This window comes from Acidiphilium sp. 34-64-41 (genome assembly GCF_002282635.1).
GTDB classification, from domain to species: Bacteria; Pseudomonadota; Alphaproteobacteria; order Acetobacterales; family Acetobacteraceae; genus Acidiphilium; species Acidiphilium rubrum.
Genome location: NZ_NCJX01000005.1, coordinates 1 through 57,671, shown reverse-complemented (window position 1 = coordinate 57,671; position 57,671 = coordinate 1). Strand labels below are relative to the sequence as shown.

Below are 57,671 nucleotides of genomic sequence, written 5' to 3'. Positions count from 1 at the left end.
CCCGAACCGGCGGAAACCGCGCCGGACTTCGCGGGCAACGCACAAATCAAGGCCCTGGAAGCCGCACGCGCCAGCGACACCTGGGCGCTCGCCGATGATTCCGGCCTGCTGGTCAGCGCCATGGCCAACGCCCCCGGCGTACGCTCGGCGCGCTTCGCCACCGAAGCCGGCGGCTACACCCAGGCCATGGCGCGCATCATCGCAGCCACCCGCACCAACGATCACGCCGCCTTCGCCTGCGCCATCTGCCTCGCGACGCCGGATGGCAAAACCGCAACCTACCTCGGCTACTGCCACGGCCACATCGCCGCCACGCCGCGCGGAGCCAGCGGCTTCGGCTACGACCCGATCTTCATCCCCGCCGGCGCAACCCAGAGCTTCGGCGAAATGGACAAACCCACCAAAGCCGCCATCAGCCACCGCGGCCGGGCACTCAGGCAGTTCGTGTCAGCGCATTGCGGGTGATGCTGGCCGGTGGTGGGGGCGCTTGAAGTGAGCATCTGGCCTGGGTCGCCCTCCCCTTGCCTAAAACTAATGGATTTTAAAGGCTCCGCCTTTAACGGGGTCCAGGGGCAGAGCCCCTGGCCTTGCTTACTTCAAGCGCCCCTACCACCAACCGGCATTACTCCGCCGGCACCAGCACGCGGTCTGCCGTCATCATTGGCACGGGCAGGAATTTTGCGTAATCGCGTGGTACGATCATCCAGACGTGCTGGATGGTGCGGTCCCATGCGTTCAGCAGTGCTTCGGCGTAGCGGCTCTGGGTTTCGCGTGCGTGTTCGGTGACCAGGGCGCGCAGTTGGTCGGCCCAGTAGGGCTCGGAAACACGGTTCCATAATAGTGTTTCCGGGTTGATCCGCAGCTCGAAATCATCGCTGGCGTCGTAGACGAAGGCGATGCCGCCGGTGAAGCCGGCGCCGAAATTATCGCCGGTCGCACCCAGAATGACCACGGTGCCGCCGGTCATGTATTCGCAGGCGTTCGAGCCTGAGCCTTCGATGACGGCGACGGCGCCGGAGTTGCGGACCGCGAAGCGCTCGCCCGCCTGGCCGGCGGCGAATAATTTACCTGCCGTGGCCCCATAGAGGCAGGTGTTGCCGATGATGGTGTTTTCGTTGCTGATCATGTTCGAGGATGGTGCCGGGCGCACCACGATGGTCGCACCCGACAGGCCTTTGCCGACATAGTCGTTGGCGTCGCCGAAGACTTCCAGTTTCAGCCCCTGGACCGCGAACGCGCCGAGCGACTGGCCGGCCGCACCGCGCAGGCGCACGGTGACATGATCGGGCTTGAGGTCCATGCCCTTCATGGTCCGCACGATGCGCGATGAAAACTTGGTACCGATTGCGCGATGGGTATTGCGGATGCCGTATTGCAGCTGCATTTTTTCACCGCGCTCGAAGAACGCGCCGGCATCCGCGATCATCTGGGCATCGAGCGTTTCGGGCACTTCGTTGCGGCCTTCGAGCGTGCAGTAGCGCGCGTGCGGGCCGGGGTCGGCCTGGGCGAGAATCGCGTTCAGATCGAGATCGTCGAGAATCTCAGAGCCGCGCGAGACCTGGTGCAGGTAATCGGTCCGCCCGATCACATCCGCCAGATGGCGCACGCCGAGCGAGGCCAGGATATGCCGGACATCCTCGGCCACGAACGAGAACAAATTGATGACTTTCTCAGGTGTACCTTCAAACTTCGCACGCAACGCCTCATCTTGCGTGCACACGCCGACCGGGCAGGTGTTGGAATGGCACTGCCGCACCATGATGCAGCCCATGGCGACGAGCGATGCGGTGCCGATGCCGAATTCCTCGGCGCCGAGCATGGCGGCGATCACCACGTCGCGCCCCGTCTTGATGCCGCCATCGGTGCGCAGTTTCACCTTGTGGCGCAGGCGGTTGAGCATCAGGACCTGATGCGCTTCCGACAGGCCCATTTCCCAGGGCAGGCCGGCGTATTTGATCGAGCTTTGCGGGCTCGCGCCGGTACCGCCGGAATGGCCCGAAATCAGGATCGCATCAGCCTTTGCCTTGGCGACGCCAGCAGCAATCGTTCCGATTCCGGATCGTGAAACCAGTTTCACGCAGACGCTGGCCTGCGGGTTGATCTGTTTCAGATCATAGATCAGCTGAGCCAGATCCTCGATCGAATAGATATCGTGATGCGGCGGCGGGCTGATCAGCATGACGCCCGGTGTCGCGTGGCGCAGCTTGGCGATCAGGCCGGTCACCTTGAAGCCGGGCAGCTGGCCACCCTCGCCCGGCTTGGCGCCCTGGGCCACTTTGATCTCGATCTCGCGGCAGTTGTTGAGATATTCGGCGTTGACGCCGAACCGGCCGGACGCGATCTGCTTGATTGCGGAGGATGCGTTATCGCCGTTGGCGCGGGGTTTCGCGCGCTCGGCATCTTCGCCGCCTTCGCCGGAATCCGATCGTGCGCCGATCCGGTTCATCGCGATCGAGAGCGTCTCATGCGCTTCCGGCGAGAGGGCACCGAGCGAAATGCCTGGTGCCAACAGGCGTTTTCTGATCTCGGTGATGCTCTCCACCTCATCGACCGGAATTGGTGTCAGCCCCTCGCGGCGGAAATCGAGCAGGTCGCGCAGGGCGACGGGGGCTTGGCTGTGCACGGCATCGGCGTATTTTTTGTAGAGCGTGTAGCTATCGGTCGCGACCGCGGTTTGCAGCATGTGCACCATGCCGCCATCGAACGCATGGGTCTCGCCCTGGCGGCGCAGACGATACACGCCACCGACCGGCAGGGTCACCGCATCGGAATCCCATGCGGTCGCGAGAGCATGCCTGGGAAAAACTCAGCGACCAAAGCGCGCGACAGGCCGATCGCCTCGAAATTATAGCCGCCGCGATAGGATGAAATCACCGAGATGCCGAGTTTCGACATCACCTTGAGCAGACCCTTGCTCACGGCTTTCTTGTAGCGCCCGACGCAATCTTTCAGCGACAGCGTGCCGAACAGGCCGCGCCGATGGCGGTCCGCGATGCTTTCCTGCGCGAGATAGGCGTTGATCGTGGTGGCGCCGACGCCGATCAGCACGGCGAAATAATGCACATCCATGCATTCCGCCGCGCGCACGTTCAGGCTGGTGAACGTCCGCAGCGACTGGCGCACGAGATGCGTGTGCACCGCGCCGGTCGCGAGGATCATCGGGATCGGGGCGTGGGTTTCGTTGAAGGCTTCGTCAGTCAGAATAACATGAGTGCGGCCGGCGCGCACACCTTCCTCGGCCTCGCGGCGGATGCGTTCGATGGCGGCGCGCAACCCGGCCTCGCCGGCGGCGACGGGAAACGTGCAATCGACCACGCAGGCGTTCACACCCATGGTGCGGCGCATCGCATCGAACTCGGCGGTCGACAAAACCGGGCTGTCCAGCTGCAACAGATCGCATTGCTCGGAATCTTCATCGAGCACGTTGCCCAGATTGCCGAGCCGGGTCTTGAGCGACATCACGCGCGATTCCCGCAGGCTGTCGATCGCGGGATTGGTCACTTGCGAAAAATTCTGCCGGAAGTAATTGTGCAGGCCACGATAACGCTCCGATAACACGGCGATCGGCGTGTCATCGCCCATCGAGCCGATCGCCTCGCCCGCGTCCTCGACCATTGGGTGCAGGATCAGTTCGAGTTCCTCGAGCGTGTAGCCGACACCGAGCTGGCGGCGGCGGAGGTCTTCGCCGGCGAACAGCACGGGCTCCGGCGCATCGGTTTTCACGATATGATCGATCACGGTGATCCGCTTGGTCCAGGCGCCGAAATCCTGGCGCGCCGCCAGCACATCCATCATTTCGTTGTGGTGATAAAACCGGCCGCTGGCGAGATCGACCGCGATGGTCTCGCCCGGACCGACATGGCCGCGTTCGATGATGCGGATTTCATCGAGTTTCACCATGCCGGTTTCCGAGCCGATGATCAGCAGATCATCGCTGGTCTTGGTGAAGCGCAGCGGGCGCAACCCGTTGCGGTCGAGCCCGGCGATGACGAAGCGGCCATCGGTCGCGGTGATCGCGGCCGGGCCGTCCCACGGTTCCATCACCGCGTTGCAATAGGCGATCAGGTCGCGATGGGCGGTTTTCATCGTGGCATTGCTGCCCATCGCTGGTGGAATCATCAGCGTCTTTGCCATCGGCGCGTCGCGCCCACCGTGGATCAGCAGTTCGAACACGGCATCGAGCGTCGCGGTGTCGGAGCTGCCGGCCTGGATCACCGGCTTGATGTCATCGAGATGATTGTTGAGCACGGTGGCCGACAGGCGGGTCTCGTGGCTTTTCATCCAGTTGACGTTGCCGGCCAGTGTGTTGATTTCGCCGTTGTGCGCGAGCGTGCGGAACGGCTGCGCGAGCCGCCAGGTCGGGAACGTGTTGGTGGAATAGCGTTGATGATAGATCGCAAAGCGCGAGACGAAACGATCATCGAGCAGATCGGGGTAGAATTCGGTCAGGCTCTGGGCAAGGAACATGCCTTTGTAGATGATCGAGCGGCATGACAGCGAGCAGATATAGAGTTCGGGAATCTGCGCCTCGATCGCGGATTTTTCGATGCGGCGGCGAATGATGTAGAGATCGCGCTCGTAATCGGCTTCGGCCTTGCCGAGCGCGTTCCAGATCATGATCTGTTCGATTTCCGGCCGCGTCGCATTGGCTTTTTCGCCGATGCACGCAACATCGATCGGCACCTGCCGCCAGCCGTAGATGCGGTAGCCGAAATTCAGGATCTCGGTTTCGATGATCTGACGGCAGCGCTCCTGCGCCGAAAGATCGGTCTTGGGCAGGAACACCATGCCGACCGCGATCGGGCCCTGGCGCATCCGGTCGCCACCGCGCTCCACCGCATCGGCAAAGAAATCCTGTGGAATTTCCACGTGAATTCCCGCGCCATCGCCGGTCTTGCCATCGGCGTCGACCGCGCCGCGGTGCCAGACGGCCTTGAGCGCGTTGATCCCGGCAACGACCACATCGCGGCGCTTTTTGCCGTCGAGGGCGGCGATCAGGCCGACGCCGCAATTGTCGTGCTCCTGCGCGGGATCGTAGCTGCCGGCGAGTTTCGCGACATTGCTGTGCCAGGCTGCGAGAAATTCCGCTGCTGTCTCTTCGGTCATCGCATTCACTCCGCTGCGGTCGCGAACGACGCGCTCTGTTCGAGATATTGATGCATCGCGGCCGCGGCGTCGCGCCCGTCCTTGATCGCCCAGACCACCAGGCTCGCGCCGCGCACGATGTCGCCGGCGGCAAATACGCCGGGCAGCGCGGTCATGAAATCCTTCGAGCCAACCTTCAAGGTTCCCCAACGGGTCAGTGCCAGACCGGGCTCGTTGAAGGCACCGGGCAGGTCTTCGGGGTCGAATCCCAGGGCCTTGATGACCAGATCGGCCTCGATCGTGAAGGACGATCCGACAACCGGTTCGACGATCTGCCGGCCCGATGCATCGGCGAGGCCGAGGTGCATCCGCACCGCGCGCACGCCGGTGACGTGATCACCGCCCAGAAACGCTTCGGGTGCGGCGAGCCAGGTGAATTCGATGCCCTCGTCGATCGCGTTGGTGACCTCGCGCATCGAGCCGGGCATGTTCGCCCGGTCGCGCCGGTACAGGCAGGTGACCGAGGCGGCGTCCTGGCGGATGGCGGTGCGCACGCAATCCATCGCGGTATCGCCGCCGCCGATCACCACCACGCGCTTGCCGGCGGCGTTGAGCAGGCCGGAGTCGTAATCCGGCACGTCGTCGCCCAATCCCTTGCGGTTCGAGGCGATCAGGTAATCGAGCGCCGGCACGATGCCGTGCAGGCCGGACCCGGGGGCCGCGATTTCGCGGGCTTTGTAGACCCCGGTTGCGATCAGCACGGCATCGTGTCGGCCGCGCAGTGCTTCAAAGCTCAGTGCGCCGCCGATGTCCTGGTTCAGGTGAAACTGAATGCCGCCGTCTTCCAGCCATAGGCGGCGGCGCTCGACGATCGGTTTTTCCAGCTTGAAGCCGGGAATGCCATAGATCAGCAAGCCGCCCATCCGGTCGTGCCGGTCGTAGACATGGATTTGATAGCCTTGGCGGCGCAGCGCCTCGGCGGCCGCGAGACCGGCCGGGCCGGCGCCGATGATGCCGATCGACTGCGCGCGTTCGCGCCGCGGGCGGATCGGGCGGACCCAGCCCTGCTCGAACGCGGTATCGGTGATGAAGCGCTCGACCGCGCCGATGGTCACGCTCTCGAAGCCCTTTTCGATCACGCAATTGCCTTCGCACAGCCGGTCCTGCGGGCAGATGCGGCCGCAGATTTCGGGGAAGGTGTTGGTCGCGGCGGAGATTTCATACGCCTCCTCCAACCGTCCCTCGGCGGAGAGTTTCAGCCAGTCGGGGATGTTGTTCCCGAGCGGGCAATGGATCTGGCAGAACGGAATCCCGCATTGGCTGCAACGGCTCGCCTGGGCGGCGGCGCCGGCCTGATCGAACTCCCGATAGATCTCGCCAAAATCCTCGCGGCGCTCCACCACGCCGCGTTTTTGGGGCGGTTGCTGCGGCAGGCGCACGAATTGCTGCATGTGCTCGGTCATCGGCACAACTCCGTTTCCGTTATTTTACTGTTCGGATTTCGTTTATCCGATCAAACGGGCCGATGCCAGCAATATTTTACTTATACGACAGGACCGGTATTATAGTTCGTTGTTTTTCTGCATTGCGCGCTACGCTGATCACCGGGCGCGCCGATAAATAGGATCATAATCGGACCTATCGCCAATTCAGCTCGGTTTTCCCTTGCCGCCGACCCGGTAGCGGCGCAGGTAATCGGGCACGATCAGGCGGATCGGCGTCGGCGTGATGCCGAGGCTCGCCAGCGTCAGCGCGCCGGGGGAGACCACATTGTCCCGGCGCAGCAGCAATAATTGATCGCGCGTGAGCAGTTTGCCCGGCAGATGTTCCAGCACGCTCGCCTGCAGACCTGCGAGCCAGCGCGGCAGCGCGATCAACGCGCGGTGCCGGCCGGTCTCATGCAGGATATAGGCCATCAGCGCGCGGAAGGTTTCGATGTCCGGCCCGCCGAGCTCATAGGTCTGGCCCATTGTGTCCGGCTGCGCGAGCGCCGCCATGACCGCCTGTGCGACATCACCAACATAGACCGGCTGGAATCGGGTTTCGCCTTCGATCACCGGCAAAGCGGGCGAGATCGCCGCCATCGCGCCGAACCGGTTGAAAAACTGATCCTCCGGCCCGAACACGATCGAGGGGCGCAGGATCGTCGCGGTCGGAAATGCGGCGCGCACCGCAAGTTCGCCGGCGCCCTTGCTGCGTGCGTATTGGCTGGCGCTGGTGGGGTCGGCGCCGATCGCCGAGATCTGGATCAGCCGGGCAACGCCGCCCGCCGCCGCAAGGCGCGCGATCATGCCGGCACCGGCGTGCTGCACGCGCTCGAAATCGCCGCGCCGCCGCTCGGCCAGAATCCCGACCAGATTGATCACCACATCCGCCGACTCGACCGACCGGCGCACCGCCGCCTCGTTATCGAGCGGCGCATAGAGCGGCACGATCTGCCCGACGCCGCCGAGCGGGCGCAGAAACGCCCCGGCCTCGGTATCGCGCATCGCGGCGCGGACCATATAGCCCTGATCAGCCAGGCGCTTGACCACGTAGCGGCCGATAAAACCGGAGGCGCCGAAAACCGTTGCGATCTTGCGCGATGCCATGAAATCTCCTGGGGTTGCTCTATAAAATGGTCGCACGATCACCCGCGGCAAGACAACTGCCCGCGGCTTGGCGCATTGACGGGCGCAGGCGGCTTCGCTAAAGCGCGGCTCATCGGTTGCCGCCTCGTGGTGCGGCGCTCGAAAGCCCCCATGCCCAGGTGGCGAAATGGTAGACGCGCAGGCTTCAGGTGCCTGTGGCCGCAAGGCTGTGGAAGTTCGAGTCTTCTCCTGGGCATTTTGGTGGGGCATTTCAGTGGGGCGCCAGGCCGATCCTTACAAATTTGTTGGAAAATCACATGAGCCAGACGCAGTTTGCCGCCGGCGCGACCATTCACATCCATCGCCACGATCTGCCGGATGGCATCACGTTCGGCGCGATGGTCGCGATCGATACCGAAACCATGGGCCTCGACCCCAGGCGCGACCGGCTCTGCCTGGTGCAGCTATCGGCCGGTGATGGTACCGCGCATCTGGTCCAGATCATTCCGCCGGCGATGGGCGGCCGTGGGGCTGATTGCCCCAATTTGAAGGCGCTGTTGACCAACCCGGACGTGATCAAGATTTTTCACTTCGCCCGATTCGATGTCGCCGCACTCTACAATGGGCTCGGCGTGATGACCGCGCCGGTGATCTGCACCAAAATCGCCTCGAAACTGATCCGCACCTACACCGACCGGCATGGGTTGAAGGATTTGTGCCGCGATCTCATCGGCGTCGATCTGTCCAAGCAGCAGCAGACCAGCGATTGGGGCGCACCCGAACTGACCGCCGAGCAATGCGCCTATGCCGCATCAGACGTGCTGCATCTGCACGCGCTGTGGGCGAAGCTCGATGGGTTGCTGGTGCGGGAAAACCGGCGCGATATCGCCCAGGCCTGCTACGATTTCCTGCCGATGCGCGGCCGGCTCGACCTGCTGGGCTATGAGGACCCGGACCTGTTCAGCCACCGTTGAGCGCGCGACCGATTACACTTGGTTGCGCCCTGATCAGTTGACCCGACGCGATCCATCGTCCCATACAGGATCATGAGTCTGAGGCAGACATTGGATCATCCCCGCATCGGCCGCATGGCCGGGGGCGGCGATGACGAATTGGCGTCGGTTGCGCGCGATCTCGCGGTCGCGCGCGACGTGCTGAGCACCGAGGCCGACGCGCTGAAAGCACTGGCCGGCACGCTGGGTGCGGGGTTCTCGGCCACGGTTTCGCTGCTGCACGCAGCAGGCGGCCGCGTGGTGGTGACCGGCATGGGCAAATCCGGCCATGTCGCCCGCAAAATCGCAGCGACCTTGGCTTCGACCGGTACCCCTGCCCTGTTCGTCCATCCGGCGGAGGCGAGCCACGGCGACCTCGGCATGATCGTGCCGGGCGATGTCGTGCTGGCCCTGTCCAATTCCGGTGAAGCGGCGGAACTCGCCGATATCGTGACCCATGCGCGGCGGTTTGCCCTGCCGCTGATCGCGATCACCGCGCGCGCCGACAGCACGTTGGCGCGCGCGGCAACGCAGGTGCTGCTGCTGCCGAACGCGCCGGAGGCCGGGCCGATCGGCCTGGCGCCGACCACCAGCACCACCATGCAGATGGCGCTGGGCGATGCGCTGGCCGTCACGCTGCTATGTCGGCGCGGCTTTACGGCGGCGGATTTTTCCTCGTTCCATCCTGGCGGCAAGCTCGGCGCGCGGCTCAAGCGGGTCAGTGATCTGATGCACACCGGCGCCGCCATCCCGCTCGCCGGGCCCGATACCACGATGGACCAGGCGATTCTGCTGATCACGGAAAAGCATTTCGGCTGCCTCGGCATCGTCGATCCGGCTGGCACGCTTCTCGGCATCGTCACCGATGGCGATATGCGCCGCGCGATGGGCCCGGAGTTCCTGGGCCGGCGCGCCGATGCCATCATGACGCGCACACCCCGCGTGATCGGCGCGGCGGCGCTCGCCGAAGACGCGCTGCACGACATGACGGCGCTGGAACCCAAAGTAATGTCGCTGTTCGTGGTCGATGCGGCGCGGCGCGTGATCGGGATCGTGCATATGCATGATCTGCTGCGCGCCGGGGTGGCGTGAGCATGACACCGCCGATCGCACCCGAACGGGCCGCCGTCCGTCTCGATCCACGCGGTGAAAAAAAATCGGGGTCGCTGCTGACCAGCGAGGGCATTCTGGCCGCACTCAGCCGCACACGCGAAGAACAGCGCGCGGTGCTGGGACGCCACCGCCGCACGGTGTCGATTTTCAAATATACGCTGCCAGCGGCGGCCGCCGTGCTGATCACCGCGCTGGCGGTGCTGCCCAACCTGCGCAACGGCGCTGCGATCGGCCGGATTTCGTACAAGAAACAGGCGATTGCGGCCGGCGCGCCGCTTTCGCGCATGAGCACGGCGCGGTATCGCGGCGTGGATGCGCAGGGCGAGAAATTCACGATCACGACGCAGCGCGTCATCCAGGTCACGCAGGGCCGGCTGAACCTGGTGGCGCCGAAGGGCGACCTGACCACCAAATCCGGCAATTGGCTGATGCTGAACGCGCGCCACGGCCTGTATCACCAGAACAGCCAGTTGCTCGATCTGGCCGGCAAGGTGACGCTGTACCGCCAGGACGGCACGATCCTGCACACCAGCCGCGCCGCGATCGATATCAAGGGCGGCTCAGCCAAGGGCTCCGATCCGGTCAAGGCGTTCGGCCCGTTCGGCACGCTGCACGCGCAGGACGGCTTCGTTGCGACCAATCATGGCAGCGATATTTTGTTCAAGGGCGCTTCGCACGTGGTGCTTGATCAGGTTGCGGTTCCGGCCGTTGGGGGCGGATCGTGACGGTAAGGCAAGGCAAGGACTGCTTTTTTGTAAAAAAGCAGCAAAAAACTTTTGTTAATCTGGGCCATGGGCGGTTGCACCAGCACGGACTGATGGTTGGAAAGTTTTTTTGCTTCTTTTTTTCCAAAAAAAGAAGTGCTTCCTTCCTTCTCTTTCTGGCGTTCGCAGCACCCGCAGCCGCCCAAGCCCAATCCCTCGGCTTCGACGGCGGCTCCGGCCCGACGCCGGTGCCGATCAACATCACCGCGAGCAACGGCATCGCCTGGAACCAGACGGCGCACACCGTGACGGCGATGGGCAGCGCCCAGGCCGTGCGCGGCAAGGTGACGGTGACGGCTAACCAACTGGTCGCGCATTATCAGCCGAAAACGGGCACCATGCCGCCCGCGACCAAGCCCGCCGCGACCGATGGTGGGCTGGGCGGGCTCGATTCCGGCTCGTCGCAGATCACCCAGCTCGATGCCGTCGGCAATGTGCATATTTTCACCGCGACCGATCAGGCGTTCGGCGATCTCGCGGTGTTCCATATGGACCGGCACGAATTGGTCCTGACCGGCAAGCACCTGAAGCTGACCACGCCGACCGACACTGTGACCGCGCGCGATCAGATCCAGTATTGGTCGCAGGAGCGCAAGGCGGTGGCGATCGGCGACGCGCTGATCGTGACGAACGACCAGCGATCGATCGCGGCCGATACGCTGACTGGCTATTTCGTCGCAGCCGCGCCGCCGGGTGTCGCCGCGGCGAAACCACCGTCCGATCCGGACGATCAGGCGAGCAAGCTGCGCAAGGTGGTTGCGGTCGGGCATGTCGTGGTGCGGACGGCGACCGATATCGCGACCGGTGAGCACGGCGTGTATCATCCGGCGACCGGCATCGCGATCCTGACCGGCGATGTGCATATCACGCACGGACCGAACGAATTGGCCGGGCAGCGCGGCCAGGTGAACATGAAGACCGGCATCGCGACACTGATGGCGACCAAGGGCCATCGCGTCGAGGGCATGGTGCTGCCCAATTCCGCCCCCGGACCTGCCGCGAAGTCGCCGCAATCTGCGCGGAAACCGGGTTCATGAACGAGCAATCGCGCGTCAGCGAGGGCGGGTATCGGGAGCCGGCCGGTATGATTTCGATCCCATCGGGGACGGGGCTGGTGGCGACCGGTCTTGGCAAAAGCTTTCGCAAACGCCCCGTGGTGCGCAACGTGTCGGTCACGCTGCGGCGCGGCGAGGTGGTCGGGCTGCTCGGGCCGAACGGCGCGGGCAAGACGACGACGTTCTACATGATCGTCGGGCTGATCCAGCCGGATACCGGCTCGATCGTGCTGGATGGCGCGGATATCTCGACCCTGCCGATGTATCGCCGCGCCCGCCTGGGGGTTGGCTACCTGCCGCAGGAGGCGAGCGTGTTTCGCGGCCTGACGGTGGAGCAGAACATCATGGCGGCGCTGGAAGTGGTCGAAGACGACCGCGACCGGCGCGATGCGATGCTGACCGAGTTGCTGGCGGAATTCAGCATTCTGCACCTGCGGCGCACCCCGGCCATCGCGCTGTCGGGCGGTGAACGCCGCCGCGTCGAAATCGCCCGCGCGCTCGCCACCGGCCCAAGCTACATCCTGCTCGATGAACCGCTGGCCGGAATCGATCCCATCGCGGTCGGTGAAATCCGCGACATGGTCACCCAACTCAAGGACCGCGGCCTCGGCGTGGTGATCACCGACCATAATGTGCGCGAGACGCTCGAAGTGATCGACCGGGCCTATATTTTGCACGACGGGCAGGTTTTGATGGAGGGCCTGCCGGATGAGGTTGTCGCGCATCCGGATGTGCGGCGGGTTTATCTCGGGGATCGGTTTATTCTGTAAAAGAAGGGTTCTTTTTTGTAAAAAAGAGCCAAAAAACTTTTATTCGTTATCTTGCAAATAATTGATCTGTGGTGTTCGAGATGTAGATCTCGTGGCGGGCGGTCAGATTGTCGCCGATCACCAGACGATTGTCGATCTGCGCCAGATGACCACCGACGGCAATGATCGGGTGATGCCAGACGAGCCCGCCAAAGATGAGCGTCTTGAAGCGGTACAGTTTTGCGATGAAGATCTGGTTGCCGACGCCGCTGTATTTCCGCTCCCCCACGATCTGTGGCGCGAGGCCGGAGGCGTGGAACAGGTATTCCGACAGAAAACTGCTTGCCGCACCGGTATCAAGAATCGCGGTCAGGCGATGACCATCCAGCGTCACCGGGAATTTCGGTGCGCCGTTGCCCGCCTTGCCGAAATCGACCGGGTGTAGCGCACCGCTCCATGGCACGATCGTGCCGCAATCGAACGTATCGACCAGAAACACCTGCTGCGCCGGCAGGTCGATGTCGATATCGTAATAACGCAGGATGTCGTTGCCGATCAGGCCGCCGAGATGCCGCCCATCGGGCAGTTTGTGGTCCGACAACGCGAGCACGGGCAGCAGGATCTTGCTGCCGCGCGCAGCACCGAGTTGAAAATCGCGCACCGTCGCGACCGAGGTGAACGTCGACCCGCCCGCTCCGGCGACCAGCAGCGATTTGCTGGCCTCGACCGGCAGATTGAGCGCGGTGGCGACCGACGGTGTCACGCTGGAAAACGCGCCACCGGTATCGATCATGATATCCACCGGCAACCCGTTCATCCGCGCGCGGACGATCGGCATCGGGCTGTTCGGAAAGGCGGTGTTGAGCAGGGCAACCGGCTTGGGTTTGCACACGCCCGATGAAGCACAACCGCCCAAGGCCAGCATCATCACGATACCAGCCAGCACAAAAGCAAAATTCACAAACATCCCCCCTAATCGGAAACCGATTAGGAGGCGGAATGTTACGGTCCGTCCAATCACGTCACCGTGATCATGCGGCCGGCGTCAGGCGGCGGCTTTGGCCTCCCGGCGCCGGTCATGCAGGATGAATTCGGTATAACCGTTCGGCTGGGTGCGGCCCTTGAACACCAGGTCGCAGGCGGCCTGGAACGCGATGCCGTCGAAACCCGGCGCCATCGGCTTGTAGAGCGCATCGCCGGCGTTCTGGCCATCGACCACCGCGGCCATCCGCTTCATCGTCGCCATCACCTGCGCCTCGGTGACGATGCCGTGGTGCAACCAGTTGGCGATGTGCTGGGCGGAAATCCGCAGGGTCGCGCGGTCTTCCATCAGCGCCACGTTATGAATGTCCGGCACTTTCGAGCAGCCGATGCCCTGGTCGATCCAGCGCACCACATAGCCGAGAATGCCCTGCGCATTGTTGTCGAGCTCCTGCTGAATATCGTCCGGCTGCCAGTTCGGCCGGCCGGCCAGCGGGATCATCAGCAGATCATTCAGCGATCCCATCGGGCGGGATTTCAGCTCGGCCTGGCGGGCAGCGATATCGACCATGTGGTAGTGCAGCGCATGCAGCGTCGCCGCGGTGGGCGATGGCACCCAGGCGGTGTTGGCGCCGGCGCGCGGATGGCCGATTTTCTGCTCGAGCATCGCGGCCATCGCATCCGGGGCCGCCCACATGCCCTTGCCGATCTGGGCGTGGCCGGGCAGGCCGCAGGCGATGCCGATATCGACGTTGCGATCCTCGTAGGATTTGATCCAGGGCGTGTTCTTGATCTCGTTCTTGCGGATCATCGGGCCCGCTTCGATCGAGGTATGGATTTCATCGCCGGTGCGGTCGAGAAAGCCGGTGTTGATGAAAAAGATGCGGTGCTGTGCCGCCTCGATACAGGCGGCGAGATTGGCCGAGGTGCGGCGTTCCTCGTCCATAATGCCCATTTTGATCGTGTTCGCCGGCAGATGCAGCAGGGTTTCCACCGCACCGAACAGCGCATCGGCGTAAGCGACTTCATCGGCGCCATGCATCTTGGGCTTGACGATGTAAATCGACCCGGCGCGCGAGTTTTTGACCCCCGTGGTGCGCTTGATGTCGTGCAGGCCGCACAGCGCTGTCACCACCAGATCGAGCATGGTCTCGGGGATCGGGTTGCCGGCGGCATCGAGCACGGTATCGGTATAGATATGGTGCCCGACATTGCGGATCAGCATCAGCACCCGGCCGGGCAGTGCGAATTCGGTGCCATCCGGCGCGGTGTAGACCCGATCGGCGGCGAGGCGGCGGGTGAAGCGCGTGCCGCCTTTTTCGACCTGCTCTTCGAGCGTGCCGTTCATCAGACCGAGCCAGTTGCGATAGACCAGCACCTTGTCCTCGGCATCCACCGCGGCGACGCTGTCCTCGGCATCCATGATCGAGCTGATCGCGGATTCGATCACCAGATCGGCGATGCCGGCCGGATCGGTCTTGCCGATCGTGTTGGTCGCATCGATCACGATTTCGACGTACAAATTGTGGTTGCGCAGCAGGATCGCGGTCGGCTTTGCCGGATCGCCGCGGTAGCCGGCGAATTGCGCGCCGTGCTTGATGCCGGTTTCACCGCGTTCCAGCACGATCGCGAGATGGCCGTTATGGATGTGATAGCCGCGCGCTTCCTTGTGGCTGCCGACCGAGAGCGGAAAATTCGCATCGAGAAACGCGCGCCCGCGTGCAACCACGGCGGCACCGCGCTTTTCATTATAGGTCTTGCCGCGCGCCTGACCATCGGATTCGGCGATCGCATCGGTGCCGTAGAGCGCATCGTACAGGCTGCCCCAGCGCGCGTTGGCGGCGTTCAGCGCGTAGCGCGCGTTCATCACCGGCACCACCAGCTGCGGACCGGCGATGGTGGCGATTTCCGCATCGACCGTGCTGGTGCTGACCGCAAACGTCGAAGGCTCCGGCTGCAGATAGCCGATTTCACGCAGAAACGCCTGATACGCCGCCTGATCGATCGGCTGCGCCTTGTGGGTGCGATGCCACTGATCGATCGCGGTCTGCAAACGGTCACGCTCGGCCATCAGTTCGGCATTGCGCGGCGCGTGCTTGGCGATCAGCGCGCTGAAGCCACGCCAGAATTCGCTCGGCTCGAGCCCGGTGCCGGGCAGCGCTTCGGTGGCGATGAACTGGTGCAGCGGTGCGGCAATTTTGATGCTGCCGGCATCGATATAGGTTTGGCTCATAAAGGGGGTCTCCATCCGTTGCGGTGGTTTTGGCCAAACGCCGGGCGCTTGTCGAGTGGGCGGGACCTGCGGGCTGACAACCTCCTCTTGCAACCGTGATTTTACGAACATATAGTGAACAAATGATTGATGGTTCGATCGATGGATGAAGCGCTCGACACAAAACTGCGGATTCTGGCCGATGCCGCGAAATACGATGCCTCCTGCGCCTCGTCCGGCGGCAAAAAACGCGCGGCAGGTAAAAACGGCATCGGCTCGACCACCGGCTCGGGCATCTGCCACTCCTACACGCCCGATGGTCGCTGCATTTCGCTGCTGAAAATCCTGCTGACCAATTACTGCCTGTTCGACTGCGCCTATTGCATCAATCGCCGCTCCTCGAACACCAAACGCGCCCGCTTCACGGTGGCGGAGGTGGTTTCCCTCACCATCGGTTTTTACAAGCGCAACTATATCGAAGGGCTGTTCCTCTCGTCCGGCATCATCCGATCGCCCGATTACACAATGGAACAAATGATGCTGGTGGCGAAAACCCTGCGCAACGAGCACGGATTCGCCGGCTACATCCATCTCAAAACCATCCCCGAGGCCAATCCCTGGCTGATCGAGCAGGCCGGGCTGTTCGCCGATCGGCTGTCGATCAATCTCGAATTGCCGCTGCAGAAAAGCCTCGAAGATCTGGCGCCCGAAAAGAATACCGCGACCATCAAGACCGCGATGGGGCAGATGCGCGAACGCATCGTCGAAGCGAAGGAGGAACGCCGGCGTTTCGCGCCGGCCGGGCAGAGCACGCAATTGATCGTCGGCGCCGATACCGCGACCGACGATGTCGTGCTCACCACCAGCGCATCGCTGTACAAAAACTACGCGCTCAAGCGGGTCTATTATTCCGCCTTCAGCCCGATCCCGGAGGCAAGCCGGTTCCTGCCCGCGAAATCGCCACCGTTGCAACGCGAACACCGGCTGTATCAGGCGGACTGGCTGCTGCGCTACTACGGCTTCACCGTGCCCGAAATCACCGAAGGCGGCGATGCCGGTATGCTCGACCTCGATATCGACCCGAAACTCGCCTGGGCGCTGAAGCACCGCGCGCTGTTCCCGGTCGATGTGAACACCGCGCCGCGCGAAATGCTGTTGCGGGTGCCGGGGCTGGGCACAAGGGCGGTCGATAAAATCCTCGCGGCACGCCGGCACATGCGCCTGCGGCTCGATGACATCGCCCGCCTGACCAGCGGGCTCAAACGACTGCGACCGTTCCTGATCACGCTCGATCATCGCCCCACCCGGCTGATCGACCGCGCCGATCTGCGCCAGAGCCTGATCGCACCGCCGGTGCAACCGAGCCTGTTCGATTGAACACAGCCGTCACCCTCGCCGCCGGCGCCGACCAGGACGGATTTCGCCTCGCAGTCCGGCGCCTGCTCGCCGCCGATATCGCGCCGGATGCGGTGGTCTGGGGCACGCCGGATGCGGGCGATCTGTTCGGCGGCAGCCTCGCGGGCGATGCGCCACCGGTCATGCTGCCGCGGGCGCTCGCTGCGATGATCACGCCGGTGGTCTGCCATCGTGACCCCGAACGCTACGCGCTGCTGTATCGGCTGATCTGGCGGATGCGCCATGGCGAGCCCGCTCTGCTCGCCAACCCCGCCGACCCGCTGGTCCGCCGCCTCGAGACGATGCGCAAAGCCATCCGCCGCGATCTGCACAAAATGCACGCCTTCGTGCGGTTTCGCGAAACCATCGGACCCGATGGCACGGCACGCTACATCGCCTGGTTCGAGCCGGATCATTACATCGTCGAAGCGACGGCGGGGTTCTTCGTCGAACGATTCCGCAGCATGATCTGGGCCATCCTGACCCCGGTCGGCTCGCTGTTCTGGGATACCGAACGCCTCGCCATCGGCGGCCCAGGCACCAAAGACCACCTGCCGGCCGATGACGCGTTCGAAGCCGGCTGGTGCAGCTATTACGAAAGCATCTTCAATCCCGCACGGCTCAACACGGTCGCGATGCGCAGCGAAATGGCCGGCAAATACTGGCACAACCTGCCCGAAGCGCGCCTGATCCCGGCCCTCGTGCGCGGCGCACCGGAGCGGCTGCGCGATATGGTCGCACGCGAAGCCGCCCCCCCGATCCACCGCGACCCCGCGCTGGCGGTGGCCGCAATGGCCAAGCAAAACCCGAAAACCCTCGCCGATCTCAACCGCATCATCGCCGCCGCCCCCAGCCTCGTACCAGGCGCAACCCGCGCGGTGCTCGGCGAAGGCCCGATCGGGGCGGCCATCATGCTGGTCGGCGAACAACCGGGCGACGCCGAAGACAACGCCGGCCGCCCCTTCGTCGGCCCGGCCGGCCAAATGCTCGATCGCGCCCTCGCCGAGGCCGGAATCGATCGCACCACCACCTACCTCACCAACGCCGTCAAACATTTCAAATACCAGCAACGCGGCAAACGCCGGCTGCACGCATCCCCCACCACCAGCGAAGTGAAACACTACCGCTGGTGGCTGATGCAGGAACTCGGCTTCGTGCAGCCCAAACTGGTCGTGGCCCTCGGCGCGACGGCTCTGCTCGCCCTCACCGGCCAGCCCCTGCCGCTGCTGCGCAACCGCGGCCCCATCAGTTTCGACGGCCAGGCCGGCTTCGTCACAACCCACCCCGCCTACCTGCTGCGCCTGCCCGATCCCGCCACCCAACAAACCGCCTACACCGCCTTCGTCGCCGACCTCCAACACGCCCGGTCCTTGGCCTCCGCGTGATAACCTGATGCTTGCCGTCTTGGGGGGCGCTTTGGGTGAGCAAGGCGGGGGGCTTTGCCCCCTCGACCCCCACTAAGGGCGGAGCCCTTAGAACCCGCTAGTTTTAGGTAAGGGGAGGGCGACACAGGCGAGATCGGCGAAAAGTCCGAGGCAGCGCCCTCCCCTTACTTAAAACTAATGGATTTTAAAGGCTCCGCCTTTAACGGGGTCCAGGGGCAGAGCCCCTGGCCTTGCTTGCCCAAAGCGCCCCCAAAACGGCAGGCATCGGGTTGTCACGCGTGGCCCGGGGCCAGGAGGGTGGCGATCTGGGTGGCGAAGTCGCCCCATACTGCGGACATGGCGGCGGCGATCTGGGTGGGCGTGGTGCCGTTGGAGGGCGAGCGCAGGTGGATGAGGCGGGTTTGGCGGTGTTGGCTGGTTTGGGGTTTGATCGAGACATCGGCGTCGAGGGTGATTTGGCCGGTAGCATCGGGGTCGAAGGTCAGGATATTGATTTCGATGATCAGGCTATCGGGCAGGTCGATGGCGCCGCCGCCGCCGATCACGGTGGCGTTGGGCAGGCGCTGGGCGAGGTTCTGGACCATGCTGGTGCGCAGCAGGTCGGTGAGGGAGCCGGCCCATTGATTGTCATCGAAGGTGGCGAAGCTGGTGCGGCTGCTGGGTTTGGGCAGGCCGCTCTGGTTCAGATAGGACGGGATGATGATCGGCCGCAGCGCGATATCGGCGTGCACCGTGCGATCGACGGCGCCTGGGGTTGGCGCGATGCGGTAATATTGTGTGACGACGGCGGTGCCGCACCCGGCCAGCGGGGCGCAGAGGGCGGCGGCGCCGGCGATCAGGGTGGTGCGGCGGGTTGCCATCAATGCTTGCTCCTTCCGAACAGGACAGCTTGCGGGTGCTGCGACAGGTAATTGGTCAATTGCTGGACCGATTGCAGGGTCTGGTTGCTCTGGCTGATCAGGCGTTCGAGGTTGATCTCGAAATCGGAATCGGGGCCATAGCTGCGGTTCAGCGATTTCAGCAGTTGATTGGTCGATTGCGCGGTCTGGGATACCGAGTTCAGGGTATGGTCGATCGGCGCGTGCTCCAGCGTACGGTTGGCGGTGACGATCAGTTTGTTCATGTTATCGCCGATCTGCTGGATCGGCAGTTTGTCGAGCTTGGCTGAAACGCTGGCGAGCGATTGCATGATGGCGTCGAGCCCGCCGGGCTGGCTGGGCAGCACCATCACATGGTGCTCATGCGTGACCGAGGCGGGTTTGGCGTGCGGCACCATGGTGAAGGCAATGATCTTCTGGCCGGTAACGATATTGCCGGTCTCGATTTCGACGCGCATACCCCGATCGACCAGTTTCTGGAATTCGGTGGTTTCGTTGATCGATTGCAGCGCCTGCGGATTCGGGAAAATCCGGCCGGGTTGCAGGCGCATTTCGACCTTGGCGCGGATGAGTGCGGAGTGCAGATCGACCACGAGTTTCAACTTGGAGACCACACCGACCTGAATGCCGAGAAACATCACCGGCGCCCCCTCGGTCAGGCCGCTGACCGAGGAGGTGAAGTATGAAACGACCGGCAGTTGCGTCTGGTAGCCCGCGGTCTCCGCCGCTTCGTGGGTCGGGTAGAGCGGGAACACCGCTTCGGAGGGGCTGGGTTTGTCCTTGTCCGCGCGTGGCGGCAGCGCAAAGGTGACGCCGCCGGTCACCAGCGCCTGGATGGACTGCACCTCGATATGAAACGCGCCGCCGATGATGCCGGCGGTGATACCGGATGAGTTCCAGAACAGGCTCTCCGGCTTGACCAGATTATCGAACGGGGCGCGCACGAAAATCCTGATTTTCGCCGGGCCGAGGCCGTTGCCCAGATCATAGCCGAGCACCTCGCCCACCTGAACGTCGCGATAGAACACTGGCGAGCCGGTATTGAGTGATCCGATGTCCTTGGCGCGCAGCACGAAGGTGCGGCCGGCGACATCCGAGCGCACGCCGGGGGGTTGTTCGAGGCCGATGAAATAGGATTGCGGCTTGCCACCCGGTGCGCCGGGATCGACGCCGATGAACGCGCCGGATACCAGCGTATCGAGGCCGGAGGGGTCCTTGAACGAGAAATGCGGCCGCACCACCCAGAACCGCGCATGGCTGGTGAGGAACCGCGCGCCGACATTGTTCATCCGCACATGCGCGATGACGTGGCGGTTGTTGCGGCTGAGATCGATGGTCTCGAGCGTGCCCAGCGTCATCGCCTTGTATTTCACCTGGGTCTGCCCGGCGACCAGGCCTTGCGCGGTATCGAATTGCAAGGTCAGCAGCGGGCCTTGCTGGGCCAGTGTGCGGTAGCCGAGGTAGGCCGCAATCCCGATCGCGATCAGCGGCACCAGCCAGACGAAGGAGAAGCGTTTGCGTTTCAGCCGGGCCGGCTTCGGGGCGGGCGTTTCGCTCATGCGGGCTCCGCGATCAGCGTGGGGTCAGGCGGGGTTTCGGGTGCGGCCTCGCGTGCACCGTCCCACATCAGGCGCGGATCGAAGCTCTCGACCGCGAACATCGTGATCACCACGACGCCGGCAAAGCAGGCCGCACCGGTCGAGGCCTGCACATTGGCGAACTGGCCGAACCGCACCAGTGCGACCAGGATAGAGACCATGAAGACATCGATCATCGACCAGCGGCCGATGAACGCGACAAAACGATAGGTGCGTGTCAGGCCGAGCAGATGCCGCCCGCTCGGGCGCTGCGCCTCGATCAGCATGCAGGCCATCGACAGCAGCTTGACCAGCGGGATTGCGATGCTCGCGAGCAGCACGAGCAGGCCGAGCGGCCAGAGGCCGGCCGCGAACAATTCCACGATGCCGCCCATGATGGTGAAGGGCGTGGTGCGGGCGAGCTGGGTGATCAGCATCACCGGATAGAGATTGGCCGGAATATAAAGCGCCATCGCCGCGATCACGAAGGCCCAACTGCGGACGATGCTGTCGGGTTTGCGGTCGCGCAGCACCGTGTCGCACCGCGTGCACGCCATGCCAGGTTCGGCGCGGTTGATCAGGAAACAGCAATGGCAGCCGATCAGATGGCCGCCGCGGTGATCGGCATCGATCGGGCGTGGCGCGGGGCCGGTATCGAGCGCATCCCAGATCGCGCCGGTATCGAGCGAGCCATCGAGTGCGGCCATCGAGATCATCAGGCCGACCAGGGCGAACAGCGACAGGTCGAGATGCACGGTCGCCATCGCGGTCAGGCGCGTGTAGGCGACCAGGAAGCCGAGCAGATAGACATCGACCATCGCCCACGGCCCGATCAGCGGGTACCAGCGGAAGATCGCCTTGAGAAAGCGGGTCGGTTGGTGCTCCAGACGGATGCCGAACAGGGTGAGCAGCACGATGCCGAGCTTGATTCCCGGGAATATAATGGTAACCGCCAGCACCAGGAACCCGACCAGATCGAACCCCTGCACTGTCAGTTGTAGCGGACCGGTCGCGATATCCGCGCGCTGCAACCGGCCAAAGATCGAAATCTGCACGAACGGGCCGGCCAGCGCGAGCAGATAGAACAAGCCGGCGGCAAGCGCCCAGCCGCGCGGGATGCGCATGTCGGGGTGCCAGATCCGCCCAAGACTGCTGGTGCACTGCGGGCAACTGGCCGCGACGCCGCGCACATTGTGCGGCACCGTCGAGATCAAGCCACATAACGGGCAGTCGCGCAGAGCGACGGAATGCGCGCCGTCACCCGTCAAGCGCGGCAGGCTCCGATCCGATGATCCGGGCAGAGTGGCGCGAGGCGGGTTCGGCGTCCGTCATGACGGATATAGTGGGGATGCGAGGCAACCGGCGCAATGTGAGGGTACACTAGGTAAAGGAAGGGCTTCTTTTTTGAAAAAAAGAAGCAAAAAACTTTCCGACCCTGGGGCACGGGCGCTGAAACCGGCACGGGCCCAGATTAACAAAGTTTTTTTTGCTTCTTTTTTGTTCACAAAAAAGAAGACCTTCCCTTCCCTTCCTTTTTTGCCGTTACAGCCCGCCGCCTAAAAACCCAAGCCTCAATGATTATCGCGCGGCACGCCGAACCGCTCCGCGATCCGCTGATAGCCGACCGCGTGTTCCATCACCGCACCGGTTTCCAACTGGCCGGTGAAGCGGCGGTGGATTTCCTGCCAGGGGGTCTGGTTGAGCAGTTCCGGCAACTCCATCGCCTCGCGGCGCCGGGTCAGTTCGGCTTCGTCGATCAGGATATTGGCGGTGCGGGTCTTGAGATCGACCCGGATGCGATCGCCGGTTTTCAGCAGCAGCAGGCCGCCGCCGACCGCCGATTCGGGTGATGCGTTCAGGATCGAGGGGCTGCCCGAGGTACCGCTCTGCCGCCCGTCGCCGATGCAGGGCAGCTGGTTGACGCCTTGTTTCACCAGCGCATCCGGCGGCAGCATGTTCACCACCTCGGCCGAGCCGGGATAGCCGATCGGGCCGCAGTTGCGGATCACCAGGATGCAATCCGCATCGATGCCGAGCGAGGCGTCGTTGATCCGGTCGTGATAATCCTCCGGCCCTTCGAACACGATGGCGCGGCCCTCGAACGCGTCGTGATCGCCGGGCTTGCGCATGAAGCGGTCGCGGAACTCGGGCGAGATCACCGAGGTTTTCATGATCGCGCTGTGGAACAGATTGCCGGTGAGCACGGCGAACCCGGCGTGCTCGTGCAGCGGGGTTGCGTAATCGGTGATCATTTCGGCATCGATGCTGCGCTTGCCACGATTTTCCTCACCCATGGTGCGGCCGGACACGGTGAGCGCCCCTTCGCGGATCTTGCCGTGGCGCATCAGCTCGCCGATCACGGCGGGCAGGCCGCCGGCGCGGTGGAACCGCTCGCCGAGATATTTGCCGGCCGGCATCATGTTGACCAGCAGCGGGATTTCGTAGCCGATTTTGTCCCAATCCGCGATGTCGAGTTCGACGCCGATGTGTCGCGCGATCGCGATCACATGCGGCGGGCAATTGGTCGAAGCGCCGATCGCCGAGGCGCAGACGATGGCGTTTTCAAACGCCTCGCGCGTCAGGATGCGCGACGGGCGCAAATCCTCATGCACCATGTCGACGATGCGCTTGCCGGTTTCGTAGGCGATCTGCGCGCGCTCGCGGTACGGGCCGGGGATCGCGGCGCAGCCGGGCAGCGACATTCCCAGCGCTTCGGCCATCGCGTTCATCGAGCTGGCGGTGCCCATGGTGTTGCAATGGCCGACGCTGGGCGCGGAGCCGGCCACCATGTCGATGAATTTGTTGTAGGCGATTTCACCGGCGGCCAGGCGGCGGCGCGCCTCCCACACCACGGTGCCGGAACCGACCAGTTCGCCCTCGAACCAGCCATCGAGCATCGGCCCGCCGGACAGCACGATGGCGGGGATATCGACGGTGGCGGCACCCATGATCATCGCCGGGGTCGTTTTATCGCAGCCGGTGGTGAGCACCACGCCGTCGAGCGGGTAGCCGAACAGCACTTCGACCAGGCCGAGATAGGTCAGGTTGCGGTCGAGTGCGGCGGTCGGGCGCTTGCCGGTTTCCTGGATCGGGTGAACCGGAAACTCGATCGGCACGCCGCCGGCGGCGCGAATGCCATCGGCCACGCGCTTGGCGAGTTCGATGTGATGGCGGTTGCACGGCGACAGATCGCTGCCGGTCTGGGCGATGCCGATGATCGGCTTGCCGGACTGCAATTCCTCACGGGTCAGCCCGTAATTCAGGTAGCGCTCCAGATACAGCGCGGTCATGCCGGGATTGCCGGGATTATCGAACCATTGGGCCGAACGCAGCTTGGTCGGGGTATTGCTCATCGGTGTTACTTTCAGTTCGACCAGCCGCCGTCGATCACATGAGCGACGCCGGTGGTGAAGCGGGATTCATCGGAGGCGAGATACAAGGCGAGCATCGCCATTTCATCGGGCGTGCCGAGCCGGCCCATCGGCTGGCGGCCGACGAACTCCGCCTCGATCGTCGCGGTATCGGTGTTGCGGGAAGCGGCCAGGGCAGCAATGCGGCCGCGCAGCGACGGGCTTTCCACCGTGCCGGGGCAGATCGCGTTGCAGCGCACGCCTTTGGTGACGTAGTCGGCCGCGACCGATTTGGTCAGCCCGACCACGGCCGCCTTCGAGGCGCCATAGGCGAAGCGGTTGACCGTGCCCTTGATCGACCCGACCGTGGAGGCGATGTTGATGATCGAGCCGCCACCGCGGCCCAGCATGCCCGGCAGAAACGCCCGAATCGTGTGAAACATCGCGGTCACGTTCAGATCGAACGAGAATTGCCAATCCTTATCGGCACAATCAAGCACCGACCCGTGCGCGACATAGCCGGCGGCATTGACCAGAATATCGACCGCGCCGACCGATTGCGCCATTGCCGCGATCGCGGCGGCATCGGTCACGTCGAGCGCCATCGCCCCCTCGATCCCGGCGAGCAGGCTGGCATCGCGGTCGGTCGCGATCACCATGGCCCCCTCGCGCATCAAGGTTTCCGCAATCGCGCGGCCGATTCCCTGCCCCGCGGCCGTGACGAAAGCGGTCTTGCCGGCAACGCGTCCTGTGTTCGACATCGTCGTTCCTCATCATCATCTTGTTGCTTGCCAGCAAGGCCGACTGGACCGAAACTGGTGCGGTTGATAGATGACGATTACCAATAACCAACACGCACCGCAAGCAGACCAACGCGCGCAGCAAGCAGACCAACGTGCGCAGAAAGCAAGCAAGGGGGGGACACCGACAATGACCGAAGGTTACCATATCTATGATCCGCGGATGCGGCCGATGCTGCTGATGAACGCGGCGGTCGAACGGATCGCGACCGGGTTTCGCTGGGCGGAAGGCCCGGTCTGGTTCGGCGATGCGAATTGCCTGCTCTGGTCCGACATTCCGAACGACCGGATCATGCGCTGGTGGCCGACCGGGGAGATGGATGTCTATCGCGCCCCTGCCCGCTTCACCAACGGCCACACCCGCGACCGTCAGGGACGGCTGATCAGTTGTGAGCACGGCGGGCGCTGCATCAGCCGCACCGAATACGACGGCAGCGTGACCGTGCTGGTCGACCGGTTCGAGAACAAGAAGCTGAACTCACCCAATGATGTGGTGGTGAAATCGGACGGCTCGATCTGGTTCACCGACCCCGATTACGGCATCATCTCCGATTACGAGGGGCACCGCGCGGAGAGCGAAATCGGGGCCTGCCGCGTCTACCGGTTCGACCCGGCGAGCGGCACGCTCGCGGTGGTCGCCGATGATTACGAACGGCCGAACGGCATTGCCTTCAGCCCGGACGAGCGGTTCTTATACGTGGCCGATACCGGCTTCACCCATCGCGAGGGCGGGCCGCATCACATCAGGGTGCACGAGGTGATCGATGGGGTGCGCCTCGGCGCGGGCCGGGTGTTCACCGTGATCGAACCCGGCTTCGCGGATGGGTTCCGGCTCGATGAGCACGGCAACATCTGGACCAGTTGCGGTTCGGGCAATGCGGTCGCCGCCTTCGCGCCGGATGCCACGCCGCTCGGCAAGATCGACATCCCCGAAATGGTGAGCAACCTCTGCTTCGGCGGCCCGAAGCGCAACCGGCTGTTCATCACCGCGACGACATCGGTCTATTCGCTCTACCTCGGCGTGCGCGGGCATCCTATTTTATAGCGATGAACCGTAACACCGCCCTTGTCGTGATCGATGTGCAGCGCGATTTCTGCGCCGGCGGCGCGCTCGCCGTGCCGGATGGCGATGCGGTGGTGCCGGTGATCAACGCGCTGGCCCAGCACTATCAAACCGTGGTGATCACGCAGGACTGGCATCCGCCGCAGCACGTCTCGTTCGCCAGCACGCATCCCGGGCGGGCACCGTTCGAGACCATCACGCTCGACTACGGAACCCAAATGCTGTGGCCGGATCATTGCGTAATGGCCAGCGCGGGGGCAGCACTGCACCCCGATCTCGCGATCCCGCACGCAGCACTGATCCTGCGCAAAGGGTCGAACCGGGGCATCGATTCGTATTCGGCGTTTCTCGAAGCCGACCGGACCAGCCGCACCGGGCTCGATGGCTATCTGGCCGCGCGCGGCATCACCGCCGTCGATCTGTGCGGGCTCGCGACCGATTACTGCGTGTCCTGGTCGGCGCAGGACGCGCGGCACTTCGGATTCGCGGCGCGGGTGATCGAGCCAGCGTGCCGCGCGATCGACCTCGATGGATCGCTGGCGGCGGCGTGGGCGGCGATGGGGGGCGCGGGGGTTGCGCGGGGTTGAGTGACGAAAAAACAGGACCGGAAAGCCGTCTTTGTGAAAAAAAACCGCTCAGACCCTAGTTTTCTGCTTTTTCATAAACAGACGTCCTTGTGTCTCCCCGACATCCCGCTTGCTTTTACCCGCCATCTCCGTCATCACCATGTCATTCGAACTCCCACGCGGGAGAGTGTGATGCCAGGGTAACCAACACCCACCCCAGCATCACCGCCGAAGGCGCAACCGGCCCCCGGAAACGCTCAGGCACCAGGGACCGCGCGGAAAAACGAATCTCTGGAAAGCCGGCGCCCTGCGCCGCACCGACGGCGTAAGGACCGGGTCAACCCCGATCCGAATCTCTCAGGTTCCGCGACAGAGGGGGGTCAGTCTGGACGGTTCTGCACCCGTCCGCTGCACACGCGGGAGACACGCGACCCTTGGCTGACCACGAACCCCAAACCGTGCCGCTCGATGCCTGGCACCGATCCCACGGCGCCCGCATGGTCGATTTCGCCGGCTATCTGATGCCCGTGCAATACGAAGGCATCATCACCGAGCATCTGCACTGCCGCACCGGCGCCGCCCTGTTCGATGTCTCGCACATGGGCCAGGCCACACTCGCCGGTCCCGAAGCAGCCGCCGCCCTCGAACGCGTCGTCACCGGCGACATCGCAGCCCTCAAACCCGGCCGCCAGCGCTACACCCTGCTGATGAACCAGGCCGGCGGCATCGTCGACGATCTGATGGTCGCCAATTTCGGCAATCATCTCCTCCTCGTCCTCAACGCCGGCCGCAAACAAGCCGATGTCGCGCATATCACCGCCCATCTCCCCACCGGCGTCACCCTCACCCCAGCGTTCGACCGCGCACTCCTCGCCCTGCAAGGCCCGCACGCCGCCGCCGTCCTGGCCTCACTGATCCCGGCAACCGCCGCCATGCGCTTCATGGACGCGATCGAAACCACCGCGCGCGGCATAAGCCTCACCATCACCCGCTCCGGCTACACCGGCGAGGATGGCTTCGAGATCGGCATGCCCGCCGCCCACGCCGCGGATTTCGCCACCGCCCTGCTGGCCGACCCACGCGTCAAACCCGCCGGCCTCGGGGCCCGCGACTCGCTCCGCCTCGAAGCCGGCCTGCCGCTCTACGGCAACGATATCGATGAATCCCGCACCCCGGTCGCGGCCAACCTCGGCTTTGCCATCGGCAAACGCCGCAAAATGACCTGGGATTTCCTCGGCGGCGCCACCGTCCGCGCCGCGCACGACAACGGCCCCGCCGAACGCCTGGTCGGCCTGCGCGCCGAAGGCCGCGCCCCGGTCCGCGCCGGTGCCACCCTGCACGATGCCTCCGGCGCCATCGCCGGCCAGATCACCTCCGGCACCTTCGCCCCCAGCCTCGATGCCCCGATCGCGCTGGGCTACGTCCGCGCCGATCTGGCGGCGGACGGCACCGCCCTCACCGCCACGCTGCGCGGCCGCGCCATTCCGCTCCACGTCACCCCGCTCCCCTTCGTCCCCCACCGCTACGCCCGCTGAAAGGCCCGATCATGACCGAGATCCGCTTCACCAAAGACCATGAATGGGTCAGCCTCGATGGCGATATCGCCACCGTCGGCATCACCGATCACGCCCAATCCGCCCTCGGCGACGTCGTCTTCGTCGAACTGCCCGAACCCGGCCGCACCGTCGCCGAGGCCGAGGCCTGCGCCGTGGTCGAAAGCGTCAAAGCCGCGTCGGATGTCTACGCGCCGCTCGCCGGCACCATCACCGAACACAACGCCGCCCTCGCCGACGAACCCGCTCTGGTCAACAAGGATGCCGAAGCCGACGCCTGGTTCTTCAAACTCCGCCTCGCCGACCGTGCCGCGTTCGATGCGCTGCTCACCGCCGACGCCTATCAGGCTTTCGTCCAATCGCTCTGATCGGAGCCCACGCCATGCCCCATGATTTCGCCGCCTTCGATACCATCCTCGCCGCCGATCGCTTCGCCGATCGCCACATCGGCCCCGGCACCGCCGAGCGCGACGCCATGCTGCGCGCCCTCGGCGATGCCTCGATCGAGGCGCTGATCACCCGCACCGTGCCCGGCGCCATCCTTACCCAAAACCCGCTCGACCTCGCGCCGCCGTTGACCGAAGGTGAAATCCTCGACGATCTGCGCATCTTCGCCGCAAAAAACCAGGTCAAGCGCAGCCTGATCGGCCTCGGCTATCACGGCACCGTCACGCCGCTGGTCGTGCTGCGCAACGTGCTGGAAAACCCCGGCTGGTATACCGCCTACACCCCCTACCAGGCCGAAATCGCCCAGGGCCGGCTTGAAGCGCTGCTGAATTTCCAGACCATGATGGCCGAACTCGCCGGCATGGCGATCGCCAACGCCTCCCTGCTCGATGAAGCCACCGCCGCCGCCGAAGGCGTCGCCCTCGCCCACGCCGTCCATAAAGGCAAATCCACCACCATCGCCGTCGCGACCGACCTGCACCCGCAAACCCGCGCCGTCATCGCCACCCGCGCCGCCCCGCTCGGCTGGACCCTGACCGACATCGAACCCGGCGATCCCGCGGCCATCGAACGCGCCGCCCCCTTCGCTCTGGTGCTGCAATACCCCGGCACCACCGGCGGCGTGCGCGATCTCACAACCGAAATCACCGCCGCCCACTCCGCCGGCGCGCTCGCCATCGTCGCGGCCGACCCGCTCTCCCTCGCCCTGCTCAAACCGCCCGGTGAAATGGGGGCCGATATCGTGGTCGGCTCGACCCAGCGCTTCGGCGTGCCGATGGGCTTCGGCGGCCCGCATGCCGCCTATTTCGCCACCCGCGACAGTCTGAAACGCCACATGGCCGGCCGCCTGGTCGGCGTCTCGATCGATGCCGCCGGCGCCCCCGCACTGCGCCTCGCGCTGCAAACCCGCGAACAACACATCCGCCGCGAAAAAGCGACCTCGAACATCTGCACCGCCCAGGTGCTGCTCGCCGTCATCGCCGGCTTCTACGGCGTCTGGCACGGGCCGGACGGCCTCGCGCGCATCGCCACCCGCATCCACCTCGCAGCCCGTATCGTGGCCGGTGCCGCGACCGCCGCCGGCTTCACCCTGCGCCACGATACGTTCTTCGATACGATCGCGCTCGAAACCGGCGCACAGACCGACGCCCTGATGGCCCGCGCCCTCGCCGCCGGCTTCAACCTGCGCCGGATCAATGCCACCACCATCGGCATTACGCTCGACGAAGCAATCACCCACGCCGAACTCAAATCCCTCACCACCCTGTTCACCCAGGGCGCCGAAGCCCTCGCCTCACCGCTCGCCCCGCTCACCCGCCGCAGCGCCTTCATGACCGCACCGGTGTTCCACGCCCATCGCTCGGAACATGCCATGCTGCGCTACCTCAAACGCCTCGAGGACAAGGACATCGCGCTGAACCGCAGCATGATCCCGCTCGGCTCCTGCACCATGAAACTCAACGCGACCGCCGAAATGATCCCGATCACCTGGCGCGCCTTCGCCGACATCCACCCCTTCGCCCCCGCCGATCAGACCGAAGGCTACCGCGCCCTGATCGAAACACTCAGCACCGATCTCGCCCGCATCACCGGCTTCGCCGCCGTCTCGCTGCAACCCAATTCCGGCGCGCAAGGCGAATTCGCCGGCCTGCTCAGCATCCGCGCCTACCACGCCGCCCGCGGTGAGGGTGCGCGCGACATCTGCCTGATCCCTTCATCCGCCCACGGCACCAACCCCGCCTCCGCCACCATGGCCGGCTACCGTGTGGTGGTAATCGGCTGCGACAAGGCCGGCAACATCGACCTCGCCGATCTCGATGCCAAAATCAGCCAGCACGCCGAACACCTCGCCGCGCTCATGATCACCTACCCCTCGACCCATGGCGTGTTCGAATCCACCATCCGCACCATCTGCGACCGCGTCCACGCCGCCGGCGGCCAGGTCTATATGGACGGGGCGAACATGAACGCGCAGGTCGGCCTGACCAGCCCCGCCGCGATCGGCGCGGATGTCTGCCACCTCAACCTGCACAAAACCTTCTGCATCCCGCACGGCGGCGGTGGCCCCGGCGTCGGCCCGATCGGCGTCGCCGCCCATCTCGCACCCCATCTGCCCAATCACCCGATGCGTGCGGATGCCGGCCCCGCCACCGGCTACGGCCCGATCGCCGCCGCCCCGTTCGGCAGCGCCTCGATCCTGCCGATCCCCTACGCCTATATCCGCATGATGGGGCCTGAAGGCCTGCGCGAAGCCACCGCCATCGCCATCCTCAACGCCAACTACATCGCCCACCGCCTCGCACCCCACTACCCCATCCTCTATACCGGCGCCGGCGGCACCGTCGCCCATGAATGCATCATCGACTGTCGGGGTTTTCAGGCGACCACCGGCATCCAGGTCGAAGACATCGCCAAACGCCTGCAGGATTACGGGTTCCACGCCCCCACCATGTCCTGGCCCGTCCCCGGCACCCTGATGATCGAACCGACCGAAAGCGAATCCAAAGCCGAGATCGACCGGTTCTGCGACGCGATGATTTCGATCAGCACCGAAATCGCCGCGATCGCCGCCGGCACCACGCCGCGCGACGACAACCCGCTGAAAAACGCGCCCCACACCGCCGCCGAACTCACCGCAACCACCTGGAGCCACAGCTATACCCGCGAACAAGCCGCCTTCCCGCTGCCCTACCTCACCACCACCAAATACTGGCCACCGGTCAAACGCGTCGATAACGTCTATGGCGACCGCAACCTGGTCTGCTCCTGCGCCCCCATGACCGACTACGCCGCCGCCGCCGAATAATTCCCCGGCACGATCGCTCGAAATCGATCATGCCCTGGTGTTTCCCGCCAGATGCGGCTGACGCAGCAGCGCCAGCCGCAAATGGTCAGGCTCCCTACTGACCACCCAGCGATGACGGATAGGCCGAAGGTGACGGCGTGCCGGTCCACATCTCCTGCATCTCCATCATGGCCTTCGCCATTTCCATATTGGCCTTCGCCATATGGCTCATGGCCATCATTTCCATTTTTGGGCCGATGGCGAATTGCGTGCCGTATGATTGATCGATCTCGTTGATCAATTTCTGGGCCTGGCTGAGCTTTGCATGCATCGCCGTCATCTGCGCCGGCGACAATGCGGGCGGTGCCGCAGCATCGGCACGCGCCAAAAACGATCCGGCCATGACAATTCCGAGAGCAAGAGCGAAACGTGATAGTTTCATGATGAGGTCCTTGATGAGGTCAGCCACGGCCACAAAACCGGGCCAGACCATGATTTGAATTTGGTTGGTTTCGAACGCCGCTCCGCCTCAGGCGCCCGGCGTACACGTCAGAACGACCATGCCCCGATGGTGCGGCACCGGCTGCATGATGCACGCAATCTTCGTCGTGCCCGCCATACTCGGATGCATCATCATGTCGGTATGGATCACCGTCATCGCCGGCGCGGACATCTGCATCTCCAGGCGAAACGGCTGCGCCGGCGCCATCGGCCCCGGTGAATAGATATGCGTCCCCACCGTGTCAGGAAACGCCGCCCCGCCCTCGGCACCGCCGCCAGCGGCATGGCCAAGCCCGGGCACACCGATGACAGCCGCGAGCAAGCCTGCGGCCATCAATGATTTCAAAGTATTTGTCATGGTATCCTCCTGAGTTTGTCTGTCATATATCGTCGAATAACAAGTATTGATCCGTGTCAGTTCTATCGACTGACAGGCTTTACATGTATCCAGTAACCGACAAAGTCGAGGTATCAATTCGATGCCCAAACGGCATCACCGCCACCCGCCGCGGCCGCAGATGGCCCTATCCGACCCGCGCGCGGCCCTGATACAGATAATTATGGGTCCGTGGTCCGGGCATCCGGTCATGCGCCAGATGCTCGATCCGGAATCCGGCATCGCCGATCAGCGCATCGATCCGCCGATTGATATGGCAGCCCCCGGCCACCAGCCCCCACGGCCGATCCAGCCGGTCCTGCCAGCGCGCCACGCCGGGTTCGGGCGCGCGGCCGTGCTCGACGAACAGCAGCACCCCGTCCGGTTTCAGCACCCGGCGCGCCTCGCGCAGCGCGCGCGCCGCATCGGGAATCGTGCACAGCGTCCAGGTTGTCACCACGGTATCGATGCTGGCATCAGCAACCGGCAAAGCCTCGGCCGATGCCTCGATCAATTCAACCGGCACGATCGCCGAGGCCGCCCGCTCCCGCGCCATGCGCAGCAGCGCCGCCGAGGGATCGCACCCGGTCACCGCGCTCACCGCCGGCCCATACAGCGCCAGATTCAACCCCGACCCGATCCCGAGTTCCAGCACCGCCCCCCGCGCATCAGCGATCACCCGGCGGCGAAACGGCAGCAAAACCTCCTGGCGCATCGCGAAATTCAGCACCCGCGGCAGCACCACCCGCTCATACCAGTTCATCGCGCAGGCACCACGGCGGACACCGCCTCGAGCAAAATCGCCCACCGCTCATGATCGCGCCACGCACCATCGATATACAAATACGCAGGCGAATACCCTTCGCGGCGAAACCCCAACCGCTCCACCAGCGCCCGCGAGCGCAGATTGCCCGGCTGGATATTCGCCTCCACCCGGTGCAACCCCACCGCCTCGCGCATATGGATCAACCCGGCCCGCAGGCACAGGCTCATCAACCCCCGCCCGGCAAACGCCGCCATGCCGTAATACCCCAGATAGCACGACAGAAAATTCCCCCGCACGATCTCACTGAAGTTCAACACCCCGATCACCCCGCCATCCGGCATCGACCCGAGCATCGAAACGGTGCGCCCCGCCGCCACGCTGGCAAACCACCGATCGAACGACGCCCGATCGACCGGCGGCTGCACCCAGGGCGCGTGATAGGCGCGGTTCGCCCGATTCGCCTCGATCACCGCCGCCGCATCGCTCTCGACCATCGGGCGCAAAATCATACCGGCAACACCACCACAACCCGCAACCCGCCGAGCGGGCTGTCATCGAGCCTGATATCCCCGCCGTGCGCCGCAATGATATCGCGCGCAATCGCCAGCCCCAGCCCGGTCCCCGCCGCGCTGCCGCTCTCGAACGGGCGAAACACCTCCTCACGCCGCTCGGCCGGAATGCCCGGCCCATCGTCATCGATCAGCACGCGCACACTGCGCTCGCCCTCCGGCAGCGCCGCAAACTCGATCCGCCTGGCGTGCCGCGCCGCATTGTCGAGCAGATTGGCCAGCGCCCGGCGCATCGCCTCCGGCCGCAGCGTGATGCTCGGCAGCGGCGCGATATTCAGCGCAATCACCGCCCCGCCGCGCGCCGCCCGCGCCGTGATCTCCTCAATCAGCACGGCAAGATCGGTCACCTGCGCCTGTTCCGTCCCCTCGCCCCGCGCGAACGCCAGATAAAGCCCGATCAACCGCTCCATCTCATCGATGTCGCTGGTCATGCCATCGATATCCGAGGTCTCGCCCGGCAGCATCGCAATCGCCAGCCGCAACCGCGTCAGCGGCGTGCGCAGATCATGCGAAACCCCCGCCAGCATCGCGGTCCGCTGCGCCAGAAACCGCCGCACCCGATCCTGCATCCGGTTGAACGCCGCCCCCGCGCGCCGCACCTCGGTCGCCCCTTCCGGCCGGATCGGCCCGGTATCGCGCCCCATGCCGAACGCCTCGGCCGCCAGCGCCAGCCGGCGAATCCCCCGCACCTGATTGCGCAGAAACAAAATCGCCAGACTCAGCAAAATCAACGTGGTACCGCCCAGCCAGGCGAAAAAAATGTAAAGCTCGCCGATATACAACCGCTTGCGCGGCACATCGATCGTCAGCACCCCGTCCGACACCTGAATATCCACCCGCACCATCCCCGGCGGCCCATGCCAGACCAGCACGAACGGCCGCCCCAACCCGACCGACAGCGCAGACGCCAAATCGGTATCGACCGGCCCGAACACATGCGGCAAACGCCGCGGCGTCAACTTCCGCCCCGGATGAAAATGAAACGCGAACTCGAACCGATACGCCGCATTGGCAAAAATCTGTGACCGCGCATCAGGAAACGCATCCGCCTGATCCAGCACGAACGCAATCTCACCCGCCACACCCCCCGCCAACCGGCGCGACAGCGTATCGAGATGACTGCCATAAAATATCTGAAGCGCCACGCCCTCCAGCAGGATCAGCGGCAGCACCACGATCAGCAAGGTGCGGCCGAACAGGCTGCGCGGCAAAATCTTGCGCAGCGCACGGTCGGGTTCGAGACCGTGCGGGACTAGTCTCATGCGGAAAAACTCAGGGAAGGAAGCACTTCTTTTTTGTAAAAAAGAAGCAAAAAACTTTCATTAATTCGGTGCACGGGCGTTTTCGCAGCCGCAGCTCCAGCAAATAAAAGTTTTTTTGCTTCTTTTTTTACAAAAAAAGAAGACCTACCCTCACCCCATCCCGTCATGGCCCCGGCTTTAAAATATAACCCCGCCCCCGCACCGTCTGCAAATACCGCGGCTCCCGCGGGTCCGCCTCGATCTTGCGCCGCAACCGCGTCACCTGCACATCGATCGCGCGTTCCCCCGCCTCGTCCATCCCCAAAATCTGTGCCAACCCCTCGCGGGACAAAACCTCGTTCGCGCGCGACGCCAGCACGCCAAGCAAACTCGCCTCGCCCCCGGTCAGCCGGATCGGCCCGCGCTCGGTAATCAACTCGCCGCGATCCGGATCGAAACTGGCCCGCCCCAGCTGCACCGGGCCGGACGATGCCACCGGCGTGGTCGTCCGCCGCAGCATCGCCCTTATCCGCAGCAGCAATTCCCGCGGATCGAACGGCTTGCCCAGATAATCATCCGCCCCCGCCTCGAACCCGGCAATCCGGTCCTCCGGCGCGCCGCGCGCCGTCAGCAGCAGAATCGGCAAGGTCGGCGCCCGCTCCGCCCGCAGCGATTCCGTCAGCGCCAACCCGGATTCCTCCGGCATCATGACATCCAGCACCAGCATATCCGGATCGACGATCCGCAACGTCTCCCGCGCCGCCGCCGCACTCTCCGCCGTCGTCACCCGAAACCCGTTCTCGATCAGATAGCGCGACATCAGCCCCCGCAGCCGCGCATCGTCATCGACCAGCAGAATATGCGCCGCCGTGCCGTTCATCGCCGCACCCCGCTCACCGCTTCGGCGCGCGCGCCGCCTCGGCCCGATCGAGCCACTGCCGCGCCTCCTCCTTCATCATGCCCCGCAACACCTTGCGAAACCCCTCCACCGCCGGCCCGCCCGCCTCACGAAACGCCGTCGTCAACCGCTCATGCTGCAATTCGAACAACCGCCGCTCCAGCCCCGCCCCGCTCGGCGTCAACGACAGCAGCCGCTGCCGCCGATCCGTCCGCCCCGGCGTCTGCTGCACATACCCCTGCCGGATCAGCGGCCCCAGCACCCGTGCGAGGCTCTGCTTCGCAATCCCCAGAATATGCAGCAATTCCCCCACCGGCAGCCCGGGGTTGCGCGCAATGAAATGCAACGTCCGATGATGCGCCCGCCCGAACCCCATCTCCGCCAGCATCGCGTCCGCCGTCGCCACCAGATCGCGATTGGCGAAAAAAATCATGTCCTGCGCCAGGCGGATCTCGTCCTCGCGTAAAAACAAAAGTCCGGCCGTCGGCCCGGTCTGATTTGGTTTGTCATGCATGGCTGGCTCAGCAATACTGGTATGGGTGCTATGTGATAAGACAGGATCACTCCCTATTTAAAATCCGAATGTGGCGCAACCATGACTTTCCCGCCCCAACCCAACCCCCGCCCCGCCCGATCCCCCTTGGCTGCCACGCGCCACCTCTCTAAAGATAATCTCGAACGTCCAGCCAGCCCCAGCCGGCTGCGGCCTACCATGAGGGGAACGTGACCAATGAGCCTGATACCATTTGACGACCGGGACGGCATGATCTGGTGGGATGGCGCCCTGCGCCCCTGGCGCGAAGCCAACCTCCACGTCCTCTCCCACGGCCTGCACTACGCCTCCGCCGTGTTCGAGGGCGAACGCGCCTACGCCGGCAACATCTTCCGCCTGCGCGACCACACCAACCGCCTGATCCAGTCCGGCAAGCTGCTCGGCTTCGACATCCCCTACACCGCCGATGAAATCGACGCCGCCTGCAACCAGGTCCTCGAAGTCAACGGCTTCACCGATGCCTATATCCGCCCCCTCGCCTGGCGCGGCTCCGAACAACTCTCGGTCTCCGCCCAACAAACCAAAATCCACCTCGCCATCGCCGCCTGGGCCTGGCCCAACCTGTTCGGCGCCGATCGCATGAAGGGCGTCACCCTCGGCATGGCAAAATGGCGCCGCCCCGACCCGCGCACCGCCCCCACCGCCTCCAAAGCCGCCGGCCTCTACATGATCGGCACCCTCTCCAAACACGCCGCCGAAGCCGAAGGCTTCAACGACGCCCTGATGCTCACCCTCGATGGCCACGTCGCCGAAGCCACCGGTGCCAACATCTTCTTCGCGATCGATGGCGCCCTGCACACCCCCACGCCCGACAGCTTCCTCGACGGCATCACCCGCCGCACCGTCATGGCCCTCGCCCGCGCCCGCCAAATCCCCGTGCACGAACGCCTCATCATGCCCGAGGAAATGGCCCAGGCAACCGAAGTCTTCCTCGCCGGCACCGCCGCCGAAGTCACCCCCGTCCGCCAGATCGGCGACCTGCACTTCACCCCTGGCGCACTCACCCGCACCCTGATCGACGATTACGACAGCCTGGTCCGCATGTCCCCGGCCGAGGTCGCCAAGCGCGCCGCGTGAGCGTCCCGCGCTTCACCGATCACGCGGCCAACGAACGGACCTTCCTCGCCTGGGTCCGCACCGCCATCGCCGTCATGGCGTTCGGCTTCCTGGTCGAACGCTTTGACATCTTCCTGAAAATCGCCGGCAAATCCCTCGGCAAAACCTTCACCATGTCCGGCCAGGTCGCCGGCAGCCTCGTCGGCCTCGCCCTGATCATCGCCGGCGCCGCCATGGTCGCCGCCTCGATGCTCCGCTTCGTCAAAAACCGCGCCGACATCATCGACGATGAAACCCACCCCGCCGAAAACGACCGCCTCGACCTGATCCTCGCCGGCCTGATCGTCATCCTCGGCATCGGCCTCGCGATCTATCTCGGGATCACCATGCTGCAAGGAAGCAAGTAGCGCTTTTTTGAAAAAAAGCGCGCAAAAAACTTTCCGACTCCGGACCGGATAATCCCCGCGTGCCACGTCCCGCCGGAACGACGAACCCACGTAGGGTGGGGTGCTCTTCCGCACCCCACCACCTTCACCCCACATCACCCCTCCGATTTCTCACCAAACTCACCACCCACCTCCCCCAAACCACCCCAATCGGCCGGATAATCCCCGCGCCCCACAGCCCGCCGAAACGATGAGAACGGCCAATCCCAAGCATTCCCGACCAACCCATGCTTCACCGGATTGAAATGAACATAATCGACGTGACGCCGGAAATCAGCCTCATCACGGATCGTGCGTTCCCAAAACCGTCGCTGCCAGATACCGCGTTCGCCCTTCGCAACCCGCGAGGCGGATCTGCTCTCACCTCTCCCAACCCTCGCCGAGAATCCGCGCTTGATAAGACTCCACCGCCCCGAAAAATCAGCATCACCATCCGGCAATGTCCATACCGCTTGCAGATGCTCAGGCAACACAACCCATGCATCGATCGTGAACGGATACAGCGCCCGCACCCGTGAAACAGAAGCGCGCAGTGCGGCGACCTCCTTCACCAGCAGATCGCCGCGCCGATCCACCAAGGCAACAGTGAAGAAATACGGTCCGCCGTCGACGTAATGTCACCGATATTCTGGCATCCATTCACCATCTGATTTCACCGTCGCCATTATGGCCCCGAAAGGATAGGGTGCGAAAGAGCATCTCACCCCGCGCTTGCTGGTCCCGAGATTGTTGAACAACACGTGGTGGACTGCTTACGGCGGACGAACGCGGATACCGGACCTTCGCCATATGGCAAGAGTTGGCCGGAAGCGGACAGACCGCTTTTGAATGTGTACGCCAACAAGACGGACATTAATCTGCATTCGACAAGGCACTCATCTTGCACCATTCCGTTACAGAACCGGCTATCCGTACTTGCCGAAGCAGCCTGAATGAGTGTCGACGAAGGCTCCTGGATATGTTTGGAAGAGAGTACCATCGAGAGAACGCTCTCAAAAAGCTATCACTATTCCTTAGAAACGAAATTTGGTTTACGAGTTTGAACCTATGGAAAGCAACTCATTTGATGAGTTTCAAAGGCGCTTCAACCTAGCTCGCAGCGGCGGTGGCATCCTATTCTGCGGTGCCGGGTTTTCTGCGGATTGTCTGAATTTCAAGCCGGATGAAACGCTCGGCACGGGCGCACAGCTGCTAGATCTCTTCAATACCGAACTCCATCAGGATCCGCCATACAGGAATCTGCAAAACGCCGCCGATGCCCTACAGAAGAAGGTTGCCGACAACGGCATGATGACACTCCTGAAACAGCGGTACACTGTTTCCAACGTAACCTCTGATATGGCCGACCTGTTACGCTACCCCTGGCAAGCGGTCTACACGACAAATTACGATAATGCGCTCGAAATTGCGGCTCAGGCCGCGCACAAGCAGGCAGAACCCCTCAACAACACCGACGATCCCAGCACGACCACGCTAAATCTCCCAATCATCCATCTGCACGGCTATGTGCAGAAATGGGACATACATAACATTCGTGAAAGCTGCGTGCTCGGTGCCGAAAGCTACTCGAAGCTTACCCATGTAAAGAAGTGGCTCAGTCGCTTTCGGCACGACATCGATCAGGCTCAAATCGTGGTCTTCGTCGGGTTCAATGCCGGCGACTTCCACCTCAACCAGGCGATCAACGACCTGACAGGCCTGCGCGAAAAGGCCTTCTTCATCAATCGCCCGACCGCTCAAGCCGACCCGGATGTCACCGCAGCTCAAAAGCGGCTTGGCACGCCATTCTTCACCGGCCGCGCCGGGCTTGCCGACACCATCAAGAGGCTTTTGGCCACGGATGCACCAAAAGCGCCACACCTTGCCAGTTTCGCGAAATACACGCCTCCGGATCCCGCAGCAACGGTTCCCACGCAAGTGCAAATCGAAGACCTGTTTCTCTACGGCAAGGTCGAACCCTCGCAACTCGCGCGGGATGCATCCAACGATGTATCCGATTACCACATACAGCGCAGCGCCATACGGGAAACTCTGGACGCCGTCGCAGGTGATGCCCGGATCGTGCTTTTTGACGGATACCCCTGTGATGGCAAGTCCCTGCTCACAACCGATCTTGCCTATCGCCTGTCAGGGGCAAGACCGGTCTATCAGATGCGCCAAGCCTATGAGAACGTACTCAACGAGGTCGCAGACATCCTTCACCATACGCCGAACGCCGCACTGATCATCGAGAACTGTTTTGATCTGCCGGCAGAACGGCTTGCTAGCATCGCACGTCAATTTGATGGTCAGAACGGCATTCTAATCCTAACAAGCCGGGCCGTGGCAGTCGATGCGAGCACTGCTGGCCTTACATCGCTGCAAGGCCTCGGCAGTTTCCGGAAAATGCCCCTTGCCCGTCTCAACACGGATGAAGCGCGCGTTCTGAGCGACCTCGCCGATCAGATCGCCGGGTGGCGCGATTTTTATGCGCTTGATTACAATGCACGGCTTCGTTTCATCGAGAGCACCTGCCAGGCAAGCCTGCCGCATTTCCTCTTGCGGTTGCTCCAGTCAGATTACGTCGCCAATCGGTATCTAGAAGAATTCAACAAGCTGTCACTTAGCCAGACTGAACGCGAAGCGATCATCATCGCGCTTTATTTCACCCATCTTGGTGAGAATGCACCGGTTTCCTTCCTCAGCAATGCGATGCAGACGGACTACGGCGCCGTCATCGACAAGCTGAATGCCAGGGCTGGAAATGACAGCTTTCGCCTCGTGCGCCGAACAGGTGAGATTATCCAGACAGTACCCTCAATCGGGGCTCAGAACATCCTGCAAAACCTATTCAAAGACACCGAAATCGTCGATGCCGTCGTGGCCCTGTTAAAGAATCTTGCAGCGACCTATCGCAACCCCTTCGAGCAGCGCATGTTCAGTCAGATGATGCGGTATTCCACCCTTTCCGATGTCGTCACCGATACGTACGAAATCAACCGGTTCTTCGAACATAACAAGCAAGAACTGCAAATGAGGCGAATGCCGCTTTTCTGGCTACAATGGCACATGGCCAAATGCGCGGCCGAGGAACTTTTTGACGCCGAGAAGTTTCTTGAGCAGGGATATAGTGAAGCGGACGAATACGAACGCCGCACCGGAAAGACTTTCGATCGGCGCCAACTCGACGACCGGCGTGCAAAGTTTCTGATGTTGCGGGCGAAAAAGAACAGCCGCACCGGGGCAGAACTTTTCAGGGATTTCAAAGAAGCAATCGAACTTACTGGCAAGATCCTACGCCAGGATGATCCGCAGCACTATCCTTTTGAGACACTTGCAGAGATCGTACAAACGAATGGCGCGGTGGGTCATCGAATAGACGACGTGCTTAAGGCATTGATCGATAAGTGGCTGGATCAACTCGTGGTCTATGCCCGCATGCGAGTCGGCGTGCTTGCCCCAGGATATCAAAGGGACAAAGCTCAATCGGCGCTCGACAATGTTGGTTGACGATTGTGAGAGAGTGAATGCGGCCTGGCACGAGTTTTTGTCCTCATCTGCGACTGAAGTCCGCTCCACGGTGATCTGAAGTCTGCTAGGGGCCGGCTCGCGTTGAAGGCTGACCACAACTAGCCCCCCACAAAGCGGGCTTTCGCGCCAGATACAGCGGGCGACTGCTCGCCGCCCATCTCCGCATTCTTGTGAGATTAGCAGAATGTCCGCTATGCAGAAACGTAAAGTCAGAGCCGAAACGTCCTATACGAGCGCAAAGCCGCCGGCCCAGCATGCCGCTCACAACCCCCTCATCGAATAATTGATGGGACCGACCTATGCCAATCTTAGGTCGAACCGGCCTCTCCGTTGCGTCTCTAGGCTATTTTTTGCCTGAAATCCGGTCTCGACACCGGTGCCACTCAGTAGTACATGTCATGAGGAGGTAGGTATGACCGCGAAGACGTCGATATCGCTGAGCGATGACCAGCAAGCCTACGCACGGTCCCTGGTCGAGAGCGGGCAATTTTCCAGCCTGAGCGCGGTTCTCCAGCGCGGCCTGGAAATGCTGCGGCGCGACAGCGAGATGCGGGATGCGGAACTCCAGGCCCTGCGATCGTTGATCGACCAGCGGCGTAGCGGTACTTTTGTCGATATCGACGCGGGTGAGGCCGAGACCCGCGCCATGATCGCACGCAAGCGCAACAAAAGTGCAACGCTATAACGTCCGCCGCGCGGCGGACGTCACACGCGACCTTGACCTCATCGAGGACCATCTCGTCGAAACCTATCAGGCCCTCGGCGAAGATGTCGAAACATCTGTCGCGCGCGCGGCCGCCCGGATCGACGATGCCCTTATCGACCTGCGGACATTCGTCACCCATCCGCATCGGGGCACGGGACACGCCAAAATTCGGCCGGGCATTCGTACCGTGACCAATAGGAATTTTATCTTTTACTTCGAGATCGATGATCCGTCGTCCGAAGTCAGGATCATCGCCATCTTCTTCGGCGGCGTAGACCACGGACAGCAGATCACGGATCGCTTGCGGAACTGATGGCTTCTAATCGCCTGCATCAAGCATGGGCCGGCCGAAGCGCATTTCGCCCGCCCGCCTGGCCCGCGCTGCCCGGCCCGAAGGCGACCGCGCCAGGACGGATCATCTCTGATAACACTGTATCCCCGCCCAAACGACCTCTACCCAACCCGCGCCGCTCGCCCCGCAACCGTAACACCGACACAGCACCAAAAAAACATCACGTCACCAAAAATAACTATTTCCCACCCCCCACCCGCCATGCCAATCTCCCTTCGTGAACGAGCGCCCCGCCTCAGACCATTTGCCCGCCTCAGACCAGTTGATCGAGCGTTGCACCGCCACCATCGGCGCCCTGCGGCACGACGTCACCGATACCGGTGACCACGCCAAATTGCTGCGCGCCGTCATCGCCCTGATCTGCGCCGTGCTCACCCGCCTCATCACCCTCCTCGCCGAATCCCGCGATGGCACCGTGATCCAGGCACCCCGCCCAACCGCCGAAACCCACGCGCGCCCCAAATCGCCATCCAAGCGACGCAGCACCCCCAGCCCAACCCGCAAATCATCCCCCAAACCCGACCTCAGCCAAGCCGAACCCGCGCCCACCCGGCACGACACCGCAACGCAAACCCCAATCGCCACCCCAACACCCCCCAACATATCGACCCCCCACCCGGCCCAGCACCCGCAATCCGCCGCAGGCTCGATCCCCCCGGATATCCCCAAGCCACGATCATTTCACCGCCCACCCCCACTCATCCTCGCACGCCCAAATTGTTACGATATCGAAATGAGCTAACCCGCCAGATCACCCCAGGGTCAACCTGAAGGCAGGTTCACGCCCGCTCACCAAGCCGTTAGACTGGCGCGATGGCCGCCACCCAAACCCTGCTCGACGCCCCCGCACCACCCCGCCGCCTGCCCCTGCTGCTCGGCTTCCTGATCGCGATCGGGCCGGTCTCGGTCGATATGTACCTACCCGCCTTCCCCACCATCGCGCGCGATTTCCACGACCCCGCCGGCCCCGGCCTGACCCTCGCCGCCTATTTCGCCGGCCTCGCGATCGGCCAGATGACCCAGGGCCCCTTCTCCGACCGCGCCGGCCGCCGCCTGCCCATCTTGCTCGGCCTCACCATCTACACCATCGCCTCGCTCGGCTGCGCCCTCGCCTGGAACACCGACTCCCTCTCGGCCTTCCGCCTGCTCGCCGCGTTCGGCGGCTCCGCCTCCGTCGTCATCCCCCGCGCCATGGTGCGCGACGTGGCGGATGGCCCGGCCGCCGCCATGCTGTTCTCCAAACTCATGCTGGTCATGGGCGTCGCCCCGATCATCGCGCCGATCATCGGCAGCGCCGTCGTCTCGGTCGGCTCCTGGCGCTGGATTTTCGTCATCGCCGCCGCCTACGGCATCATCGCCCTCGCCCTGGTCTGGTTCAAACTGCCCGATACCCTGCCCACCGCCCGCCGCAGCCTGATCGGCTTCCGCTCGATCCTGCGCCGCTACGGCCAGATCGCGACCGACCGCGCCTTCCTCACCAACGCCCTGACCGGCACCTTCGCGATCGGCGCATTGTTCGCCTACCTCACCGGCACGCCCGGCGTGTTCATCGGCCAGTTCCACTGGCGCCCGCTCGCCTATGCGGCCCTGTTCGGCGCCAACGCCGCCATCTACATCGCCTTCAACCAATGGAACCCGCATCTGGTCGCCCGCGTCGGCCTGCGGCCCGTCATCAGCGCCTCGATCCTGCTGCTCCTCGCCGGCACAATCGCGCTGACCGCCGCGGCCGTGCTGGGCAGCGGCGCCATCCCCATCGTGCTCGCCTTGTTCATCTGTCAGGCCAGCTACGGCTTCGCTTTGCCCAGCACCATGGTCGCCGCCCTGTCGCGCCACCAAGCCCACGCCGGCTCGGCCTCCGCGCTGATGGGCACCTGGCAATATCTCGGTGGCGCCATCACCGGTGCGGTGGTCGGCGGCTTCGCCGATGGCACCGCCCGCCCGATGGCGATCACCATGCTCGGCTGCGCTGCCCTCGCCGTATTCGCCGGCCGGTTCCGCCCGAAAAATTCCATTGGATAGAGCCCGTTATCGCGATAAAGGACCATCTCATGACCAGCATCATCGGCATCCCCGCCTGCACCAAGCTCATCAACAACCACCACCAGCACGCCACCCCCGCCCGCTACGGCGAAGCCTTGATGCGCGCGTCCGATGCGCTGCCCCTGCTCATCCCGCCGGAAGGCGAAGCCATGCTCGCCGTGCTCGACCGGCTGGACGGCATCCTGTTCAACGGCAGCCCCAGCAACGTCATGCCGACCCGCTACGGCGCCACCGCCGATGAAACCCCCGATTCGCACGACCCGGACCGCGATGCGACAACCCTGCCCCTGCTGGTCGCCGCCATCGCGCGCGGCATGCCGGTGTTCGGCATCTGCCGCGGGTTGCAGGAACTCAACGTCGCCCTCGGCGGCACGCTGCACCAGCAGGTCCACACCATCCCCGGCCGCTCCGATCATCGCGGCGGCGTCGGCACCCGCGCCGAGCAATACGCGGTCCGCCACCAGGTCAGCCTGACCGGCAGCGTCGCGCGCATCTGCGGCAGCGACACCATCATGGTCAATTCCCTGCACGGCCAGGCGATCGACCGCCTCGCCCCAAGCCTCGTGGTCGAAGCGACGGCGCCGGATGGCACGATCGAAGCGGTCCGCGTCGCCGATGCCAAAGGCTTCGCCCTCGCCGTCCAATGGCACCCGGAATGGGACGTCCTAGGCGCGCCGGACCGCCAGCGCCTGTTCGCCGCCTTCGGCGCCGCCTGCGCCGCCTACCGCACCGGCGCACGCCAGGCCGCCTGACGTTTCGGCACAAGCTGACTTTCGACAATATCCGGCCTATATAGGTCGGATAACTTCTCAGGAGCCACGATCATGGATATCCAGACCATCGACAGCCAGTATTCCCAACTGCAAGGTCAGGCCGATCAGACCGTGCAGTCCCTCAAGGCCCTGGCGACCAAATTGCAGACCGCATCGCAAGCCGGCAACCCGGACGCACGGGAATGGATGCTCGATCTGAAGGAAATCGCCCTGGCGATCCAGGCCGAGCAAAACCAGGTCGCCAACCTCCTCCAGGCGTTGCACGGCTACGTCGCCAACCAGCCGCAGCAAATGGGCTCGGTGCCCCAAACCCAGCAGCCCTGGGGCGCGCCGCAACCCCAGAACTACCCACCCCAGAACTACCCGCCGCAAGGCTACCCGCCGCAACAAGGCTACCCGCCGCAGCAGCAGGGCGGCATCCTCGGCGGCTTCCTGAACTCGGGCTTCGGCCGCGCCATCACCATGGGTGCCGGCTTCGGCATCGGCGACAGCATCATCAACGACATCTTCTGATCGCGCCGCAATGAACTGGCTCACCGAATTCGTCCGCCCGCGCGTCCGCACCCTGCTCGGGCGCAAGGAGGCGCCGGACAACCTCTGGCACCAATGTCCGCAATGCCAGCAAATGATCTTCCATCGCGAGCTTGAAGCCGCGCGGAAAGTCTGCCCGCACTGCGGCCATCACATGCGCGCCACCGCCCAGGAACGCCTCACCTGGACCTTCGATGACGCCAGCTTCACCCGCATCGACCTGCCGAAAGTCCCGGTCGACCCCCTGAAGTTCCAGGACAAGAAGCGCTATTCCGATCGCCTGTCGGACTCACGCAAAAAAACCGGCATGGACGACGCGGTGCTGGTCGCCCACGGCAGCGTCGGCGGCCATAAAGCCGTCGTCATGGCGATGGATTTCCGCTTCATGGGCGGCTCGATGGGTGCGGCGATGGGCGAGGCGCTGGTCAGCGCCGCCCGCCTCGCGGTGCTCCAGCGCGCCGCCCTCATCGTCTACACCGCCTCCGGCGGCGCGCGCATGCAGGAAGGCGCGATCAGCCTGATGCAGATGCCGCGCACCACCATCGCCGTGCAAATGGTCCGCGAAGCCGGCCTGCCCTACATCGTCATCCTCACCGACCCCACCGCCGGCGGCGTCACCGCCTCCTTCGCCATGCTGGGCGATATCCAGATCGCCGAACCCAACGCGCTGATCGGCTTCGCCGGTGCGCGCGTGATCGAGGAAACCATCCGCGAAAAACTGCCCGAAGGCTTTCAGCGCGCCGAATATCTGCTCGAACACGGCATGATCGACATGGTCACCCCGCGCGGCGAGCTCACCGCCACGCTCGGCCGCCTGCTCGGCCTCCTCCACGTCCCGGCGGCGGAACCGCTCGCGGCGTGAGCGCAACCGCCTCCCGGATCGACCAGCGGCTGGAGCGCCTGCACACGCTCTACCCCAAGCTGATCGACCTGCGCCTCGAACGGCTCGAGCGCCTGCTCGCCGCCCTCGGCCACCCCGAACGTCGGCTACCGCCCACCATCCATGTCGCCGGCACCAACGGCAAAGGCAGCACCTGCGCCTTCCTCCGCGCCATCGCCGAAGCCGCCGGGCTGCGCACCCATGTCTATATCTCGCCGCATCTGGTGCGCTTCAACGAACGCATCCGCCTCGCCGGCACCCTGGTGAGCGACGATGCGCTCGATACCGCCCTCGCCGAGGTCGAACGGGTCAACGATGCCGCGCCGATCACCGTGTTCGAAGCCATCACCGCCGCCGCCTTCGTCCTGTTCGCCGCCACCCCGGCCGATCTCGCGATCATCGAAGTCGGGCTCGGCGGCAAATTCGACGCCACCAACGTCATCCCGCCACCCCGCGCCGCGGCCATCACCGCCATCTCACTCGATCACCGCGAATTCCTCGGCGATACCGATACGGTCATCGCCCACGAAAAATCCGGCATCATCAAACCCGGCAGCCACGCCATCACCGGTCGCCAACAACCCGATGTCTTCGCCGTCATCCAGGCGACCGCGCAATCCCTCGGCGTTCCGCTCGCCGCCCGCGGCCGTGACTGGACCATCGAACCCACGCAAGACGGTCTGCTCTACACCGACCAGCACGGCAGCCTCGCCCTACCCGAACCCGCGCTGCACGGCGCCCACCAACGCGACAACGCCGGCATCGCGATCGCTGCACTCCGCCACAGCGGACTCGCCATCCCAGCCGCGGCCTACGCCCAGGGCATGCGCAGCGTCGAATGGCCGGCCCGCATGCAACGCCTCAGCACCCCGCTGCTCGATGCCCTGCCGCCCGGCTCCACCCTCTGGCTCGATGGCGCCCACAACCCCGGCGGCGCCGCAGCGGTCGCCGAAGCCCTGGCCGATTTCCCCGGCCCGACCCACCTGATCATCGGCATGAAACAGGCCAAGGACTGCGCCGAATTCCTGCGCATCGTCGCCCCGCACGCCGCCAGCATCCAGGCCATCGCCGAACCCGGCCAGCACCTCGCTTTGCCGGTCGAACAGATCATCGCCGCCTCGGGCGGCATCGCCACGCCCGGCCCCACGATCGATGCCGCCCTGCGCCGCCTCGCGGCCGATGGTGCCGCTAAACGCGTGCTGATCTGCGGTTCGCTTTACCTGGCCGGGGTGATCCTGGGGCGGCAGGCGGTGGTTGCGGGGGAAGGGTAGGGAAGCAAGTGCTTCTTTTTTGTAAAAAAGAAGCAAAAAACTTTTGTTAATCTGGTGCACGGGCGTTTTCACGGGCACAGACCCAAATTAATAAAGTTTTTTTTGCTTCTTTTTTGTTCACAAAAAAGAAGACTCTTCCCCTACCTTGCATCCCCCGCATTTGCACCGCACCATACGCCACGTCCAAAAACACATGACCACACCAACGGGGAACCCACATGACGGCAGCGACCATGACCGCCTTTGCCATCGTCGAAAACGGCGCCGCGCTCGCCGAGATTACCCTGCCGATGCCCGAGCCCCAGGGCACGGAAATCCTGCTCGAAGTCACCCATTGCGGCGTCTGCCATTCCGACCTGCACATCTGGGACGGTTATTACGATCTCGGCAGCGCCGGTCGGCTCGATGTCATGCAGCGCGGCATTTCCCTGCCGCTCGCCCTCGGCCATGAAATCGTCGGCCGCGTCGTCAAACTCGGACCCGACGCCACGGGTGTGAAACCCGGTGATCTGCGCATCGTCTACCCCTGGGTCGGCTGCGGCACCTGTGCGCATTGTTTGGCCGGCGAGGATAATCTCTGCGCGAAACAGCGCTCGCTCGGCATTTTCCAGCACGGCGGCTTCGCAACCCATGTCATCGCCGCCCATGCCGGCCACCTGGTCGACCCCGGCGATCTCGACCCGGCGCTGGCCGCCACCTACGCCTGCTCCGGCATCACGGTATTCGCCGCCATCCGCAAGATCATGCCCCTCGCGCCGGATGTGCCGGTCGTGCTGATCGGCGCCGGCGGCCTCGGCCTGTCCGCCATCGCGGTGCTCCGCGCGCTCGGCCATCGCGCCATCGTCAGCGTCGATACCAGCGAAACCAAACGCGCCGCCGCAACCGCCGCCGGTGCCACCGCCACGGTCGATGGCACGGCCGAACGGCTCGACAAGGCCATCATTGCGGCGTGCGGCGGCCAACCGGTCGCCATCATCGATCTGGTCAACGGTTCCGCCACCGCCCGCGCCGCCTACGGCGCGCTGGCCAAGGGCGGCAAGCTGATCATGGTCGGCCTGTTCGGCGGCGAACTGACCCTGCCGCTGCCCTTCATGCCGATGCGCGCCCTTACCATCCAGGGCAGTTTCGTCGGCACCCCGGGCGACCTGCGCGAACTGGTCGGCCTCGCCCAGGGCGGTGCGCTGCCCAAACTACCGATCGAAACCATGCCAAAGCACGAAGCCGATGCCGCCCTCCACCGCCTCAAGGACGGCACCGTCACCGGCCGCCTCGTCCTGGTCGCCGAACCCGCTTGATCGACAAGCTCGAATACCTGCTCGCCCTCGCCCGCGAAAAACATTTCGGCCGCGCCGCCGAAACCTGCGGCGTCACCCAGCCGACCTTCTCCGCCGGCATCCGCGTGCTTGAGGAAACCCTCGGCATGCCGCTGGTCGAACGCTCCTCGCGCTTCCAGGGCTTCACCCCGGAAGGCGAGCGCGTGCTCGAATGGGCCCGCCGCCTGGTTGGCGACATGCAGGCGATGCGCGCCGATATCATCGCCCTCAAGCGCGGCCTGTCCGGTCTGCTGCGCATTGCCGCGATTCCCACCGCGCTTGCCACCATCACCGAACTCACCACGCCGTTCCGCGCCCAGCATCCGGATGTGCGCTTCTCCATCCAGTCCTGCACCTCGAACGAGGTGCTGCGCCGGCTCAACAATTTCGAGGTCGATGCCGGCGTCACCTATCTTGACAACGAACCGATCGGCCGCAACCGCGTCGTGCCACTGTATCAGGAACGCTACCGCCTGCTCACCGCCGCCAATGCCCCGCTCGGCCGGCACGACCGCGTCACCTGGGCCGAGCTTGGCCAGATCCCGCTCTGCCTGCTCACGCCCGACATGCAAAACCGCCGCATCCTCGACCGCCTGCTCCGCAACGCCGGGGTCGATCTGCTGCCCACGCTCGAAAGCAACTCCATCGTCGTGCTGGTCAGCCACGTGCAGACCGGCCGCTGGGCCTGCGTGCTGCCGGAAAAACTCGCCGAAATCTTCGGCCTCACCGCCAAACTGCGCGCCATCCCGATCGTCGCACCCGAAGAAGTCCACACCGTCGGTCTGCTCCTGCCGGATCGCGAACCGATGTCCCCGCTCGCCGCCGCCCTGGTCCAGATCGCCCACCGCCACGCCAAAGACCTCGACGACGTATCTTGATAGAGACCTTCTATCAAACCTTCGGGTCTTTGCCCTGTTATCTTTAACAGATTCGCGTTACCGTTCATTAATTCGAAAGTTTTACCGGGTACCAAACGTATCCGGCATTCTGCTGCGGGAGTTGAACGGGCGTAATGGCAAAACAACACTCTGTCTGGAATCCGACGGATGCGCGCGAAATCATCGCGGCCGAGCAGCACCGTGAAGGTGCCATGCTGCCCATCCTGCACGCATTGCAGGCCGCATTCGGCTACATCCCGCGCGATGCCGAGCCGCTGATCGCCGAGGCACTCAACCTCAGCCGTGCCGAAGTCCACGGCGTGATCAGCTTCTATCACGATTTCCGCCGCGAACCCGCCGGCCGCCACGTCCTGAAACTCTGCCGCGCCGAAGCCTGCCAATCGATGGGCTCGGAAGTCACCGCCCAGCGCCTGCTCGACCTGCTCGGCCTCGATTGGGGCGAAACCTCGCCGGATGGGCGGATCACCATCGAGCCGGTCTATTGCCTCGGCCTGTGCGCCACCGCCCCCTCGGCCCTGTTCGACGATGAACCGATCGGCCGGGCCGACCAGCAGATGCTGGAAACCCTCGTGATGGAAGCCGCCTGATGAAAATCTTCATCCCGCAGGACATGGCCGCCGTCGCGGTCGGCGCCAACCGCATCGCCGCCGCGATCGAAACGGAAGCCCGCGCCCGCAACATCCCGCTCACCATCGTCCGCAACGGCTCGCGCGGCCTGTTCTGGCTTGAACCCCTGCTCGAAGTCGAAACCCAGGCCGGCCGCATCGGCTACGGCAAGCTCACCGTGGCGGATGTGAAATCCCTGTTCGATGCCAATATCTTCGATGGCGGCACCCATCCCAAATGCGTCGGCCCGGTCGAAGCCATCCCCTTCCTCGCCCGGCAGACCCGCTTCACCTTCGCCCGCGCCGGCATCGCCGACCCCGCCTCGCTCGATGATTATCGCGCCCTCGGCGGCTACAAGGGTCTCGAAAACGCAATCTCGATCGGCCCCGCCGCCACCGTCGCCGCCGTCAAGGACAGCGGCCTGCGCGGCCGCGGCGGTGCCGGCTTTCCCACCGGCATCAAATGGGAGACCGTCGCGCGCACCGCCTCCGACCGCAAATACATCGTCTGCAACGCCGATGAAGGCGATTCCGGCACCTTCGCCGATCGTCTGATCATGGAAGCCGACCCCTTCATGCTGATCGAGGGCATGACCATCGCCGGCATCGGCGTCGGCGCGACCAAGGGCTACATCTACCTCCGCTCCGAATACCCCTTCGCCATCACCATGATGAACCGCGCGATCAACCTCGCCCGCCGCGCCGGCCTGCTCGGCACCACGATCAACGGCAGCGCCCACGCGTTCGACATCGAAGTGCGCGTCGGCGCCGGCGCCTATGTCTGCGGCGAGGAAACCTCCCTGCTGGAAAGCCTCGAAGGCAAGCGCGGCCAGGTCCGCGCCAAGCCGCCGTTACCCGCCATCAAGGGATTGTTCGGCCGCCCGACCATCATCAACAACACCATCACCCTGGCCAGCGTGCCGTTCATCCTGGCCGAAGGCGCGCAGCGCTACGCCGAACTCGGCTACGGCCGCTCGCGTGGTACCATGCCGGTACAAATCGCCGGCAACGTCAGGCACGGCGGCCTGTTCGAATGCGCCTTCGGCGTCACCCTCGGCGAGCTGGTCGACGATATCGCCGGCGGCACCGCCTCCGGCCGTCCGGTCCGTGCCGTGCAGGCCGGTGGCCCGCTGGGCGCGTATTTCCCGCCCTCGATGTTCGACACACCCTACGACTACGAAGCCTTCGCCAAGCGTGACGGTCTGATCGGCCACGGCGGCCTCGTCCTGTTCGACGACACCGCCGACATGGCCAAAATGGCCCGTTTCGCCATGGCATTCTGCGCCCATGAATCCTGCGGCAAATGCACCCCGTGCCGGATCGGCGCGGTCCGCGGCGTCGAAACCTTCGACAAGATCGCCGCCGGCATCGAACCCGAAAAAAACCTCGCCCTGGTGCGCGACCTTTGCGAGACGATGAAGCTCGGCTCGCTCTGCGCCCTCGGCGGCTTCACCCCCTACCCGGTCCTCAGCGCGCTCAACCATTTCCCAGGGGATTTCGCGGCGAAACCGCTCCCTCTGGCCGCCGAATAAAGGAACACACCCATGGGTCTCGTTCACGAAATCGACTACGGCACCAAGCCCGTCCAGTCCGAAAAACTGGTCGCCCTCACCATCGATGGCGTCGCCGTCAGCGTGCCCGAAGGCACCTCGGTGATGCGCGCCGCGATGGACATCGGCACCAAAATCCCCAAACTCTGCGCGACCGACATGCTGGACAGTTTCGGCTCCTGCCGCCTCTGCCTGGTCGAAATCGAAGGCCGCGCCGGCACCCCCGCCTCCTGCACCACGCCGGTCGCCGAGGGCATGGTGGTCCACACGCAAAACGAGCGCCTCGGCAAAATCCGCCGCGGCGTGATGGAACTCTACATCTCGGATCACCCGCTCGACTGCCTGACCTGCTCGGCCAACGGCGATTGCGAATTGCAGGACATGGCCGGCGCGGTCGGCCTGCGCGATGTCCGCTACGGCTATGCCGGCGACAATCACCTCGCCTCGACCAAGGACGTCTCCAACCCCTATTTCCAATTCGACCCTGCCAAATGCATCGTCTGCTCGCGCTGTGTGCGCGCGTGCGAGGAAGTGCAAGGCACCTTCGCGCTGACCATCGCCGGCCGCGGCTTTGACTCCAAGGTCTCGCCCGGCATGGAGGAAAGCTTCTTCGACTCCGAATGCGTCTCCTGCGGCGCCTGCGTTCAGGCCTGCCCGACCGCGACGCTGATGGAAAAATCCGTCGTCGAAATCGGCCAGCCCGAACATTCCAAAGTCACCACCTGCGCCTATTGCGGCGTCGGCTGCTCGTTCAAGGTCGAAATGCGCGGCGAACAAGTCGTCCGCATGGTCCCCTTCAAGGACGGCAAGGCCAACCACGGCCATTCCTGCGTCAAGGGCCGCTTCGCCTGGGGCTACGCCTCGCACCGCGACCGCATCACCAAGCCGATGATCCGCGCCCATATCAACGATCCGTGGCGCGAGGTCTCGTGGGACGAAGCGATCGCCCACACCGCGTCCGAGTTCAAGCGCATCCAGGCGCAGTATGGCAAAAATGCAGTCGGCGCCATCACCTCCTCGCGCTGCACCAACGAGGAAACCTACCTCGTGCAAAAACTCGTGCGCGCCGTCTTCGGCAACAACAATACCGACACCTGTGCCCGCGTCTGCCACTCGCCGACCGGCTACGGCCTCAGCCAGACCTTCGGCACCTCCGCCGGCACCCAGGATTTCGACAGCGTCGAACACGCCGACGTCATGCTGCTGATCGGTGCCAACCCGACCGACGGCCACCCGGTGTTCGCCTCGCGCATGAAAAAACGCCTCCGCGACGGCGCCAAACTCATCGTGATCGACCCGCGCCGGATCGATCTGGTGCGCACCCCGCATGTCGAGGCCGCGATCCATCTGCAAATCCGCCCCGGCACCAACGTCGCCATCCTCACCGCCCTCGCCCACGTCATCGTCACCGAAAACCTGGTCGATGCCGATTACGTCCGCGAGCGCTGCGAGACCGATGCCTTCGCCCATTGGGCCGAATTCGTCTCCCAGGACGCCAACAGCCCCGAAGCGACCGCCGCCATCACCGGCGCCGAGCCGCACGCCGTCCGCGAAGCCGCCCGCCTCTACGCCACCGGCGGCAAAGCCGCGATCTATTACGGTCTCGGCATCACCGAACACAGCCAGGGCACCACCGCCGTCATGGCGCTCGCCAACCTCGCCATGGCAACCGGCAACATCGGCCATGTCGGCGCCGGCGTGAACCCGCTGCGCGGCCAGAACAACGTCCAGGGCAGTTGCGACATGGGCAGCTTCCCGCACGAACTACCCGGCTACCGCCACGTCTCGATGCCGGATGTCCGCGCCCTGTTCGATCAGGCCTGGGGTGTCACCATCGAGCCCGAACCCGGCCTGCGCATCCCCAACATGCTCGACGCCGCGATCGATGGCACGTTCAAAGGCCTCTACATTCAGGGCGAGGACATCGCCCAATCCGACCCGGATATCCGCCACATCACCGCCGGCCTCTCGGCGATGGAATGCGTCGTCGTGCAGGACCTGTTCCTCAACGAAACCGCGCAATTCGCCCATGTCTTCCTCCCCGGCTCCACCTTCCTCGAAAAAAACGGCACCTTCACCAACGCCGAGCGCCGCGTCCAGCGGGTCCGCAAAGTCATGGCGCCGAAAAACGGCTACGAGGATTGGCAGGTCACCCAGCTGCTCGCCCAGGCGCTCGGCTACGCCATGAACTACACCCACCCGTCTGAAATCATGGACGAAATCGCCCGCCTCACCCCCAGCTTCGCCAATGTCTCGTTCGACCTGCTGGACCGCGTCGGCTCGGTGCAATGGCCCTGTAACGAAGCAGCACCCGAAGGCACGCCGACCATGCACATCGATCATTTCGTGCGCGGCCAAGGCCGGTTCTTCGTCACCGAATACGTCCCGACCGACGAGAAAATCGGCCCGCGCTTCCCGCTCCTGCTCACCACCGGCCGTATCCTCAGCCAGTACAACGTCGGCGCCCAGACCCGCCGGACCGACAACACCGCCTGGCACCAGGAAGATTTGCTCGAAATCCACCCGCACGACGCCGAACAGCGCGGCGTCACCGATGGCTCATGGGTCAAGCTCGCCAGCCGCGCCGGCGAAACCAGCCTGCGCGCCAAAATCACCGAACGCGTCGCCCCCGGCGTGGTCTACACCACTTTCCACCACCCGATGACCATGGCCAACGTCGTCACCACCGACTATTCCGACTGGGCGACCAACTGCCCCGAATACAAGGTCACCGCCGTCCAGATCTCCCCCTCCAACGGCCCGACCGACGCGCAGCGCGACTACGCCGAACTCGGTCGCCGCACCCGCCAGATCGAGGCGGTCGCCGCCGAATGAGCCAACTGCCGGCCCAGGTCCCCGCCCCCGTCGTCGAAATCGCGGCCACCGCCTTCCGCAACGGCACCGTCACCGCGCAGACGCGCGCGGTGCCGGAGGAAACCGCCGTCGCCCTCAGCTACGGCCGCGTCGGCTACGCCGTCATGATGACCACGCCCTGCGACCTGATCGATTTCGCGATCGGCTTCAGCCTCTCCGAAGCCATCATCGATCGCGCGGCGGACATCATCGCCTGCGACCTCGTCACCGTCGAAGGCGGCATCGAATGCCGCATGGAGGTCGCGCACGACGTCGCCGCCCGCCTCGCCCAGCGCCGCCGCCACCTCGCCGGCGCGCTCGGCTGCGGCCTCTGCGGCCTCGAAAGCCTCGCCGAAGCCAACCGCGCCATCCCGCGCGTCACCACCACCCGCCCGGTCACCGCCGACGCGATCATGCGCGCCATGCGCAGCCTGCCGCTGCACCAAACACTCAACCGCCGCACCCACGGCATCCACGCCGCCGCCTTCCTCGACCCGGCCGATGCCGCCCTGCTGGTCCGCGAAGACGTCGGCCGCCACAACGCGCTCGATAAACTGATCGGCGCGCTCGCCCGCCAGAACCGCAACCCCGCCACCGGCATCCTGCTGATGACCAGCCGCATCTCGATCGAACTGATCCAGAAAGCCGCAATCGCCGGCATCCCGGTCATCGTCGCGGTCTCGGTCCCCACCGCCCACGCCATCCGCGCCGCCGATGCCGCCGGCATCACCCTCGCCGCCGTCGCCCGCGACGATGGGTTCGAAATCTTCACCCACCAATCTCGCATCGAGTTCGGAGCCCACGCGCATGTCGCATGAACATCAAGCCCAGGACCAAAAGCTGGTCTACATGGCCAACCAGATCGCCACCTTCTTCAACTCCCAGTCCGATGATCACGCGATCGGCGAAATCGCCAATCACATCATAAAATTCTGGGACCCGCGGATGCGCGCAAAAATCACCGCCTATGTCGGGCACGGCGGTGCCGGGCTCTCACCCCGCGCACAATCCGCAGTCGAGCGTCTGCCGCAGCCTCAGCCGCAATCTGCTGAATAAAACGATTTACCGGCCGATTAAATAAAAAATTAGCGTCCCGTTCAGTTTTATTGACGAAACATGGACGCATGACTACACAAAATCCACATTCACTAAGGAGCGTCACATGGATTGGCTAAACCCACCGGCCCTCGCGGCTGCAATGATCGAAGCAGGCACCCGCAAAGCGAACCTACCCACCAAAACCATCCTGGTCACCGGCATCCTGTCCGGCATGTTTCTCGGCTTCACCACCACCCTGTTCGTCTCGGCGCTGGTCGCCACCGGCAACATCGTGGTCTCGGCCCTGTTCTTCCCGGTCGGCTTCATCCTGATCATCCTGCTCGGTCTCGAACTTTTCACCGGCAACGTCGCATTGATCCCCTACGCCGCCATGGCCGGCAAGGTTCCGGGCGGCAAAGTCGTTTCGTCCCTGGTCACGGTCTATATCGGCAATCTGATCGGCAGCCTGATCTACGCACTGATCTTCGCCGCGATCGACACGAAAATGTTCACCGAAGCCCCGGACCCGATCGGCGCCAAACTCATCGCCCTGACCGGCCTCAAAACCCTCGCCTACGCCAAAGCCGGCGGCGCCGGCTGGGCCACCGCCTTCCTCAAAGGCGTCCTCTGCAACTGGATGGTCAGCCTCGGCTCGATCATGGGGCTGGTCTCACGCTCCACCATCGGCAAAATCGTCGCGATGTTCCTGCCGATCATGGCCTTCGTCGCCCAAGGCTTCGAACACTGCGTGGTCAATATGTTTGTGATCCCCTGCGGCATCATGCTCGGCGCCAAAGTCACCGTCGCACAATGGTGGATGTGGAACGAAATCCCGGTCACGCTGGGCAACATGGTCGGCGCGATCGTGATCACCGCAATCGGACTGTACGTGTCGTTCGGCGCCACCGCCAAGGCCGACCCTACCTCCACCGCAGTGCCGGCCGAATAACCCGTCACAACAGCTTCGCCTCGAACGGCGGCAGATAATCAGGCGCTTCGAACTCGATCACCCACAGATCGGGATCGAAGCGCATCTGCTTTGCCACATACTCATCCGCCCGCGCCTCATCGACCGGATCAGGCCCGGTCGCCCGCAGCCAGGCCGCCCGCCCCTCGGCATCCCGCGTCTGACTCAACGCCACAATCCCCATCCGCCCGCGCAGCAACACCACCACCCCGCCGGCATCGGCATCGCCCCGCCTGATCACCATCCCCGGCCGCCCATCCGACGCACCAAGCCGCAGCGCCATCTGGACCCAGATGCCGGCCTTCACTCTGGGCTCAGACACGGGCTGTCGCCTTACGGGAAAACAGGAAGGTTAAGGCAAGCACTTCTTTTTTGAAAAAAAGAAGCAAAAAACTTTTTGACTCTGGGGCACGGGCGTTTTCACGGGCACGGGCGTAAATTAATGAAGTTTTTTTTGCTTCTTTTTTGTTCACAAAAAAGAAGACCTGCCTCCTCGCTATACTTCGAGTCCACCGTCTCACCACAAAACCTTGACCTCTCGACGATCGCCCCGAACTCTGTCCCGTGCCTATCCGGTTAAGTCAGACACCCACTACATGTGGGGTGGACCCATGCTCCCGAATAAAGCTGGGCATAGGTTGGCGCCTCGGCGCCGCC

50 protein-coding genes, 1 tRNA gene, 2 pseudogenes and 1 riboswitch (1 of these 54 running past the window's edge) are annotated in these 57,671 nt (G+C 64.2%); of the genes and pseudogenes, 33 read left to right on the top strand and 20 right to left on the bottom strand.

The window, feature by feature from the left end; translation table 11 throughout:
- Nucleotides 1-465, top strand: partial view of an RdgB/HAM1 family non-canonical purine NTP pyrophosphatase gene (gene rdgB, locus B7X49_RS01885; RefSeq protein WP_286702839.1) — the 3' portion only. The gene continues 123 nt to the left of window position 1, outside the view; only the last 465 of its 588 coding nucleotides appear in the window; its start codon lies beyond the left edge, outside the window; its stop codon occupies nt 463-465.
- 157 nt (nt 466-622) lie between these two features.
- Here the strand turns inward: rdgB and gltB are convergent.
- From gltB to B7X49_RS01870, 3 genes and pseudogenes are all read right to left on the bottom strand, one after another.
- Nucleotides 623-5,106 (bottom strand): annotated as a pseudogene (gene gltB, locus B7X49_RS01880) (glutamate synthase large subunit).
- Between the two features lie 5 nt (nt 5,107-5,111).
- On the bottom strand, nt 5,112-6,548 hold the full coding sequence (locus B7X49_RS01875) for an NAD(P)-dependent oxidoreductase (RefSeq protein WP_286702838.1): 1,437 nt from the start codon (nt 6,546-6,548) through the stop codon (nt 5,112-5,114).
- 186 nt (nt 6,549-6,734) lie between these two features.
- Nucleotides 6,735-7,676 carry a complex I NDUFA9 subunit family protein gene (locus B7X49_RS01870; RefSeq protein ID WP_286702837.1) on the bottom strand — a complete coding sequence of 314 codons (942 nt, stop codon included), beginning with the start codon at nt 7,674-7,676 and terminating at the stop codon, nt 6,735-6,737.
- A 152-nt stretch (nt 7,677-7,828) separates the two neighbouring features.
- Here B7X49_RS01870 and B7X49_RS01865 point away from each other — a divergent pair.
- The 6 genes from B7X49_RS01865 (at nt 7,829) to lptB (ending at nt 12,349) form a co-directional block, all read left to right on the top strand.
- Nucleotides 7,829-7,911: transfer RNA gene (locus B7X49_RS01865), tRNA-Leu, on the top strand.
- A gap of 61 nt (nt 7,912-7,972) precedes the next feature.
- Nucleotides 7,973-8,629 (top strand): ribonuclease D, encoded by a 657-nt coding sequence (locus tag B7X49_RS01860; RefSeq protein ID WP_286702836.1) that lies wholly within the window; start codon nt 7,973-7,975, stop codon nt 8,627-8,629.
- A gap of 114 nt (nt 8,630-8,743) precedes the next feature.
- Entirely contained in the window at nt 8,744-9,739 is a 996-nt protein-coding gene (locus B7X49_RS01855; protein ID WP_286702848.1) for an SIS domain-containing protein, read from the top strand.
- A 2-nt stretch (nt 9,740-9,741) separates the two neighbouring features.
- Nucleotides 9,742-10,485, top strand: a complete 744-nt coding sequence (gene lptC, locus B7X49_RS01850; protein ID WP_286702835.1) for an LPS export ABC transporter periplasmic protein LptC — start codon at nt 9,742-9,744, stop codon at nt 10,483-10,485.
- 92 nt (nt 10,486-10,577) lie between these two features.
- Entirely contained in the window at nt 10,578-11,561 is a 984-nt protein-coding gene (locus tag B7X49_RS01845) for an LptA/OstA family protein (RefSeq protein ID WP_286702834.1), read from the top strand.
- Nucleotides 11,562-11,608: 47 nt separating this feature from the next.
- Nucleotides 11,609-12,349, top strand: coding sequence for an LPS export ABC transporter ATP-binding protein (lptB, locus tag B7X49_RS01840; RefSeq protein WP_286702847.1), 741 nt, complete (start codon nt 11,609-11,611; stop codon nt 12,347-12,349).
- 46 nt (nt 12,350-12,395) lie between these two features.
- Here the strand turns inward: lptB and B7X49_RS01835 are convergent, their stop codons facing one another.
- Nucleotides 12,396-13,289 (bottom strand): retropepsin-like aspartic protease, encoded by an 894-nt coding sequence (locus B7X49_RS01835; RefSeq protein WP_286838109.1) that lies wholly within the window; start codon nt 13,287-13,289, stop codon nt 12,396-12,398.
- A gap of 84 nt (nt 13,290-13,373) precedes the next feature.
- Nucleotides 13,374-15,542, bottom strand: a complete 2,169-nt coding sequence (locus B7X49_RS01830; protein WP_286702833.1) for a malate synthase G — start codon at nt 15,540-15,542, stop codon at nt 13,374-13,376.
- A 141-nt stretch (nt 15,543-15,683) separates the two neighbouring features.
- Between B7X49_RS01830 and B7X49_RS01825 the strand changes: the two genes are divergently transcribed.
- Nucleotides 15,684-16,898 carry a putative DNA modification/repair radical SAM protein gene (locus tag B7X49_RS01825; RefSeq protein WP_286702832.1) on the top strand — a complete coding sequence of 405 codons (1,215 nt, stop codon included), beginning with the start codon at nt 15,684-15,686 and terminating at the stop codon, nt 16,896-16,898.
- Complete coding sequence (locus tag B7X49_RS01820; protein WP_286702831.1) at nt 16,895-18,301, top strand: UdgX family uracil-DNA binding protein; 1,407 nt, start codon at nt 16,895-16,897, stop codon at nt 18,299-18,301. Before B7X49_RS01825 ends, B7X49_RS01820 begins: the two co-directional genes overlap by 4 nt.
- Nucleotides 18,302-18,573: 272 nt before the next feature.
- Here B7X49_RS01820 and B7X49_RS01815 read toward each other — a convergent pair whose 3' ends face one another.
- The 5 genes from B7X49_RS01815 to B7X49_RS01795 all read right to left on the bottom strand — a co-directional run bounded on the left by B7X49_RS01815 (nt 18,574) and on the right by B7X49_RS01795 (nt 24,867).
- Nucleotides 18,574-19,161, bottom strand: coding sequence for a membrane integrity-associated transporter subunit PqiC (locus B7X49_RS01815; protein WP_286702830.1), 588 nt, complete (start codon nt 19,159-19,161; stop codon nt 18,574-18,576).
- Nucleotides 19,161-20,738 (bottom strand): intermembrane transport protein PqiB, encoded by a 1,578-nt coding sequence (locus B7X49_RS01810; protein WP_076454617.1) that lies wholly within the window; start codon nt 20,736-20,738, stop codon nt 19,161-19,163. Before B7X49_RS01810 ends, B7X49_RS01815 begins: the two co-directional genes overlap by 1 nt.
- The gene (locus tag B7X49_RS01805; protein WP_286702829.1) at nt 20,735-22,024 is read right to left on the bottom strand and encodes a paraquat-inducible protein A; all 1,290 of its coding nucleotides are present in this window, start codon (nt 22,022-22,024) and stop codon (nt 20,735-20,737) included. The genes B7X49_RS01810 and B7X49_RS01805 overlap by 4 nt, the downstream gene beginning before the upstream one ends.
- Nucleotides 22,025-22,327: 303 nt before the next feature.
- Nucleotides 22,328-24,109 carry an IlvD/Edd family dehydratase gene (locus B7X49_RS01800; protein ID WP_029313499.1) on the bottom strand — a complete coding sequence of 594 codons (1,782 nt, stop codon included), beginning with the start codon at nt 24,107-24,109 and terminating at the stop codon, nt 22,328-22,330.
- 11 nt (nt 24,110-24,120) lie between these two features.
- Entirely contained in the window at nt 24,121-24,867 is a 747-nt protein-coding gene (locus B7X49_RS01795) for an SDR family oxidoreductase (RefSeq protein WP_286702828.1), read from the bottom strand.
- Between the two features lie 169 nt (nt 24,868-25,036).
- Here B7X49_RS01795 and B7X49_RS01790 point away from each other — a divergent pair, with 169 nt between their 5' ends.
- From B7X49_RS01790 to gcvP, 5 genes are all read left to right on the top strand, one after another.
- Nucleotides 25,037-25,951 (top strand): SMP-30/gluconolactonase/LRE family protein, encoded by a 915-nt coding sequence (locus tag B7X49_RS01790; RefSeq protein WP_286702827.1) that lies wholly within the window; start codon nt 25,037-25,039, stop codon nt 25,949-25,951.
- Nucleotides 25,952-25,953: 2 nt separating this feature from the next.
- Nucleotides 25,954-26,556 (top strand): bifunctional nicotinamidase/pyrazinamidase, encoded by a 603-nt coding sequence (pncA, locus tag B7X49_RS01785; protein WP_286702826.1) that lies wholly within the window; start codon nt 25,954-25,956, stop codon nt 26,554-26,556.
- A 149-nt stretch (nt 26,557-26,705) separates the two neighbouring features.
- Nucleotides 26,706-26,819, top strand: a riboswitch (glycine riboswitch).
- Between the two features lie 150 nt (nt 26,820-26,969).
- The gene (gcvT, locus tag B7X49_RS01780; protein WP_286702825.1) at nt 26,970-28,070 is read left to right on the top strand and encodes a glycine cleavage system aminomethyltransferase GcvT; all 1,101 of its coding nucleotides are present in this window, start codon (nt 26,970-26,972) and stop codon (nt 28,068-28,070) included.
- 11 nt (nt 28,071-28,081) lie between these two features.
- Nucleotides 28,082-28,456, top strand: a complete 375-nt coding sequence (gene gcvH / locus B7X49_RS01775) for a glycine cleavage system protein GcvH (RefSeq protein ID WP_286702824.1) — start codon at nt 28,082-28,084, stop codon at nt 28,454-28,456.
- A gap of 14 nt (nt 28,457-28,470) precedes the next feature.
- Nucleotides 28,471-31,341, top strand: a complete 2,871-nt coding sequence (gene gcvP, locus B7X49_RS01770; RefSeq protein WP_286702823.1) for an aminomethyl-transferring glycine dehydrogenase — start codon at nt 28,471-28,473, stop codon at nt 31,339-31,341.
- Nucleotides 31,342-31,435: 94 nt separating this feature from the next.
- On the opposite strand, the gene B7X49_RS01765 is transcribed toward gcvP, so the two are convergent.
- From B7X49_RS01765 to B7X49_RS01735, 7 genes are all read right to left on the bottom strand, one after another.
- Nucleotides 31,436-31,813, bottom strand: a complete 378-nt coding sequence (locus B7X49_RS01765; RefSeq protein ID WP_286702822.1) for a hypothetical protein — start codon at nt 31,811-31,813, stop codon at nt 31,436-31,438.
- Between the two features lie 36 nt (nt 31,814-31,849).
- A complete protein-coding gene (locus B7X49_RS01760; RefSeq protein WP_139334036.1) occupies nt 31,850-32,179 on the bottom strand; it encodes a hypothetical protein in 330 nt (109 codons plus the stop codon).
- A gap of 166 nt (nt 32,180-32,345) precedes the next feature.
- Complete coding sequence (locus B7X49_RS01755; RefSeq protein ID WP_286702821.1) at nt 32,346-32,960, bottom strand: class I SAM-dependent methyltransferase; 615 nt, start codon at nt 32,958-32,960, stop codon at nt 32,346-32,348.
- Nucleotides 32,957-33,472 (bottom strand): GNAT family N-acetyltransferase, encoded by a 516-nt coding sequence (locus B7X49_RS01750; RefSeq protein ID WP_286702820.1) that lies wholly within the window; start codon nt 33,470-33,472, stop codon nt 32,957-32,959. The genes B7X49_RS01755 and B7X49_RS01750 overlap by 4 nt, the downstream gene beginning before the upstream one ends.
- Complete coding sequence (locus tag B7X49_RS01745) at nt 33,469-34,794, bottom strand: ATP-binding protein (RefSeq protein WP_286702819.1); 1,326 nt, start codon at nt 34,792-34,794, stop codon at nt 33,469-33,471. The genes B7X49_RS01750 and B7X49_RS01745 overlap by 4 nt, the downstream gene beginning before the upstream one ends.
- Nucleotides 34,795-34,957: 163 nt before the next feature.
- Entirely contained in the window at nt 34,958-35,653 is a 696-nt protein-coding gene (locus tag B7X49_RS01740; protein ID WP_029313385.1) for a response regulator, read from the bottom strand.
- Nucleotides 35,654-35,666: 13 nt separating this feature from the next.
- Nucleotides 35,667-36,185 carry a MarR family winged helix-turn-helix transcriptional regulator gene (locus tag B7X49_RS01735; protein WP_286702817.1) on the bottom strand — a complete coding sequence of 173 codons (519 nt, stop codon included), beginning with the start codon at nt 36,183-36,185 and terminating at the stop codon, nt 35,667-35,669.
- A 216-nt stretch (nt 36,186-36,401) separates the two neighbouring features.
- On the opposite strand from B7X49_RS01735, the gene B7X49_RS01730 reads away from it, so the two are divergent.
- On the top strand, nt 36,402-37,301 hold the full coding sequence (locus B7X49_RS01730) for a branched-chain amino acid aminotransferase (protein WP_286702816.1): 900 nt from the start codon (nt 36,402-36,404) through the stop codon (nt 37,299-37,301).
- A complete protein-coding gene (locus tag B7X49_RS01725; RefSeq protein ID WP_029313388.1) occupies nt 37,298-37,687 on the top strand; it encodes a YidH family protein in 390 nt (129 codons plus the stop codon). The genes B7X49_RS01730 and B7X49_RS01725 overlap by 4 nt, the downstream gene beginning before the upstream one ends.
- Before the next feature lie 134 nt (nt 37,688-37,821).
- Here the strand turns inward: B7X49_RS01725 and B7X49_RS01720 are convergent.
- Nucleotides 37,822-38,328, bottom strand: a pseudogene (locus tag B7X49_RS01720) (REP-associated tyrosine transposase); the annotation flags it as partial.
- A gap of 445 nt (nt 38,329-38,773) precedes the next feature.
- Here B7X49_RS01720 and B7X49_RS01715 point away from each other — a divergent pair.
- The 17 genes from B7X49_RS01715 (at nt 38,774) to B7X49_RS01635 (ending at nt 56,996) form a co-directional block, all read left to right on the top strand.
- Nucleotides 38,774-41,215, top strand: a complete 2,442-nt coding sequence (locus B7X49_RS01715; RefSeq protein WP_286702814.1) for an SIR2 family protein — start codon at nt 38,774-38,776, stop codon at nt 41,213-41,215.
- A 433-nt stretch (nt 41,216-41,648) separates the two neighbouring features.
- Nucleotides 41,649-41,921, top strand: coding sequence for a type II toxin-antitoxin system ParD family antitoxin (locus tag B7X49_RS01710; protein WP_286702813.1), 273 nt, complete (start codon nt 41,649-41,651; stop codon nt 41,919-41,921).
- Complete coding sequence (locus B7X49_RS01705; RefSeq protein ID WP_286702812.1) at nt 41,908-42,255, top strand: hypothetical protein; 348 nt, start codon at nt 41,908-41,910, stop codon at nt 42,253-42,255. The genes B7X49_RS01710 and B7X49_RS01705 overlap by 14 nt, the downstream gene beginning before the upstream one ends.
- A gap of 256 nt (nt 42,256-42,511) precedes the next feature.
- Entirely contained in the window at nt 42,512-43,036 is a 525-nt protein-coding gene (locus B7X49_RS01700) for a hypothetical protein (protein WP_286702811.1), read from the top strand.
- A gap of 71 nt (nt 43,037-43,107) precedes the next feature.
- Nucleotides 43,108-44,313, top strand: a complete 1,206-nt coding sequence (locus tag B7X49_RS01695) for a multidrug effflux MFS transporter (RefSeq protein WP_286702810.1) — start codon at nt 43,108-43,110, stop codon at nt 44,311-44,313.
- A gap of 29 nt (nt 44,314-44,342) precedes the next feature.
- Nucleotides 44,343-45,086, top strand: coding sequence for a gamma-glutamyl-gamma-aminobutyrate hydrolase family protein (locus tag B7X49_RS01690; protein ID WP_286702809.1), 744 nt, complete (start codon nt 44,343-44,345; stop codon nt 45,084-45,086).
- Nucleotides 45,087-45,158: 72 nt separating this feature from the next.
- Nucleotides 45,159-45,620, top strand: a complete 462-nt coding sequence (locus B7X49_RS01685; protein WP_286702808.1) for a hypothetical protein — start codon at nt 45,159-45,161, stop codon at nt 45,618-45,620.
- Nucleotides 45,621-45,630: 10 nt separating this feature from the next.
- Complete coding sequence (gene accD, locus B7X49_RS01680) at nt 45,631-46,500, top strand: acetyl-CoA carboxylase, carboxyltransferase subunit beta (RefSeq protein WP_286702807.1); 870 nt, start codon at nt 45,631-45,633, stop codon at nt 46,498-46,500.
- Complete coding sequence (locus B7X49_RS01675) at nt 46,497-47,789, top strand: folylpolyglutamate synthase/dihydrofolate synthase family protein (protein WP_286702806.1); 1,293 nt, start codon at nt 46,497-46,499, stop codon at nt 47,787-47,789. The genes accD and B7X49_RS01675 overlap by 4 nt, the downstream gene beginning before the upstream one ends.
- Before the next feature lie 218 nt (nt 47,790-48,007).
- The gene (locus tag B7X49_RS01670) at nt 48,008-49,084 is read left to right on the top strand and encodes an alcohol dehydrogenase (protein WP_286702805.1); all 1,077 of its coding nucleotides are present in this window, start codon (nt 48,008-48,010) and stop codon (nt 49,082-49,084) included.
- Nucleotides 49,081-49,980: a LysR family transcriptional regulator gene (locus B7X49_RS01665; RefSeq protein WP_286702804.1), complete on the top strand. Its 900-nt coding sequence runs from the start codon at nt 49,081-49,083 to the stop codon at nt 49,978-49,980. Before B7X49_RS01670 ends, B7X49_RS01665 begins: the two co-directional genes overlap by 4 nt.
- A 134-nt stretch (nt 49,981-50,114) precedes the next feature.
- On the top strand, nt 50,115-50,588 hold the full coding sequence (locus tag B7X49_RS01660) for a formate dehydrogenase subunit gamma (RefSeq protein WP_286702803.1): 474 nt from the start codon (nt 50,115-50,117) through the stop codon (nt 50,586-50,588).
- Nucleotides 50,588-52,138, top strand: a complete 1,551-nt coding sequence (locus tag B7X49_RS01655) for an NADH-quinone oxidoreductase subunit NuoF (RefSeq protein WP_286702802.1) — start codon at nt 50,588-50,590, stop codon at nt 52,136-52,138. Before B7X49_RS01660 ends, B7X49_RS01655 begins: the two co-directional genes overlap by 1 nt.
- Nucleotides 52,139-52,150: 12 nt before the next feature.
- Nucleotides 52,151-54,991, top strand: coding sequence for a formate dehydrogenase subunit alpha (fdhF, locus tag B7X49_RS01650; RefSeq protein WP_286702801.1), 2,841 nt, complete (start codon nt 52,151-52,153; stop codon nt 54,989-54,991).
- Nucleotides 54,988-55,827, top strand: coding sequence for a formate dehydrogenase accessory sulfurtransferase FdhD (fdhD, locus tag B7X49_RS01645; protein ID WP_286702800.1), 840 nt, complete (start codon nt 54,988-54,990; stop codon nt 55,825-55,827). Before fdhF ends, fdhD begins: the two co-directional genes overlap by 4 nt.
- Nucleotides 55,817-56,065: a formate dehydrogenase subunit delta gene (locus B7X49_RS01640; protein ID WP_286702799.1), complete on the top strand. Its 249-nt coding sequence runs from the start codon at nt 55,817-55,819 to the stop codon at nt 56,063-56,065. The genes fdhD and B7X49_RS01640 overlap by 11 nt, the downstream gene beginning before the upstream one ends.
- Before the next feature lie 106 nt (nt 56,066-56,171).
- Nucleotides 56,172-56,996, top strand: a complete 825-nt coding sequence (locus B7X49_RS01635; RefSeq protein WP_286702798.1) for a formate/nitrite transporter family protein — start codon at nt 56,172-56,174, stop codon at nt 56,994-56,996.
- Nucleotides 56,997-57,000: 4 nt separating this feature from the next.
- Here the strand turns inward: B7X49_RS01635 and B7X49_RS01630 are convergent, their stop codons facing one another.
- Together B7X49_RS01630 and B7X49_RS01625 are read right to left on the bottom strand one after the other, a co-directional pair.
- On the bottom strand, nt 57,001-57,336 hold the full coding sequence (locus B7X49_RS01630; protein ID WP_286702797.1) for a DUF1491 family protein: 336 nt from the start codon (nt 57,334-57,336) through the stop codon (nt 57,001-57,003).
- Nucleotides 57,329-57,487 carry a hypothetical protein gene (locus tag B7X49_RS01625; protein WP_286702796.1) on the bottom strand — a complete coding sequence of 53 codons (159 nt, stop codon included), beginning with the start codon at nt 57,485-57,487 and terminating at the stop codon, nt 57,329-57,331. The genes B7X49_RS01630 and B7X49_RS01625 overlap by 8 nt, the downstream gene beginning before the upstream one ends.
- Between the last annotated feature and the right edge of the window lie 184 nt (nt 57,488-57,671).

Coding starts and splice junctions, on each gene's coding strand:
- B7X49_RS01875 (WP_286702838.1), bottom strand. CDS start 6,548: ATGACCGAGCACATGCAGCAATTCGTGCGCCTGCCGCAGCAACCGCCC.
- B7X49_RS01870 (WP_286702837.1), bottom strand. CDS start 7,676: ATGGCATCGCGCAAGATCGCAACGGTTTTCGGCGCCTCCGGTTTTATC.
- B7X49_RS01860 (WP_286702836.1), top strand. CDS start 7,973: ATGAGCCAGACGCAGTTTGCCGCCGGCGCGACCATTCACATCCATCGC.
- B7X49_RS01855 (WP_286702848.1), top strand. CDS start 8,744: ATGGCCGGGGGCGGCGATGACGAATTGGCGTCGGTTGCGCGCGATCTC.
- lptC (WP_286702835.1), top strand. CDS start 9,742: ATGACACCGCCGATCGCACCCGAACGGGCCGCCGTCCGTCTCGATCCA.
- B7X49_RS01845 (WP_286702834.1), top strand. CDS start 10,578: ATGGTTGGAAAGTTTTTTTGCTTCTTTTTTTCCAAAAAAAGAAGTGCT.
- lptB (WP_286702847.1), top strand. CDS start 11,609: ATGATTTCGATCCCATCGGGGACGGGGCTGGTGGCGACCGGTCTTGGC.
- B7X49_RS01830 (WP_286702833.1), bottom strand. CDS start 15,542: ATGAGCCAAACCTATATCGATGCCGGCAGCATCAAAATTGCCGCACCG.
- B7X49_RS01825 (WP_286702832.1), top strand. CDS start 15,684: ATGGATGAAGCGCTCGACACAAAACTGCGGATTCTGGCCGATGCCGCG.
- B7X49_RS01815 (WP_286702830.1), bottom strand. CDS start 19,161: ATGGCAACCCGCCGCACCACCCTGATCGCCGGCGCCGCCGCCCTCTGC.
- B7X49_RS01810 (WP_076454617.1), bottom strand. CDS start 20,738: ATGAGCGAAACGCCCGCCCCGAAGCCGGCCCGGCTGAAACGCAAACGC.
- B7X49_RS01800 (WP_029313499.1), bottom strand. CDS start 24,109: ATGAGCAATACCCCGACCAAGCTGCGTTCGGCCCAATGGTTCGATAAT.
- B7X49_RS01795 (WP_286702828.1), bottom strand. CDS start 24,867: ATGTCGAACACAGGACGCGTTGCCGGCAAGACCGCTTTCGTCACGGCC.
- B7X49_RS01790 (WP_286702827.1), top strand. CDS start 25,037: ATGACCGAAGGTTACCATATCTATGATCCGCGGATGCGGCCGATGCTG.
- pncA (WP_286702826.1), top strand. CDS start 25,954: ATGAACCGTAACACCGCCCTTGTCGTGATCGATGTGCAGCGCGATTTC.
- gcvH (WP_286702824.1), top strand. CDS start 28,082: ATGACCGAGATCCGCTTCACCAAAGACCATGAATGGGTCAGCCTCGAT.
- gcvP (WP_286702823.1), top strand. CDS start 28,471: ATGCCCCATGATTTCGCCGCCTTCGATACCATCCTCGCCGCCGATCGC.
- B7X49_RS01765 (WP_286702822.1), bottom strand. CDS start 31,813: ATGGTCTGGCCCGGTTTTGTGGCCGTGGCTGACCTCATCAAGGACCTC.
- B7X49_RS01760 (WP_139334036.1), bottom strand. CDS start 32,179: ATGACAAATACTTTGAAATCATTGATGGCCGCAGGCTTGCTCGCGGCT.
- B7X49_RS01755 (WP_286702821.1), bottom strand. CDS start 32,960: ATGAACTGGTATGAGCGGGTGGTGCTGCCGCGGGTGCTGAATTTCGCG.
- B7X49_RS01750 (WP_286702820.1), bottom strand. CDS start 33,472: ATGATTTTGCGCCCGATGGTCGAGAGCGATGCGGCGGCGGTGATCGAG.
- B7X49_RS01745 (WP_286702819.1), bottom strand. CDS start 34,794: ATGAGACTAGTCCCGCACGGTCTCGAACCCGACCGTGCGCTGCGCAAG.
- B7X49_RS01740 (WP_029313385.1), bottom strand. CDS start 35,653: ATGAACGGCACGGCGGCGCATATTCTGCTGGTCGATGACGATGCGCGG.
- B7X49_RS01735 (WP_286702817.1), bottom strand. CDS start 36,185: ATGCATGACAAACCAAATCAGACCGGGCCGACGGCCGGACTTTTGTTT.
- B7X49_RS01730 (WP_286702816.1), top strand. CDS start 36,402: ATGAGCCTGATACCATTTGACGACCGGGACGGCATGATCTGGTGGGAT.
- B7X49_RS01715 (WP_286702814.1), top strand. CDS start 38,774: ATGGAAAGCAACTCATTTGATGAGTTTCAAAGGCGCTTCAACCTAGCT.
- B7X49_RS01710 (WP_286702813.1), top strand. CDS start 41,649: ATGACCGCGAAGACGTCGATATCGCTGAGCGATGACCAGCAAGCCTAC.
- B7X49_RS01695 (WP_286702810.1), top strand. CDS start 43,108: ATGGCCGCCACCCAAACCCTGCTCGACGCCCCCGCACCACCCCGCCGC.
- B7X49_RS01690 (WP_286702809.1), top strand. CDS start 44,343: ATGACCAGCATCATCGGCATCCCCGCCTGCACCAAGCTCATCAACAAC.
- B7X49_RS01685 (WP_286702808.1), top strand. CDS start 45,159: ATGGATATCCAGACCATCGACAGCCAGTATTCCCAACTGCAAGGTCAG.
- accD (WP_286702807.1), top strand. CDS start 45,631: ATGAACTGGCTCACCGAATTCGTCCGCCCGCGCGTCCGCACCCTGCTC.
- B7X49_RS01670 (WP_286702805.1), top strand. CDS start 48,008: ATGACGGCAGCGACCATGACCGCCTTTGCCATCGTCGAAAACGGCGCC.
- B7X49_RS01660 (WP_286702803.1), top strand. CDS start 50,115: ATGGCAAAACAACACTCTGTCTGGAATCCGACGGATGCGCGCGAAATC.
- B7X49_RS01655 (WP_286702802.1), top strand. CDS start 50,588: ATGAAAATCTTCATCCCGCAGGACATGGCCGCCGTCGCGGTCGGCGCC.
- fdhF (WP_286702801.1), top strand. CDS start 52,151: ATGGGTCTCGTTCACGAAATCGACTACGGCACCAAGCCCGTCCAGTCC.
- fdhD (WP_286702800.1), top strand. CDS start 54,988: ATGAGCCAACTGCCGGCCCAGGTCCCCGCCCCCGTCGTCGAAATCGCG.
- B7X49_RS01640 (WP_286702799.1), top strand. CDS start 55,817: ATGTCGCATGAACATCAAGCCCAGGACCAAAAGCTGGTCTACATGGCC.
- B7X49_RS01635 (WP_286702798.1), top strand. CDS start 56,172: ATGGATTGGCTAAACCCACCGGCCCTCGCGGCTGCAATGATCGAAGCA.